Source organism: Streptomyces sp. NPDC056987 (genome assembly GCF_042673865.1).
Taxonomy (GTDB): Bacteria; Actinomycetota; Actinomycetes; order Streptomycetales; family Streptomycetaceae; genus Streptomyces.
The window spans coordinates 1-57,671 of record NZ_JBHURV010000054.1; the positions used below are offsets into that span (position 1 = coordinate 1).

At 69.7% G+C, this 57,671-nt stretch carries 54 protein-coding genes and 2 CRISPR repeat arrays (1 of these 56 running past the window's edge); of the genes, 12 read left to right on the forward strand and 42 right to left on the reverse strand.

Annotated elements, in window-relative coordinates; all coding sequences use genetic code 11:
* Positions 1-849: 849 nt before the first annotated feature.
* From ACFTZC_RS38060 to ACFTZC_RS38115, 12 genes are all read left to right on the forward strand, one after another.
* Positions 850-1,383, forward strand: coding sequence for an RNA polymerase sigma factor (locus ACFTZC_RS38060; RefSeq protein ID WP_382898164.1), 534 nt, complete (start codon positions 850-852; stop codon positions 1,381-1,383).
* Positions 1,380-2,060 (forward strand): hypothetical protein, encoded by a 681-nt coding sequence (locus tag ACFTZC_RS38065; protein WP_382898165.1) that lies wholly within the window; start codon positions 1,380-1,382, stop codon positions 2,058-2,060. The genes ACFTZC_RS38060 and ACFTZC_RS38065 overlap by 4 nt, the downstream gene beginning before the upstream one ends.
* A 733-nt stretch (positions 2,061-2,793) precedes the next feature.
* Positions 2,794-3,273: a CRISPR direct-repeat array (repeat unit 37 nt; unit sequence GTTGCGATCCTCGGCCGCCCCGGAGGGCGACCGCCAC).
* Between the two features lie 245 nt (positions 3,274-3,518).
* On the forward strand, positions 3,519-5,789 hold the full coding sequence (locus ACFTZC_RS38070; protein WP_382898167.1) for a CRISPR-associated endonuclease Cas3'': 2,271 nt from the start codon (positions 3,519-3,521) through the stop codon (positions 5,787-5,789).
* A 90-nt stretch (positions 5,790-5,879) separates the two neighbouring features.
* Positions 5,880-6,230, forward strand: coding sequence for a hypothetical protein (locus ACFTZC_RS38075; RefSeq protein ID WP_382898169.1), 351 nt, complete (start codon positions 5,880-5,882; stop codon positions 6,228-6,230).
* A gap of 197 nt (positions 6,231-6,427) precedes the next feature.
* Positions 6,428-7,180 (forward strand): type I-C CRISPR-associated protein Cas5c, encoded by a 753-nt coding sequence (gene cas5c / locus ACFTZC_RS38080; RefSeq protein ID WP_382898171.1) that lies wholly within the window; start codon positions 6,428-6,430, stop codon positions 7,178-7,180.
* A gap of 3 nt (positions 7,181-7,183) precedes the next feature.
* Entirely contained in the window at positions 7,184-8,977 is a 1,794-nt protein-coding gene (cas8c, locus tag ACFTZC_RS38085) for a type I-C CRISPR-associated protein Cas8c/Csd1 (protein ID WP_382898173.1), read from the forward strand.
* A 52-nt stretch (positions 8,978-9,029) separates the two neighbouring features.
* Positions 9,030-9,944, forward strand: coding sequence for a type I-C CRISPR-associated protein Cas7/Csd2 (gene cas7c / locus ACFTZC_RS38090; RefSeq protein ID WP_382898174.1), 915 nt, complete (start codon positions 9,030-9,032; stop codon positions 9,942-9,944).
* Positions 9,944-10,612 (forward strand): CRISPR-associated protein Cas4, encoded by a 669-nt coding sequence (cas4, locus tag ACFTZC_RS38095; protein WP_382898176.1) that lies wholly within the window; start codon positions 9,944-9,946, stop codon positions 10,610-10,612. The genes cas7c and cas4 overlap by 1 nt, the downstream gene beginning before the upstream one ends.
* A complete protein-coding gene (gene cas1c, locus ACFTZC_RS38100) occupies positions 10,609-11,643 on the forward strand; it encodes a type I-C CRISPR-associated endonuclease Cas1c (protein ID WP_382898178.1) in 1,035 nt (344 codons plus the stop codon). Before cas4 ends, cas1c begins: the two co-directional genes overlap by 4 nt.
* Entirely contained in the window at positions 11,643-11,933 is a 291-nt protein-coding gene (cas2, locus tag ACFTZC_RS38105) for a CRISPR-associated endonuclease Cas2 (protein WP_382898180.1), read from the forward strand. The genes cas1c and cas2 overlap by 1 nt, the downstream gene beginning before the upstream one ends.
* 139 nt (positions 11,934-12,072) lie before the next feature.
* A CRISPR array of direct repeats spans positions 12,073-12,695; the repeat unit is 37 nt; unit sequence GTGGCGGTCGCCCTCCGGGGCGACCGAGGATCGCAAC.
* Between the two features lie 245 nt (positions 12,696-12,940).
* A complete protein-coding gene (locus tag ACFTZC_RS38110) occupies positions 12,941-13,825 on the forward strand; it encodes a DUF5655 domain-containing protein (protein WP_382898182.1) in 885 nt (294 codons plus the stop codon).
* Positions 13,826-14,011: 186 nt separating this feature from the next.
* Complete coding sequence (locus ACFTZC_RS38115; protein WP_382898183.1) at positions 14,012-15,574, forward strand: ISL3 family transposase; 1,563 nt, start codon at positions 14,012-14,014, stop codon at positions 15,572-15,574.
* A gap of 539 nt (positions 15,575-16,113) precedes the next feature.
* On the opposite strand, the gene ACFTZC_RS38120 is transcribed toward ACFTZC_RS38115, so the two are convergent.
* From ACFTZC_RS38120 to ACFTZC_RS38325, 42 genes are all read right to left on the reverse strand, one after another.
* Positions 16,114-20,184, reverse strand: coding sequence for a trypsin-like peptidase domain-containing protein (locus ACFTZC_RS38120; protein ID WP_382898185.1), 4,071 nt, complete (start codon positions 20,182-20,184; stop codon positions 16,114-16,116).
* Position 20,185: 1 nt separating this feature from the next.
* Positions 20,186-20,503 carry a trypco2 family protein gene (locus tag ACFTZC_RS38125; protein ID WP_382898187.1) on the reverse strand — a complete coding sequence of 106 codons (318 nt, stop codon included), beginning with the start codon at positions 20,501-20,503 and terminating at the stop codon, positions 20,186-20,188.
* Between the two features lie 84 nt (positions 20,504-20,587).
* Positions 20,588-21,232, reverse strand: a complete 645-nt coding sequence (locus ACFTZC_RS38130; protein WP_382898189.1) for a phosphotransferase family protein — start codon at positions 21,230-21,232, stop codon at positions 20,588-20,590.
* Between the two features lie 166 nt (positions 21,233-21,398).
* A complete protein-coding gene (locus tag ACFTZC_RS38135) occupies positions 21,399-22,727 on the reverse strand; it encodes a DUF317 domain-containing protein (protein ID WP_382898190.1) in 1,329 nt (442 codons plus the stop codon).
* Positions 22,728-22,850: 123 nt separating this feature from the next.
* A complete protein-coding gene (locus ACFTZC_RS38140; RefSeq protein WP_382898192.1) occupies positions 22,851-23,975 on the reverse strand; it encodes a DnaB-like helicase N-terminal domain-containing protein in 1,125 nt (374 codons plus the stop codon).
* A complete protein-coding gene (locus tag ACFTZC_RS38145) occupies positions 23,975-25,243 on the reverse strand; it encodes a DNA cytosine methyltransferase (RefSeq protein ID WP_382898194.1) in 1,269 nt (422 codons plus the stop codon). Before ACFTZC_RS38145 ends, ACFTZC_RS38140 begins: the two co-directional genes overlap by 1 nt.
* Positions 25,240-26,109, reverse strand: coding sequence for a hypothetical protein (locus ACFTZC_RS38150; protein ID WP_382898255.1), 870 nt, complete (start codon positions 26,107-26,109; stop codon positions 25,240-25,242). Before ACFTZC_RS38150 ends, ACFTZC_RS38145 begins: the two co-directional genes overlap by 4 nt.
* Before the next feature lie 156 nt (positions 26,110-26,265).
* Positions 26,266-26,679, reverse strand: coding sequence for a hypothetical protein (locus ACFTZC_RS38155; RefSeq protein WP_382898195.1), 414 nt, complete (start codon positions 26,677-26,679; stop codon positions 26,266-26,268).
* A 271-nt stretch (positions 26,680-26,950) separates the two neighbouring features.
* Positions 26,951-27,757 carry a hypothetical protein gene (locus ACFTZC_RS38160; protein WP_382898196.1) on the reverse strand — a complete coding sequence of 269 codons (807 nt, stop codon included), beginning with the start codon at positions 27,755-27,757 and terminating at the stop codon, positions 26,951-26,953.
* Between the two features lie 35 nt (positions 27,758-27,792).
* A complete protein-coding gene (locus tag ACFTZC_RS38165) occupies positions 27,793-28,368 on the reverse strand; it encodes a hypothetical protein (protein WP_382898198.1) in 576 nt (191 codons plus the stop codon).
* A 153-nt stretch (positions 28,369-28,521) separates the two neighbouring features.
* Positions 28,522-28,980 carry an XF1762 family protein gene (locus tag ACFTZC_RS38170; RefSeq protein ID WP_382898200.1) on the reverse strand — a complete coding sequence of 153 codons (459 nt, stop codon included), beginning with the start codon at positions 28,978-28,980 and terminating at the stop codon, positions 28,522-28,524.
* Positions 28,977-30,764: a type IV secretory system conjugative DNA transfer family protein gene (locus tag ACFTZC_RS38175; RefSeq protein WP_382898201.1), complete on the reverse strand. Its 1,788-nt coding sequence runs from the start codon at positions 30,762-30,764 to the stop codon at positions 28,977-28,979. The genes ACFTZC_RS38170 and ACFTZC_RS38175 overlap by 4 nt, the downstream gene beginning before the upstream one ends.
* A 42-nt stretch (positions 30,765-30,806) precedes the next feature.
* Positions 30,807-31,589, reverse strand: coding sequence for a DUF317 domain-containing protein (locus ACFTZC_RS38180; protein WP_382898203.1), 783 nt, complete (start codon positions 31,587-31,589; stop codon positions 30,807-30,809).
* Positions 31,590-31,592: 3 nt separating this feature from the next.
* Positions 31,593-31,886, reverse strand: coding sequence for a hypothetical protein (locus ACFTZC_RS38185; protein ID WP_382898205.1), 294 nt, complete (start codon positions 31,884-31,886; stop codon positions 31,593-31,595).
* Positions 31,887-32,216: 330 nt separating this feature from the next.
* Entirely contained in the window at positions 32,217-33,035 is an 819-nt protein-coding gene (locus ACFTZC_RS38190; protein ID WP_382898207.1) for a DUF317 domain-containing protein, read from the reverse strand.
* 206 nt (positions 33,036-33,241) lie between these two features.
* The gene (locus tag ACFTZC_RS38195) at positions 33,242-34,060 is read right to left on the reverse strand and encodes a DUF317 domain-containing protein (protein ID WP_382898209.1); all 819 of its coding nucleotides are present in this window, start codon (positions 34,058-34,060) and stop codon (positions 33,242-33,244) included.
* Positions 34,061-34,124: 64 nt separating this feature from the next.
* Positions 34,125-34,928, reverse strand: coding sequence for a DUF317 domain-containing protein (locus ACFTZC_RS38200; protein WP_382898210.1), 804 nt, complete (start codon positions 34,926-34,928; stop codon positions 34,125-34,127).
* Entirely contained in the window at positions 34,925-35,308 is a 384-nt protein-coding gene (locus tag ACFTZC_RS38205; protein ID WP_382898212.1) for a hypothetical protein, read from the reverse strand. Before ACFTZC_RS38205 ends, ACFTZC_RS38200 begins: the two co-directional genes overlap by 4 nt.
* A 108-nt stretch (positions 35,309-35,416) precedes the next feature.
* Positions 35,417-35,818 carry a hypothetical protein gene (locus ACFTZC_RS38210; RefSeq protein ID WP_382898214.1) on the reverse strand — a complete coding sequence of 134 codons (402 nt, stop codon included), beginning with the start codon at positions 35,816-35,818 and terminating at the stop codon, positions 35,417-35,419.
* A gap of 35 nt (positions 35,819-35,853) precedes the next feature.
* Complete coding sequence (locus tag ACFTZC_RS38215; RefSeq protein ID WP_382898216.1) at positions 35,854-36,786, reverse strand: hypothetical protein; 933 nt, start codon at positions 36,784-36,786, stop codon at positions 35,854-35,856.
* 143 nt (positions 36,787-36,929) lie between these two features.
* Positions 36,930-37,694, reverse strand: coding sequence for a hypothetical protein (locus ACFTZC_RS38220; RefSeq protein WP_382898218.1), 765 nt, complete (start codon positions 37,692-37,694; stop codon positions 36,930-36,932).
* Positions 37,695-37,720: 26 nt separating this feature from the next.
* Positions 37,721-38,419, reverse strand: coding sequence for a hypothetical protein (locus tag ACFTZC_RS38225; protein ID WP_382898220.1), 699 nt, complete (start codon positions 38,417-38,419; stop codon positions 37,721-37,723).
* 586 nt (positions 38,420-39,005) lie between these two features.
* Complete coding sequence (locus ACFTZC_RS38230; protein ID WP_382898222.1) at positions 39,006-39,767, reverse strand: tetratricopeptide repeat protein; 762 nt, start codon at positions 39,765-39,767, stop codon at positions 39,006-39,008.
* Entirely contained in the window at positions 39,764-40,189 is a 426-nt protein-coding gene (locus tag ACFTZC_RS38235; protein WP_382898224.1) for a hypothetical protein, read from the reverse strand. The genes ACFTZC_RS38230 and ACFTZC_RS38235 overlap by 4 nt, the downstream gene beginning before the upstream one ends.
* Positions 40,190-40,288: 99 nt before the next feature.
* Positions 40,289-40,726 carry a hypothetical protein gene (locus tag ACFTZC_RS38240; RefSeq protein WP_382898257.1) on the reverse strand — a complete coding sequence of 146 codons (438 nt, stop codon included), beginning with the start codon at positions 40,724-40,726 and terminating at the stop codon, positions 40,289-40,291.
* Between the two features lie 162 nt (positions 40,727-40,888).
* A complete protein-coding gene (locus ACFTZC_RS38245) occupies positions 40,889-42,688 on the reverse strand; it encodes a hypothetical protein (protein ID WP_382898225.1) in 1,800 nt (599 codons plus the stop codon).
* On the reverse strand, positions 42,685-43,827 hold the full coding sequence (locus ACFTZC_RS38250; RefSeq protein WP_382898259.1) for an AAA family ATPase: 1,143 nt from the start codon (positions 43,825-43,827) through the stop codon (positions 42,685-42,687). Before ACFTZC_RS38250 ends, ACFTZC_RS38245 begins: the two co-directional genes overlap by 4 nt.
* Before the next feature lie 197 nt (positions 43,828-44,024).
* Positions 44,025-44,246, reverse strand: coding sequence for a hypothetical protein (locus ACFTZC_RS38255; protein ID WP_382898261.1), 222 nt, complete (start codon positions 44,244-44,246; stop codon positions 44,025-44,027).
* A 143-nt stretch (positions 44,247-44,389) separates the two neighbouring features.
* A complete protein-coding gene (locus ACFTZC_RS38260) occupies positions 44,390-44,908 on the reverse strand; it encodes a hypothetical protein (protein WP_382898227.1) in 519 nt (172 codons plus the stop codon).
* 35 nt (positions 44,909-44,943) lie between these two features.
* Entirely contained in the window at positions 44,944-46,134 is a 1,191-nt protein-coding gene (locus ACFTZC_RS38265) for a hypothetical protein (protein WP_382898229.1), read from the reverse strand.
* Positions 46,131-46,571: a hypothetical protein gene (locus ACFTZC_RS38270; protein WP_382898230.1), complete on the reverse strand. Its 441-nt coding sequence runs from the start codon at positions 46,569-46,571 to the stop codon at positions 46,131-46,133. The genes ACFTZC_RS38265 and ACFTZC_RS38270 overlap by 4 nt, the downstream gene beginning before the upstream one ends.
* 40 nt (positions 46,572-46,611) lie before the next feature.
* A complete protein-coding gene (locus ACFTZC_RS38275; protein ID WP_382898231.1) occupies positions 46,612-47,484 on the reverse strand; it encodes a hypothetical protein in 873 nt (290 codons plus the stop codon).
* A gap of 29 nt (positions 47,485-47,513) precedes the next feature.
* Entirely contained in the window at positions 47,514-47,708 is a 195-nt protein-coding gene (locus tag ACFTZC_RS38280) for a hypothetical protein (protein WP_382898233.1), read from the reverse strand.
* Positions 47,709-47,845: 137 nt separating this feature from the next.
* Positions 47,846-48,289, reverse strand: a complete 444-nt coding sequence (locus tag ACFTZC_RS38285; RefSeq protein WP_382898235.1) for a hypothetical protein — start codon at positions 48,287-48,289, stop codon at positions 47,846-47,848.
* Positions 48,290-49,031: 742 nt separating this feature from the next.
* Entirely contained in the window at positions 49,032-49,940 is a 909-nt protein-coding gene (locus ACFTZC_RS38290) for a hypothetical protein (RefSeq protein WP_382898237.1), read from the reverse strand.
* 217 nt (positions 49,941-50,157) lie between these two features.
* Positions 50,158-50,952, reverse strand: a complete 795-nt coding sequence (locus ACFTZC_RS38295) for a hypothetical protein (RefSeq protein ID WP_382898239.1) — start codon at positions 50,950-50,952, stop codon at positions 50,158-50,160.
* 95 nt (positions 50,953-51,047) lie between these two features.
* Entirely contained in the window at positions 51,048-51,587 is a 540-nt protein-coding gene (locus tag ACFTZC_RS38300; protein WP_382898240.1) for a hypothetical protein, read from the reverse strand.
* A gap of 32 nt (positions 51,588-51,619) precedes the next feature.
* A complete protein-coding gene (locus ACFTZC_RS38305) occupies positions 51,620-52,582 on the reverse strand; it encodes a hypothetical protein (protein ID WP_382898242.1) in 963 nt (320 codons plus the stop codon).
* A 275-nt stretch (positions 52,583-52,857) separates the two neighbouring features.
* Positions 52,858-54,063: a DUF317 domain-containing protein gene (locus ACFTZC_RS38310; RefSeq protein ID WP_382898244.1), complete on the reverse strand. Its 1,206-nt coding sequence runs from the start codon at positions 54,061-54,063 to the stop codon at positions 52,858-52,860.
* A gap of 206 nt (positions 54,064-54,269) precedes the next feature.
* The gene (locus ACFTZC_RS38315) at positions 54,270-55,781 is read right to left on the reverse strand and encodes an ATP-binding protein (protein ID WP_382898246.1); all 1,512 of its coding nucleotides are present in this window, start codon (positions 55,779-55,781) and stop codon (positions 54,270-54,272) included.
* A gap of 25 nt (positions 55,782-55,806) precedes the next feature.
* Positions 55,807-56,247 carry a DUF6238 family protein gene (locus ACFTZC_RS38320; protein WP_382898248.1) on the reverse strand — a complete coding sequence of 147 codons (441 nt, stop codon included), beginning with the start codon at positions 56,245-56,247 and terminating at the stop codon, positions 55,807-55,809.
* Between the two features lie 55 nt (positions 56,248-56,302).
* A protein-coding gene (locus ACFTZC_RS38325; protein ID WP_382898263.1) for an SCO6880 family protein crosses the window boundary here: on the reverse strand, positions 56,303-57,671 show its 3' portion. Its footprint extends 104 nt past the window's final position; only the last 1,369 of its 1,473 coding nucleotides appear in the window; the start codon falls outside the window, past its right edge; the stop codon is at positions 56,303-56,305.

Below are 57,671 nucleotides of genomic sequence, written 5' to 3' on the forward strand. Positions count from 1 at the left end.
CTAGGTGTACTGACCCGCGGGGTTGTTGACGCGGGTCAGTACACCTAGGCCGCGTTCCTCGACGCCTGCCGGGAGGGTCTCACATACGCCACCATGCGGGGCAGCTGTGGCGCCGGTTAGAGGAACACCTATTCCTGCGGCAGCAGGTTGGTCCTGACGGTGCTCGGCGGCGGCATCATCGGCCGGACACCGGCCGGTGGAGATGGTCTGAGCCTGCCCGCCCTCGCAGCGGGATTCGAAGGTGGCGTGAACAACTCGAGCGGTCGTGATCGCGCACGTACAGCCGTCGGCCGGCCTTCACGTCGACGCCGACCTCCTCCCGCTGTCCCGAACCGGTGTTGCTCCACCCTCTCTCCTTCCTCCCCCTTCCCGCCTGGCAGGCTGAGGGACACGGCACGTCGCTGTCTCTTGGGAAGGAGAATTCGGTCACCCTTGATCGCGATGCCCGCCCCGCGCGCCGGGAGAGGGCGCGTGCAGGGTGCCGCGCTTCATGAGGAGGGCCGAGCCTGTCCGATCAGCCGAGTTCGGGCAAGGAGTTCTGGTTACGTGCAAATCGGTTCGGAATAAAGGAAGTTCACCCGTTCGTGTCAGTCAGGTGCCCGATATGCATCGGCCTGAGGTGTGACGTCCATCACTATATGTTTGGTGGGGTGTCGTGCAACTCTCGGTAGCCGGTGGTGAATCAGCAGGTCACGCATGGCGGCAAGTGGTCAGGGGTGTTACAGCGTGCACGCGTTAATGATCACTGCGTAATAATCGCTGGCTCGCGTGTGCGTGTTCGGGCCATTGGGCCGGTTGAGTAGTCCCCAAGCGCTCATCCACAAAGCCCTTAACGAAGAGGACTCTTCGATGACCGAAGACGTTCGCACGGACGGAAGCAGTCCGGTCGCCGACGCCGACGTGATCCCCATCCCGCTGGACTTCCAGGCGCACTACCTCACCCACCAGGAGGCGTTCCACGACTACGCACTGGTCTACCTGGGCACCAACGAAGCCGCCGAAGAAGCCATCCACCGTGCGTTCCTGGAGATCCTCCTCCACTGGGATGCCCTGCTGGAGGAGAGCAACCTGCAGCAGCAGGTCTGGGCGATCGTCCGGCGCGTCGTCATATCGCAATCACTCATCGGCTTCCGCAAGCGGATCGCCCGCATGGACAGCCACGTCGGCCTGTTCGCGGCACTGATCAAACTCACTCCGCGCCAGTTCGACGCGGTCGTCATGCGCTACGTCCTGAAATGCGACACCCGCCGCATCAGCTGGTACATGGGCATCACCGACAGCACCGTCGACTACCACTGTCGCAAGGCGAAGGAACGACTCGGAGCCGACATCTTCCGCCCGTACAGCGAGCCGAAGACCCGAACGAAAGGACAGCACCCGTGAGCGCCGCCCTGGAACAGCTCCTGGCCGACGCCGGAGCCTCCCTGCACGAACCCCGCCGGCCCTTCGACGTACCGACCGCGCTGCGACGCCTGGCCCGCGATGCCGGATACACCCTGCCGCCGACGCAGATGCCGCTGTCCTCCAAGGCACGCCACCGGCTTACCGTCATCTCCCGGTGGCAGCTGAGCCAGCCCGGAGCCACCTTCCACATGGAACGCCTCACCGCAGAACTCGGCGATGACGGCACGGACGGACACCACGCCCCCCTCAAACAGCTCGACATTGAAGGCGCGCAGGTCTTCGCCTGCATGCTCCACCTTGCCGGCCACCCCGAGAGCGCCCAGTTCTGGTGGCAACTGGCTGCAGGCGCCGGAAGCCGCGCCGCCGCCTACTGCCTCTACCTGCGCCACCTGGCTCTCGGCGAGACACGCGAGGCCACGCACTGGCTTCATCAGCTCCAGTGGGTTCTCGACGACGGCCCCTCCGACGCGTTCATCAAGGGACTGGAACTCTTCGCCGGATACATCGGCCGCCACGGCTCGGACGCCACCGTACCCACCGGCGGCATCGAGGCCGAGGTCGAACGCCTCGCGGACAGCGACGGCACCGGCGGCCTCGTCTGCCGCCCCAACCAGCAACTCACCGACCGGCTCCACGACCTCGCTGGCCGACGCTAACTTCAGAACACCAAGGAGCCCTACTGGCAACCACCGGTTCCTAGGCCAACGGGTCGACAGCGGGCTCCTGATGACGATGCATCCTTCACACGAAAGGGCACCTGCCATGCAGCATAAACGACGCCGCCGCGCCGCGGCACGAAATCCGGGCCCCTGCCTGCCTCCCTCCAGCCTGCGGAACTGGATCGCGCGCCGCCGCCGCACTATGGCAACCCATGCGCTGCGGGGTGCCTGCTACGGCATCGGCACCGGAACCGTAGGCATCGTCTTCTGGTGGATCGAGCAGACCATGTAGCACGCATGGCGGGCCGACAGGCCCGCTGGATGCCCGTCCAGGTGGGCGAAGTCAACCGGCGAGGCAGAGCTGGGGATTCTGCCGCCCGGCACCGTCCTGGTGTCGGATCCGGCCGCCCGCGGACGGGGGAGCCGACGAACGGACGGAGTTCCTCGAAAACCTCAAGGTGGCGCTACTTCACCACATCGCGCCCGCCGCCATCCGTCACACCCCACCCCACCTCGCGTTGATGCAGGTCAGGTGGGGTGTGACGGTGGTTTTCCCGCAGGCTTTCAGATTTCCCGGAAGAGACCAGCGAGCGCCGCGACCTGTGGTGATGGGTGCTTGAACGGTGCTGACCTGCGTTAACTCTCTTTCCGTTCTTTCACTCTCATGCCCGCTGATGTAGCTGAAAGTCCCAGAGAAGTCCCAGAAGGCGCATTCGCTTCTTGTTGCGGATTGGACTGTGGCGGCCGCCGCAGAGGGCGACCGCCACCAGCCGGTCGATGGCCTGTGCGGTGCGTGCAGGGTTGTTGCGATCCTCGGCCGCGCTGGAGGGCGACCGCCACGTCGCTATCCAGCGCTGGAAGTCCGCGGGGTTGTCGTAGTTGCGATCCTCGGCCGCCCCGGAGGGCGACCGCCACCCCGGGCGCGGGTGGTTGTCCGGGCGGAGACGAAGCGGTTGCGATCCTCGGCCGCCCCGGAGGGCGACCGCCACCGCGGTCAGGGCCCGCCAGGCGGTGACGCCCTCGATGTTGCGATCCTCGGCCGCCCCGGAGGGCGACCGCCACGCGATCAGCTTCCTCACGCAGGGCCGCGAGGTAGCCGTTGCGATCCTCGGCCGCCCCGGAGGGCGACCGCCACCCCGTCGGCATCGCCGAGAAGGGCCGGAAGCTCATCGGGTTGCGATCCTCGGCCGCCCCGGAGGGCGACCGCCACCCTGATCGATCTGCAGAATCACTGTAAAGGAAAGGTCTGTGTGCAGATAGCGGAGGGTTGAATAGCTTGCAAGATGGACATTTCGCTTGGGCGTGATGGGCGTGTCGTGTGTGTGCTTGGGGTTCCGCAGTGCCCGACGGGCTCATGAGGCAGGGAAGGTTCCCTTCGGGTACTCGCTGATGTCAGTGGTCCATCTTAGGGTGGCGGCTCGGTACCGCTCGGCTCTTCGGGCCCTTGGGGGATTCATGTCAGGTCGTCAGTTGTTCGCGCACAGCCGTAGTCCGCAATCAGGGTCTCGGCATGGGCTGGAGGATCATCTGCGTGGATCGGCCGCTTTGGCTTTGGCCTTCGCGGAGGTCTTCGGTGGAGGTGAGGCGGCCGAATATCTGGCTTTGGTTCATGACGTCGGCAAGGGGTGCTGCTCCTGGCAGGACCGCTTGGTATTTCACGCGGAGCCGACGGGTAGGCCGGTGGGGATCCCCCACAAGGAGGCGGGTACGGGGCTTGCTGCGAGGACGGCAGGACGTCAGCTCGCCGCGGTTGTGCAGGGCCATCATGGGGGGCTGCCCGATCAGGGCAAGATCAAGGATGTGCTGGCCGGACTCCGGGGGGACGGGCCGGACGCGGCTCGCGCTCGCGAGGCAACGGAGGCTGTGGCCCGAGTGGTGCCGGAGATCTTGAGGGACGAGCGGATCGCGCCGCCTGCCTGGCTCGCTGCGCTTGATTCGGCGCGGCGGAGGGCACTTGCGTTGGATCTGTTCACGCGCATGGTGTTCAGCTGTGTGGTTGACGCGGACTACCTCGATACGGCGGCCCATTTCGCGGGCGGGGCGCCACGGGTGGCTGCGGGCGTGGATATGGGGATGCTGCTGGAGCGCTTCGAGCGGAGGAGGACGCGGTTGCTTGCCGATCGTCCGCCATCGCCGGTAGATGCGGTGCGTGGTCGGGTGTATGAGGAGGCGCTGGCAGCGGCGGTGGGGGTGCCTGGGATGTATGTGCTGCATGTGCCGACCGGTGGGGCGAAGACGATCGCGGCGGGTGGGTTCGCGTTGCGTCATGCGGCCGAGCATGGGCTTGGACGTGTGGTATTCGCTGTTCCGTACATCAGCATTACGCAGCAGAACGCCGACGTGTACAGGGACTTGCTCGATCCTCCACTGGACGGCGACGCGGACCCGGTCGTGCTGGAACATCACAGTTCGGTTGAGCTGGATGAGGAGGACGGTGCTGGTGCGTGGGCACGGTTGGCGGCGGAGAACTGGGATGCGCCCGTTGTGGTGACGACGACGGTGCAGTTGTTCCAGTCGTTGTTCGCGCGGAAGCCGTCCGCGATGCGCAAGCTGCACCGGCTGGCTGGGGCGGTCATCGTGCTGGACGAGGTCCAGGCACTTCCTGACCGGCTGCTGATTCCGATCCTGAGCGTGCTGCGTGATCTGGTGGAGCATTTCGGGGCTTCGGTGCTGCTGGTGTCGGCGACACAGCCGTCGTTCTGGTCGCTGGCGCAGTTGAAGGGGCTTCCGCGGCGCAGCATGATCGAGGACGTGACTGGCCTTTTCGAGGAGTTGAGGCGGGTTCGGTACGAGTGGCGCACGGATTCGGATGTGACGTGGGAGTCGATCGCGGAGGAGATCGGGGCCCAGGGCGGGGACCGGGTTTTGACGATCGTGAACACGACGCGGGATTCGGCGCGGCTGCACCGGCTTCTCACCTGGGCGGATGACGGCCGGGCGCGGGTGTCGGCCCCTGTATGGCATCTGTCGACGAGGATGACCGCTGAGCACCGGCGTGAGGTCATCCGGCACGTTCGGGGCGAGCTTGAGGAACGGCGTCCCGTGCATGTGGTGTCCACGTCGTTGATCGAGGCGGGGGTGGATGTGGACTTCCCGCGGGTGTACCGGGCGTGGGCGCCGGCTGAGGCGCTGCAGCAGGCCGGGGGCCGCTGCAACCGAGACGGGCGGCTGCCGCAGGGGACGGTCGTGGTGTTCCGGCCGGTTGACGGTGGTGTGCCGAAGGACCTGTCATATCGGGCGGCCATGGATGCGAGCGCGGAGTTTTTCGGGCCGGACGCGTCGCTGCCTGATGATCTGGACGCGTTGGGCCGCTATTACGAGAAGCGGTGGGCTCTGCAGGGCACCGACGGGCGTGCGATGGGAGAGGAGATCCAGGAACTGCGCTGCAACTGGGACTTCCCTGCCGTTGCCGAAGAGTTCCAGATGATCGACACCAAGTATGCGCAGTCGGTCATCGTGATCCGTCCTGAGAAGTCGGGCGAGGAACGGGACGCCATCGAGTCGGACCTTGCGCTGCTGCGAGCTCCCTACCCGTCGGGCCCGGAGCCACTGCGCCGGCTGCAGCCGCACATGGCGACGCTTCCGCGGCACGAGGTGGCTGAAGCACTTCGCGTGGGTCTGGCCGAGCCGGTGATCGGTGATCTCGTGGTGTGGCGGGGGCACTACGACCCGGTACGCGGACTGGACGCGGACGATCCCGAGGACCGCGGAGGCTACGTGTTGTGAATGAGCGGCGCTTGCCCGATACCTCGCAGAGAGTGGAAGGATGAGCCCGGAAGCTCTCTTTGAATGAGAACTGGCGACCGACGGTGTCGAATGTTGGTCGAGGATCGCAATATCTTGATGGTTTGGCATGTTGCTGCCTGTCCGGGCGGTGGGCGAGAGGTGATCTTTTCGTCCACCGCTCTGTGCTGTGCGCTTCGAACTAATGACCATGCCGAGGCGGCGTTGCCCGGAAGCTTTCCGCTGCCGCACGCTGAAGTGGTCGGGTTGAAGGCGTTGCCACATCATAAAGATGAAGGTGGTTCGATGAACGATTTTTGTGTGACTGGATTCCCTGTGTACGGTGCGGCGCCGGTGATCGTCGTGGTCATCGTCGTCGTAGTTCTTGTCTTTCTGCGGTTGTCCCCTGTTCGTGCTGATCTCCGGTTCCGGTTCAGCTGGTAGCCCGTCAAGTCTCTCCCGCTGCGCGGTTCTGCCTTCAGCGGCCGGTTGTCAGTGCTGCCCCCTAGAGTGCGGGATCAGGATGGGACTGGCGGTCTCGCGTTGTCCCGTTGGCTTCGTGTGCCCTTGCTGGACCGGCCTGTGTGCTGTCCCGGCAAGGGTGGGCTTTCAGGGATGGGATGAGGCAGATGAGAAGGACGGTGCCGGCGTCCAGCAGGGAAGGGCGCAGCAATGAGGGGTGGGCTTTCCCGGATCTGGTAGTGGAGGTATGGGGGGACGCAGCGTGTTTCACGCGGCCGGAGCTGAAGACCGAGCGGGTCAGCTATCAGGTGATGACACCGTCCGCGGCCCGGGGCGTGCTGGAAGCGATTTTCTGGAAGCCGCAGTTCCGTTATGTGGTGCGGAAGATCGAGGTGCTGCGGCCCGTGCGCTGGTTGCGGGTGCGCCGCAACGAAGTGAAGTCGGTGATCAGCTCCCAGGAGGTGAGGAAGCTCCAGTCCGACCGGCTCCACCACTACGACGTCGAGAATGACCGGGACCAGCGCAGCACGCTGGCCTTGAGAGATGTCCGTTACCGCATCCACGCGCAGATCGAAGTCACTCCCGAAGCTCTGGCCGGGTCGGCGAAGCATCCGCCGGCGTCGGAGGAGAAATACCGCGAGCAACTGCGGCGCAGGGTCGAGCGTGGCGCCTGCTTCTCGCAGCCGTTCCTCGGCTGCCGGGAGTTCACCGCCTCCTTCGGCAAGGCCGATCCGCAGCATCAAGTCGTGAAGTTCCACGAGGAACTCGGGGTGATGCTCCACTCGATCGAGTACGGGCCGAAGGAAGAGCGCTACCGGTGGTTCCGTGCCTCCGTCGTCGACGGGGTACTGAAGGTCCCCGAGGAACCGTTGCCAGACGAGGCGGTTGCCATGCCGCTGACCGCCTGGCGGGCAGACGGGGCGGAGGACTGAGCAGTGCTGCTGCAGCGACTAACCGAGTACGGGGACCGGATTGCTGACGAGCTGCCCGCCGAGTTCTACCGCGAGAAGCAGATCCACTGGGTGCTGGACATCGCCGCGGACGGTCTGAGCGCGAAGCTCCTGAAACTTAAGGTGACAGGGCGCCAGCGCGACCAGGTTCGGAGCATGCCGGTTCCCTACGCGCAGAGGTCGGGTACGAAGGTGCCGCCCTACCTCCTGGTGGATACGGCCGAGTTCGTGCTCGGTGTGCCGAAGGCGGCCAAGGACGGCAGCGTCACGGAGAAGGACAGAGACGAAGCGGGCCGACGGCACGCCGCCTACCGTGAACTCGCCCTGCGCTGGGCATGCGGCGCGAAGGACGAGCCCGAAGCCGAGGCCGCCAGGGCGTTGTTCGCGGCCGGTCCGGTGACGCTCGACCTCCCGGAGGACATTGAGGCGAAGGATACGGTCGCGCTCATGGTCGGCACCTGCTGGCTGCACGAACTGGGATCGGTGCAGCGACTGTGGGGCGAGGAGGTGCGGTCCCGCAAAAGCGGCGGCACGGAGCGAACAGGGCTGTGCCTGGTGTGCGGTGAGTACCGTGCCCTGCTGGCCACGATCCCCGAGCCAGTGAAGAAAGGAGCGATCCCGACCGCTGGCGGCAGCAACGAAGGACAGCTCATCAGTATCAACGCCCCAGCTCAGGGCCGAGAGGGACTGACCCAGCTGGTGAACACTCCCATCTGTCACCGGTGCGGCGGGCGCGCCATGGCTGTCCTCAACCACCTCGCCGCCTCGGACCGCCACCGGCGCCGTTTCCGGGACGACGGAGTACTGCTGTGGTGGACGAAGAAGGCCCAGCACGACTCCGCACTCGCCATGTTCTTCGACGACCAGCCGGAAGCCGCCGACATCGAGCACCTCATCGACTCGACACGCACCAGCCCCGACCCCGCCGCCGCGCACCGAACGGACACCGACGCCTTCTACGGCTTGTCCCTCGCCCTGAACAACGCCCGCCTCGTCGTCCGCGACTGGATCGACGTACCCCTGCCCGCGGCACGGAGCAACATCGCCGCCTGGTACGCGGACCACGGGGTCTGGGACGGATGGACAGGCCAGGCCCGCTATTTCCGGCTGTGGCAGATGGCCCTTTCCTGCGGTCGCTGGCAGGGCGAACGGTACGCACCCGACAGCGCACCCCGGGGCCTGGAAGCCGAACTGCTCCACAGTGCCCTGCACCGCACCCGCCCGCCCGCCCGAGCTCTCCCGCTCCTCCTGCAACGCGTCCACGCCGACCGGCGTGTCGACCTGCCGAGGCTGGCGCTGCTGCGGCTGCTCCTCAACCGTTCCCCCGACCTCCAGGACCATCTGATGCCCCAACTCGACAAGGACAGCACCGACCCCGCCTACCTCTGCGGCCGGCTCTTCGCCGTCCTGGAACTCGTGCAGCGCGCCGCCCTCCCGGACATCAACGCCACGCTGCGCGACAAGTACTTCAGCGCCGCCGTCATGACTCCCAGCACCACCTTGCGCCGGCTGTTCATCGACTCCGGAGCCCACCTCAAGCGGCTGCACCGGGACAACTCGCCCGCCTTCTACGCGCTGGAGAGCCGCCTCCTTGAGGTCTACAGCAAGGTGTGCGACGACCTGCCGGGCCACCTCACCGACGTCCAGCAGGGCCGTTTCATCATCGGGTACTCCCACGAGCGCCACGAAGACCTGGCACGGCGCCGGGCCGCCAACGAACGCAAACTGGCCGCCGTTCCCGCTCAGGGCGAACCCGTCCAGGACACCGCTACCGCCTGACTCGGCAACCGGCAGACCCAGCGCCCCACCCATCGAAGGAGCCATTCCCGCCATGACCGCTGCCCACCTGGACCCCGCACGCAAGCACGACTTCGTCTTCCTCATCGAGGCCGTCGACTCCAACGCCAACGGAGACCCCGACACAGGCGGCCTGCCCCGCACCGACCCCGTCAGCGGCCAGGGACTGATCACCGACGTAGCCATCAAACGGAAGATCCGCAACACCGTCGCCCTCATCAACTCCGTCGAACCCCGCGAGGGCAGGGAGATCTACGTCGAGGCCGGCACCGCTCTCAACAGCCAGCACGAACGCGCCTACACCACCGGCGCCGCGCACGACCAGAAGACGGCACAGCAATGGATGTGCCGCAACTTCTTCGACGTCCGCATGTTCGGCGCCGTCATGACGACCGGCAAGCGCGACAAGCAGGCCGGACGCGTCCAAGGCCCCGTCCAGATCGGATTCTCCCGCTCCATCGACCGCATCACCCCCCTCGACATCGGAATCACCCGCGTCACCCCCACCAAGGAGGAGGACGTCAAAGCATGGAACGAACGCGCGGAAGGAGGAGACACCGACAACAAAGGCAAGGAGACCGAAATGGGCTCCAAACATGTCGTGCCCTACGCCCTCTACCGCGGCACCGGACACTTCAGCGCCCCACTCGCCCTCCGCACCGGCGTCACATCCGAGGACCTCGCCCTCTTCTGGCACGCCTTCGAGATCATGCTCGAACACGACCGCGCCGCCGCCCGAGCCAACCTCGCCCTGCGCGGTCTGTACGTCTTCACCCACGACGACGCCTTCGGCCGAGCCCCCTCCCACGAACTGTTCGAACGGATCACCGTCAAACCCCGCGACGACGCCAGCGCACGCAGCTTCTCCGACTACGGCACCGTCGACGTCCGCGACACCAACCTCCCACCCGGCGTCACCCTGACCACCCTTGTCCCGCGCCCCCTCTGATGACCACACCCGACCCCGCACAAGCCGGAGAGGGAGACCTCCTGCAAGTCTCCCTCTCCGCCCTGGAGCACTACGCCTACTGCCCCCGCCAATGCGGCCTCATCCTCCTGGAAGACGCCTTCACCGACGACGCCGCCACCATCCGCGGCACCCACCTCCACCAACGAGTCGACACCCCGGGAAACAAAGGACGAGGAACCGTACGCACCCTCCACGCCCTGCCCGTCTGGCACGACGGATACGGCCTCACCGGAATCTGCGACACCGTAGAACTGCACAACGACGGCCGCATCCTGCCGATCGAACACAAATCCGGCCGCTACATCGCCGGCGGACCCGCAGACACCCAAGCAGCCGCACAGGCCATCTGCCTCGAAGCAATGTTCCACCAGCCCGTGCCCCAAGCCGCCATCTTCTCGGCCACCGACCGCCGACGCCACCTCATCACCGTCGACGACGCCCTACGGACCCGCGTACACGACACCACCCACGCCGTACGAACCCTCCTCGAACAAAGCCACCTGCCCGCCCCCACAGCCGACACCCGATGCCGCCGCTGCTCCATGGCCACCGACTGCATGCCCAAAATGCTCGCTGGCACCCGCCGCTACCACCAGGCCCTCACCACCCTCTACACACCCACAGACCAACAGGACAACCACGCGTGACCACCGAACTCCTCAACACCCTGTACGTACAGACACAGGGAGCCGACCTCCGCCTGGAGCAGGACAGCCTGCGCGTCCATCTCCCCGACACCCCCAAACGCCAGATCCTCCCCCTGCGCCGCATCGACGCCATCGTCCTCTACGGCCACATCAACCTCTCTACCGAACTGATCAGCCGCTGCGCACAAGACCGACGATCCGTGACCTGGATGACCAGGGGAGGGCGCTACCTCGCCCGCCTCGACGGCGCCATCCACGGAAACGTCCTCCTCCGGCACGCCCAGCACCGGGCACACGAAGACACCGAGGCGCGCCTCGCCATCGCACGCAACATCACCGCAGGCAAGATCCGAAACAGCCGCTGGATACTCCTCAGAGCCGCCAGAGACGCAGCCCCCGCAGCGAAGACCCGTATCCGGAACGCCGCTGACGCTCTCGCCGAAAGCCTCACGGCCACCAGCACCTGCGCATCCCTGGACAGCGTCATGGGTACCGAAGGCAACGCCGCCCGTACTCACTTCGCTGCCCTCGCCGACACCATCCGACCCACCGAGGGAATCCCTACCTTCACCCACCGCAACCGTCGACCACCCACCGACCCCGTCAACGCCTTGCTCTCCTACACCTACGGACTCCTGCGCGGACTCGTCCACGGAGCTGCCGAACAAGTCGGCCTCGACCCGTACATCGGGTTCCTCCATGGCATCCGCCCCGGCAAGCCGGCGCTCGCCCTCGACCTCATGGAAGAATTCCGCCCCGTACTCGCAGACCGCTTCGTCCTCACCCTTCTCAACCGCCGCCAACTCCGCCCCACCCACTTCGAGACGATGCCCGGCGGCGCCGTCCGCCTCACCGACGACGGCCGCAAGATCGTCATCACCGCCTGGCAGGACTGGAAGACCCAGACCTGGGAGCATCCCATTGCAGGACGCGACGTCCCCGCCGGCCTGCTGCCGGTCGTCCAAGCCCGCATCTTCGCGCGCCACCTCAGAGGCGAACTACCCGCCTACCTCCCCTGGACCTCAACCTGATGGAGCTGCTCCTCACCTACGACGTCGACACCACCACTCCCGAAGGCCGCCGAAGACTGCGTCAAGTCGCCAAACTCTGCGAAGGCCACGGCATCCGCGTTCAGAAATCCGTGTTCGAAATCGTCACCGACGACAAGACACTCCTGACACTGATGTACGACCTCGAAGACCTGATCGATGCCGACACCGACAGCGTCCGGATCTACCGCCTACCCCACGCAGGTACGGAAGAAGTCCACACCCTCGGCATCGCCACCGCCCACCCCCACCGGGCAGACCTCATCCTGTAGGCATAGGGCAGCTTCGGAACCCCAAGCAAGCACGCGACACGCGGACCACACCCAAGGAAAATGCCGGAATTGGTTGCATATTGATGTCTCACTCGGAGGTTTTCCACCCTGACATTCACAGTTTCCGCTGGTTATCCGGGTGGCGGTCGCCCTCCGGGGCGACCGAGGATCGCAACGTCATCGTTCGCACGCCGATCCGCGTCGTGCCGGGGTGGCGGTCGCCCTCCGGGGCGACCGAGGATCGCAACTCCGCCACCGACGTGGAAGGGGTTCCGGGCCCGCTGGTGGCGGTCGCCCTCCGGGGCGACCGAGGATCGCAACGACGGGCCCGCGGAGATGACCGGGACGCTCGTCCTCGAGTGGCGGTCGCCCTCCGGGGCGACCGAGGATCGCAACACCGCCCTCCTCGCAATCGCGGGCCAGCCCGACGCGTGGCGGTCGCCCTCCGGGGCGACCGAGGATCGCAACAACCGCACCGTCGAGGCGACCGAAACCGAGGAGCATGGTGGCGGTCGCCCTCCGGGGCGACCGAGGATCGCAACCCCGACTGGACCGGGCAGTGCGGAACCCCCGAGGGAGTGGCGGTCGCCCTCCGGGGCGACCGAGGATCGCAACTACCGTCACGGCACCACCCTGTACGGACGCTACTGGGGTGGCGGTCGCCTTCCGGGGCGACCGAGGACCGCAACCCTTCATGCCGCGAGCGCGGCCGGATCGGCGCACCCGTGGCGGTCGTTGTCCGGCGGTGACCGAGGATTGTGACGCGTTTGTGAGGAGGCGCTTAGAAGGCGCCTGCTCTATCCACTGAGCTACGGGGGTTGACCTGCGTAAACGCAGTTCTTCCTGTGCTCGTCCCTCTGTGTCGTGGGACGTATGTGGGATCTGGGGCAAGAGTGCCTCAGAAGCCGGTTGATACTCTCTCACAGTATCTTTACAGCTCCGAGGCTCCTCCTGGAAACAATCTGGTATCTGTTCGCCGTTGCGGCGTACGGAACCGAGGAGGGAAGGTGTCGGGCCTGAGGCTGTTTCACACGAACGGTGGCGTGAGGGAGGCCGTGCCGCGTCTGGCGGAGGTCGAGGCGGATGTGCAGGGCTTCGTCGAGGCGCACATGGAGGCGCTGCTGGGGGTGCGGTTCCTGGCGAGCGAGTACGGCACCGGGCCCGTGCACGGCGGGCGGATCGACTCGCTGGGCCTGGACGAGAACGGTGCGCCGGTGATCGTCGAGTACAAGCGTGCGACCGACGCGGGCGTGATCAACCAGGGACTGTTCTACCTGGCGTGGCTGATGGACCACCGGGCGGAGTTCGGGCACCTGGTCCGCGACCGGCTCGGGACCACAGCCGCCTCGCAGATCCTGTGGAGCGCGCCGAGGCTGATCTGCGTGGCCGGCGACTTCACCCGCTACGACGTGCACGCCGTACGGGAGCACCGGCGCAGCATCGACCTGGTTCGCTATCGGTACTTCGGTGCGGATCTCTTCGGTCTGGAGACCGTGGCCTCGGTCACTGGGCCGGCCGTCACCACGGGGGTTCGTCGGCGAGCGGCCAGGCCGTCGGCTGTCCGCGGTCGGGGCCGTGCTCTGGTGGAGCTGGCGGGGGCGGTCGACGAGGTGCTGCTGGGGCTGGGGGAGGGGGTCACCCGGGTGCAGCGCAAGCAGTACGCCGCCTATCAGCGGCTGCGGAACTTCGCCTGCCTCTGCCCGCCGCAGCGGACCAAGCTCCTCGTCTATCTCAAGGCCGACCCGAAGGGGGTGGAGCTCGTACCGGGCTTTACCCGGGACGTGACGGGGCTCGGCCACCACGGAACGGGTGACCTGGAGGTGCAACTGCGCAGTGAGAGCGATGTCGAGCGCGCCGCCGAGCTGTTCCGGCTCAGCCACGCGGCTGCGTGACGCCGGGCTGGCGGGAGTACGGTGATGAGCATGCTCGGCGCAGCGTGTCGACGATCACGTAATTCGGCTCTGTCGCTGATCTTGTGATCGGGCGGTCTCCGGGCGGCGCGACTGTGATCATGATTCGCGTGTTCTTCGCGGAGTTTCGAGGCGCTTCTTCCTCATCTGGCCGGTGTCGTAGTCGAGTTGGTTGAACGGTCGGTCGGCGGGATCACCATGCATGCCCGCGCGCGTGCGGCCGACGGACTGTGCCCGCACTGCGGCAGCGCGTCCAGCCGGGTCCACGGCCGGTATCTGCGCCGGTTGTCGGACGCGGCGATCAGCGGCGCCGGGGTGGTGATCGAGCTGCTGGTGCGCCGCTTCCGGTGCCTGAACGCCGCTTGCGCGGCCGTGACGTTCGTCGAACAGGTCGCCGGGCTGACCAGCCCGCATGCCCGCTTCACCCCGCTGCTGCGCGGGATGCTGACCAGCATCGCGGTGGCCCTGGGCGGGCGGCCGGGGAGCCGACTCGCAGTAGCCCTGGGGGTCCCGGTGGCCAAGGACACGCTGTTACGCCTCCTCCGGGCTCTTCCTGAGGAACCAGTCGGGCAGGTCCGCGTGCTGGGTGTTGATGATTTCGCCATGCGCAGGGGCGACTCGTACTCGACGATCTTGGTGGATCTGGAACGACGCCGCCCGATTGACGTACTGCCGGGACGCGAAGCCGAACCGCTGGCCGCCTGGCTTCGTGACCACCCCGAGGTGGAGGTCATTTGTAGGGACCGTGGCGGGGCCTATGCCGAGGGCGCCCGCACCGGCGCTCCCCTGGCGGCGCAGATTGCCGATGGCTGGCACTTGTGGAAGAACCTCGGCGAAGCCGTGGAGAAGACCGTCGGCGCCCATCATGCCTGCATCCGGACCGCGTTCACGAAGACCGTACCGGTCACTCCGCCGCCTGGAGACGACATCTGGCAGCTGCCGCCGCCCGCTACCGACTCCACGCTCGACGTCTGCGGGCGCGAGCGCCGCCTGGTGACCAGGACAAAGGAACGGTACGCCGCCGTGCAGCAACTCCTGGCCGACGGCAGTTCGCTGGAGGGGATCTGCCGGACGCTGCGGCTGGACCGGTCCACCGTGCGCCGCTTCGCCCGCGCCACCAGCATCGACGAACTGCTCGTCAAGGCGACGAACCGCACCAGTATCCTCGACCCGTACACCGCCCACCTTCACCAGCGGTGGAACGACGGCTGCCACGACAGCGCCCAACTCCACCGGGAGATCCGCGCCTTGGGCTTCCCAGGCAGCATCCAGACCACCCGCCGCTACCTCCGCCCCTTCAAGTCCTCCATCTCCGCACCTGCAGCGCCCCGCGTGGCTCCCCGGCCCCGCGGCCTCGCCCGATGGATCATGACGAACCCCGGCAACCTCCTGGACGAGGACGCCCTCGCGCTCAAGGAGGTCCGTGCGGGCTGTCCCGAACTGGACGCGGTCACCCGGCACGTCCGTGACTTCGCCGCGATGATGCGGGACCTGACCGGCAGCGAACTCCCCGCCTGGATGGAACGCGTCGAACACGACGACCTCCCCGCATTGCACTCCCTGGTCAACGGCCTGCGCCGGGACCAGGACGCCGTCATCGCCGGCCTGTCCAGTTCCTGGAGCTCAGGCCAGGTCGAGGGTCAGAACACGAGGGTGAAGCGGATCAAAAGGGACGGATACGGCCGGGCCAACTTCGACCTCCTCCGCACCCGCATCCTGCACAGATCCTGACCCGCCCGATCACAAGATCAGCGACAGAGCCGAATTACGTGACCGTCGACACTCCGGCTTCGGACAGAGAGTCTGCGGTGCCTCGGGGACCTGTGGCTCCCGAACACCCAGCTTGACCGCCACTCCCCGGAGCCCGCGATCACCGACACGTACGACTTCGACCGGACCTTGACGGGCTTCCCTGCAGCTGACTGGACCGTCCGCGTGGTCACGGCCGAGTCCGATCAGCGGCAGGCGTTCTGGGAGACCTACGGCACCCTGGACAAGTCCGACGCCACGACCTGGCGCTTGCAGATCTACGAAGCCCGGCACCTCGGCGCCGTCCGTTCTGGAGCGCCACCGCCTCGGCAATCTCGACGGAGTGAAGGACAGTTACCAGGCGATGACGCAGGTCCTCTCCACTGTGGCCTGACCGTACCCTCGGCTACGGCATTCGGTTGGGGTCGCTCAGCCTGCTGGCCCCTCATGCGTCCCGCAGGGGGGTATACGTCGAGGTCACGTGGTTACGTGACCACAGGAACCGACGGATGGACGTCGATCTACAGCGAGCGGTGGGTGAAGACGATGTCCCGGACACGCTCCACGGCTTCGGGCGCGATGCGCGCCAGGAGCGGAAGAACGTGGTGCCAGCCGTCACCGGCGAGGGCGGTTGCCAAGAAGCGATGCGCCGCGTCGTCAGTGCTCTTCGTGGTGGGAGGTACCTCCTGTAGGGCGAGGCTCAGGAGTGTTTGGGGGAACCCCGAGTAAGACGTTGGCACCATGTCTGCCCGAGTCCCGGCGAGGTAGGCAGCAACGGCCGCGAACGCTTCGGCGCGGTCGTACGGAGCATTGTGGTCACTCGCGCAGCGCTGGGCGGCGGCGAGATCGCCGAACAGGGCGTGGGCGATCGCGAAGCCTCCCGTCGGCAACTCCCACGGAGGGATGGACTCCGTGCTCCGCTCGCATTCCGCAAGTAGGCTGCGAGCATACTCACGCTGCCTTCGGGCGGCTAGGACCACCACCACGAGGATGTCCTCGACCGATAACTGCCCTGAGCGCCGCTCCGCCCACATTCGCCCAACCTCCCGGCGAAGGCGCTCTCTGCACGCCCGGTCCGCTCCGCCGATGGCCACGAGGAGTTCCGCAAGCCCGGCGATGCGACCCCGCCGGCCACCCGGCTCAACCTCCGCGGCCAGCAGCCTTTCTCGCTCCTGGTCGATGAGCTCGGCGGCGGCGGCCGGGTCATGGACACGCAGCCCGGCTGCCACAGCAACGAGCACACGCCCGCTCCGGCTGTTCCGGGTGCCGTCATCCGTTCTGCCCACCTCGTCAGCGAGCGACAGAGCAGGGTCACGTTCTCCGGCATGGGCCAAGGCTTGCGCTGCGGCCTCCATGGCCTCCTTGTCCATGCCGGGGGCACCTTCATGGAAGAAGAAGTAGGCGGTGTCCTCCAGCATCCGGGCACGGTCGGCTGCCTCGTGCGCCAGCCGCCGTGCTTCGGCTAGGTGGCCTGCAGCCGCGGTCGAGATGGAGACGGCCGCGAGTGCCCGCACCTGCTCTCGGCCCTGGAGGCTCTTGGCGAGCTGCTCGGCAGCTGCAGGATCACCGATTGTGCTGAGCGCGCCAGCAAGGGGTACCAGCCATTCCTGCCGGCGAGTGCCTTCTGGAGATTGCGCGAACGACTCCATGGCTTCCTGCAACCGTGCCTTCGCGTCGTCCGGTTTTCCCTGCTTGGCAAGCTGGCACGCCTGCTGGGCCAGAGACTCAGCACCAGGCGTAGCCTTCCTCGCCCCGAGCGGGGCGCCCTCGATCGCGGCGCGGCCCCCGGAGAGGACGTCCTCTCCGAACGGGCCCGTTCGCATCGTGTCGGGCACCAAGGCCACAAGCTCCTGGGCATCGGCGAGCCGCCCAGTATCCACCAGCGCTCGCGCCACGTTCGACAGCATGGAGCCCAGAAACCAGGACAGATGGGATGCCTCGTCGTCTGGCAGCGACTGCGGAGCGCGCAGTGCTGCCCCCAGACGTTGACCTGCCCGCTGAGCCAGGGTGACTGCGTCATCGGGGCGGCCTGTGACCAGAGCCGAGGCGGCGGCGGCCAGGACGTCGACGGCTCCAAGACGGGCCGGATACGCATGGGCGTACTCGCTGATCCGTTCGTACAGCCGGGCTGCTCGCTCGGGGCCAGCACCGGCGATCACTGTCCACGCTTGAATGGGCGCGGTCTGGTCCGTGAGATGCCCGCCCACCATTTCTTCGGCGTACACCTCGGCCTGGTCGAGCAACTCCTCGGCGAGCGCGGGAGACCGCGTGCGGGCGGCGGAGGACGCTTCCACCGCCATCTCGCACTGGAATGGATAACCTCCGTATAGGTGGGGCTGGAGTGAACCAAGTAGATCGCGCCCCAGATGGTCCTCGCCGACTGCGATTAGAGCCACCGCGGCTTCCCCTACGGCCTCCTCGGCGTCATATTCATCCCCGCCGGAAGGAGTCGACTCCTGACGGGCCTGTTTGGCCCAGCGGGTGGCCTCCTCGGCAGCCTGGGTGGCGTGCTCAAGATCGGTTTTCGCCAGTACTCGGGCTACCTGGGCCAGCCGGGTGGCCTTGTCAGTTGGGTGTGGGGAGGCGAGGGCGAGATCCATGGCGCGCTGTGGATGTCCCACCCAGGCGAATGCCAGCGGAATGCTCGCGGGCAGCACCGTGGCGCGTTCGGACAAGATGTCCCTGGACGCCGCGATCGCCGCCAACACGTTGAGATCGCCCGGTGTCTCACGCTCGATCACGTGACGGGCCAGCTCGACTTCGGACAGCGCGGTATCGACTGACGAGCGGTCCAGGAGAGCCCGCTGACGACGCGGGTCGAGGACGAACAGGGACAGCCGCTCGGTGTCACCCTTGTTACGCAGCATGCGCGTGTAGTCGTAGAGCAGGTAGAGCGGGGTGGTGCCGGGGGGCCATCCCTTGGTCCGGTAGCTGTCTGCCCAGGCGTGCAACTGTGCTTCGTACTTGGCCGCGGCACGGTCGCCCAGCCCTTCCAGAGCCTGCTTACGCAGCCCTTGGTGTTTCAGGACATGCCTAGGGGAGCTTTCTGCAGGGTGCGCCACGAGGCCATGTCCGTTGCGGTCGGGGACGAAACTGCGGCCTGTCATGCCGCGGAGCCGTTTCCTAACCTGGTGCGGCTGAGTATCGGTTAGTTCGGCCAGGTCCGTGTCGGTCAGGCCGCCCTGGGCCACCGTCAGCAGGCCGAGGAGGGCGTTGCCGAGTGGCTCGTCGTCCAGCAGTCGCTGCAGTTCCCGCGAGGCCCGCTCCGTGACGCGGCCAGCCTCAGGTGAGGCCGCGAGCGGGCGGAGGATGGTCGGGTCGTGGAGAGGGTGCCCGTCCGGAACGTCGTCAGGTACGGGCGGGTTGGGCCGACCTGTGACTATCACGCGCATCCCAGGCGGCGGGTCCTTGGGCAGCAGGGCGGCGATGCTGCGCCCGTCCGAACGCCCGTCCTCGTCGAGGCCATCCACGACGAGGAGCAGGGTCCGGCCGCGCGCTGCGCATGCATGCGCAGCGTCCTGGTAGAGGACGAACAGATCCTGTGCGAGCCGCCCGACGGCAGGGGGCGGGGCTTCGCTGCCGACGAGAGCGGCCAGTTGGCCCGTCACTGTGGAGAGGAAGTAGTCACGGTTGTTGTTAGCGAGGCGCTCCGCGATGAAATAGCTGACGATGTCGACGTTGTCCGGTTGGCGGTGCATCACGAACCAGGCAAGCAGGGCCGACTTCCCTGCCTTTGATTCGGCCTGCCACCACACGTACTTGGACCGGCCCGAGACGTTTTCAGCAGCGTAGAACTCCAGCTCCCGTAACTCGTCCTCGCGGTCCAACAACCGGTCGGGGAGGAGGTCGTACTGCTCGATCCATGCCTTATGGCTGCGAAACGCGCAGTCGCGGGGCGCAAGTCCCGCCTCTGACGACCGGGTGGCGCTGATGTCGACCAGCGGAGGGGGGCCATCGCCGTATTTCTGCAGGAGTTCAGCGAATTTGGGCTCGTCCGTGAAGGAACGAGACGGACAGGCATGCAGACGTCGGTTCTCGAACGCGTCATCATCGTGGATGACCACTCCGACGAGATAGTCCTGGCAAAATACCGCGGCGCCAGAGGTTCCGGACCACGCTTGCTCGCCCGAACGCACCCCTGGGAAAGAAACTTGGTTCAGGACATAGAGGTCCCGGGCGCCGAAGCCACCGGCTTGAGGAGGCAGCTGACCCTCCAGCTGCTCAACGCTGCGCTGCCCGTCCTTAAGGGCCGCCGACGGGTACCCAAGACCGTAATAGCGCAGCGGGTCGTTGCCGACGGGCTGGCCCCAGCGCACCGTGCCGGGCACCTCGACTGAACGCTCCAACAGCAGCAGAGCGACATCGCGATCATCCGGATGAGTCCAGCAGACCACTGCCGGGCAGCGTTGTGTATCGGCGTCCCGGGGGTGCCCCACACGCACGTCGATCCGAGGCCACGGGGTCCCCGTGCTCTCCCTAACGACGTGCCGGGCGGTGAGTACCAAGCGCGGCGCGATCAGATAACCGGTGCCTATGCGGACGAACTCGCCATCGTCGCCGACACGGATGAGGGCCAGCCTTTGCCGTTTCAACTCAACCCTCCTCGTCCCAGGAGCCGGACTGCCTGCCGCTGATTTCGGGGCTGACCCCGCCCGCGGCACGGTCCTTGACCTGTAGCTTCAACGTCAGCTTGTGCGACCGGACCGAGGAGTCCGATCCGCCCCCGCTCACAGTGGCTACCCCGAACTGCAGCTTCCCCTCGCCCTTCACGTCATTGCGCAGCTCCAGCAGCAGTTCCAACTGGGCTTCCTCGATCTGAAAAGCGAACTGCTGCTGGCCACCATGTTCCTGAGCCCGGTAGAGCTCCTGCCGCAGCTCCTCAATCGCCGCGGCCAACCCGATCGTTGCCATAGCTACCCCCGTCGCGGTTGCGGCCCGGACCACCCGAGCAGCGTCAGCAGTCTGCCAACGGATGCACGCATCGCCAAAGTATCGTCACCGAGACGTTGATGAAGAGCCTTCACTTCGGGAACCCGGCAGGAGTACATCCGACATTGGACTTGCCAAGTGAACCGTCCACAAATCCCCGGTCAGCAGCCCCGGTTCCGTGATCTCGTCGAGTACGGCACGCTCGTGCACGGCCACCGCGGCCACCTTCCGTACGTCGGCCGCATCCAGGCCGGCACCGTCCATGTCGGCGGCGATCTCCTCCAGCGACGTGATCACCGCCTCGCTCCACGTCCCGTACCCCGGGCCGCGGACGGGCCCGAAATACGGGCGCCGCACATCGTGCACGGAGCGGGCGACGGCGCCCATCTGCCGTAAGGACACCGGCCACGCCGCACGCAGATACGCCCCCAGGTGCTCAGGGGCCGGGACGCCGTCCAGGCGGGTCTGGATCATCCAGTCCCGGCCGATCACCTCGTGCGACCAGTCCACCACGAGGACCCGCGGCATCAGCGGCGCGATCACCGCCAGCCACGGCTGACTCGCGCACTCGTTACGCATCAGGTGGCGCTCGCTGCGGAACTGGCGGGCCTCTTCCGGCGCGACCCGCAGGATCACCGGCCGGTCCCGTCCGGCCAGGACCACGCGGTACACGTTGTTGTACATCCCCGTGGCCGGCTCGGTGGCGGACACCGGCGTGGCGCCGTCCCCGAAGTCTCGTACGCGCCAGGCACCCGGGCGGGAGAGAGTGACGGTTGCCCGTCTGGGCGCCCGGTGCGGAGCGGTCAGCGCACGGTCTGGATGGGTCGGCGTCGGGGAGGGGCCTGTTCCGGTGCTGCAACAGCGCCGTCTGCCCGGTTTATCGGTTGCGTCGGGTGAGGGGGTGCGGTGGTGCCGTCGGCGCGGGGGCTGTTGCCTGCTCGGCGGGGTGTGGGGATCGCACCAGGGCGGGCGGTGAGACCTGTTGGAGGACTTCGCCGTGGATGAGGTCGTAGGTGAGGTCGGCGAGGAGTTGGGCGGGGGTGTGGGGGGAGCAGCGGATGGCCCAGGTGGGGTGGTCTTTGTGGTTGCCGCCCCAGATGGTCCAGGCGGGCAGGAGGTTTTCGGCCTGGGTGGTGGCGTAGGCGTTGAATACGGCGCCGGCGGGCTTGCCGGTGGGTTCTGACCATTGGATCTGGCGGCTGTCGACCTTCTGGGACCAGCCTTCGTCGGCCAGTGGTCTCATGGCCTGGGCGACGGTCTGTTCGTTGAGAGCGTCGGCTTCCTGGGCCCAGGCGTCCTGGGTGGCGAGGCTGTCGAGGAGGACTTCCATGATGCCGACCGGGGTGGCGGAGGTCGCGGTGAGGTGCCAGACACGGGGACCAGTAGGGGATTCGTAGGCGGCGATCGTCCAGGCGACATCGTCGACGTATGCCTCGTGGACGAACTCGATCCGCAGAGTGAGGGACTCATGGGTGGCGATGGTCGTGTTCTCGACCCACGTCCGGTACTTCTGCCACTCGCCCAGCTCGTCGAGGAACGTGTCGAGGAGGGCTTCGTGGTTACCCGGGTCGGCGGCATACGCCGGGACGAGCTCTTTCCTCGGCTCGTCCGGTCCGGCCTGTGGGGTGGAGGCGGAGTCCGCTGCCGGTGTGGCCAGGGAGGTGCGGGCTTCGGCGGTCTGCTGCTCGGTTTCGGTAGCCGGTGCGGGGCCGGACCGCATGGTCGTGCCGTGGAGGCGTTCGAAGGCGGCGATGGCCTGGGCCGGGGAGTCGAAGGTGCCGGCGATCTGCCGCAGGTGGTTCTCCCCGTGGAGGTAGACGCTCGTGCCGCCCCGGTACGTACCGACCGTGACGGTGGTCCCCCCGTCCTCCGCGTGCGCGTGGATGACCAGACGCCCGCGACGGATGTCCTCGTAAAGCTGGTTGGCCTGGTCGGAGACCTCCCGGATCTCCCGGCGGGTGCACCAGGACATCGGGTAGTTCGCCCAGGTCCACTCCTCGTCGATCGCCCCACGCAGCCGGGGCGTGATCTCGACGGCCACGCCCTCCTCGTCCGCCAGCTTCTGGGCGCTCTGCTGGGCCCAGTAGGGCTCCTCGTGGTCGATGCGGGCCAGCACGAGGTTGTGCTCGTCGACGGCTTCGAACCCGTGGGCGGTCAGGAGGGCGTGGGCGGTGCGGTGCTGCGTGCCGGTGAGGGTGGCAGTCACGGCACTGGGGTGGCTGGGGTGGGTATCGAAGCGAACCTGCGCGTCGATGGAGGGCGTGGTCAAAGGTGTGCCTCGTTTCGAGCCGCCGGCTGGGCTGAGGGGCCGGGCCGACGGCGGTCGGGGTCAGCGGGAGGGGCGTGATGCGGAAGGAGCCGCTGTGTGCGGGGGGCCGGCTCGCGGCGGCGCCGAGGACCTGGTCCGCGCGTGCTTCGTCACCCGGGGTGGGGAGGTGGCGTGGTTCCAGCGGGTGCGCACGGCGTGGAGGTCGGCCAGGGCGCGTCGGCTGCCGAGGACGAGCTGGTACGGCGTGGTGGCTGGGCCGTCGGTGAACGCCTCGATACGCATGCCCACTTCATACGCGGTCGTCAGGACGGCTCGTTGAAGAATGCGTTCTCCCCAGTAGGGTGCGGATCCGGCTGGCTCCGCGAGGAGGCCGATCAGATCTGCGGGCACGACTGCGGTGCCGAGTAGTCCTCTCTGCTGGGCTTCCCACAGGACGGTGACCGGGTCGATGGGGGCGCCGTGCCGGTTGAGAGTGGTGAGGCAGCTCCAGAGGCCGGCGTGGAGGGGGTGGATGAAGTCGTTCCCGGTCAGCCATTGCATCCGTTCGATTTCGGAGGGGTGCAAGGTCGTGGTTGCGAGCAGGAGCCGTTCCTCGTCGATTGCTTCCTCATGGCCGGTGAAGGTGGGGCGCGGCGGTGGTGGGGGTGTGCGGGGCAGGGCGCCGGGGGTGGGAGGGAACCGCGCGGCGAGTTCGTCCACGATCCTCGCCAGTGCGTCGGCCTCGGCAAGGGCGGCGAGAACCGGGTACGGGAGGGCAGGGTCGGTCGGGGTCTGTGCGAGACGCTGGGCCTGGCAGCGCAGCATGCGTCGGGCGTGATCGTCCTCGATCATTCGTGCGTACACCGCTGCGTGACGGGGGTGTGGGCATGCTTGGATCAGGGTCTGCAGGTACGAGGCCGTCAGCCCGCGCGCCTGCTCGCGGGCGGTGGCGAGCACCTCGTTGAGCCAGGTCGTGCTCTGCGCGTGCTGGACCCGATCGGGGACCGGGAGGTTTCGGATCGCGGTGAACACGGCGCCGTGCGCGGCGTTGGAGAACGATCCGGCGTTGATCCCGGTCAGGTCGCCGTGGCGGTGGGGTTCGAGGAGGAGGGCGCCGAGGAGGGCTTGCTCGGCGTAGTACACCGGTTGCGGCGGTGGGAGTGCGTCGTGGCCGTCGTCCCCGTCGGGCCCGGGGGCGGTGGGCATCAGGCGGCCAGGACGAAGTCGTCGGGGCTGAGGGAGACGCCCAGGTGTGGGGCGAGCAGGTGGGCGGCGAGGAGGGGTGGGACGGCGTTGCCGATCTGGGAGAACTGCTGGCCTTTGTTTCCTGACCAGGGGTGGTTGGCGGGGAAGGTCTGTAGCAGGCCCGCTTCGCGGGCGGTGATCCGGATTGGCTCCGGTGCCACCGTGCTCGTGCCGTCCGGGTGGGGGAGGGCGGGTTCGGCGACCCAGGTGCATTCGTTCGCCCGGTGCCCGAAGAACAGGGTCCCCGCCGGTTCCGAGACCGGCCGGACGGTGGCGTTGGCCTGGTTGTTGCTCCGCAGCGACCACGACCACCCATGCGCCTCCGCCACGGGCGTGGCCACCGGGGTGCCGACAGGCCGGCGGCCCTGAACGCCGGGCAGGGCGGCCCCACGCCGGGACTGCGGGACGATCATCCCGTCCGGGTGTGGTGTCCAGGTACCGCGGTCGCGGGCGTCCGACAGCGCTTTGCGGGAGCCGGAGGGGAAGGGTTCGGCGCCTCCACCGGGTCCGCCGCCGGCGCAGACCGTGGGCACGGGCCGGTCGGTGGCGCCCCAGCCCAGGGCCTCGGCCATGCTGACCCAGCGGGCGCGGCCCGGCCCGAACAGAGACTCCGGCTCCGCGACCCGGGCGTGGGTCGGCGCCGGGGGTTCGGCGGTCCGTACCCGGGAGGCGAGGAGGATCGCCCGCCTCCGCGTCTGGGGAACGCCGTAGTCGGCGGCCTGGAGAATCCCCGTCCACACCGAGAATCCCCAGGTCCGAAGGACCGCGGCGTACTGCTTCCAGAGAGGCAGGACGTCGGGGACTTCCTCCATGGCGATCCACTCCGGCTCGCCCACGGTGTTCAGGGCGTGGAGGTAGCGCATGGGCTCGGCGGCCAGGAGGGAACGCACGTCCCGGCAGGCCGTGAGAAGTTGGTCGCGGGTGTCGCGGCCGGCTGCGAGGTCGGCGACCGCCTGGTGGACCAGCGGCTGGTCCACCAGCCCCAGCCGCTTACCGGCCGTCGACCACGCCTGACACGGCGGACTCGCCAGGAACCCCTTCGTCCGGCCGAGCCACGGCCACGTCGGATACGCCGCCACATCCGTCCGCACCGTCAACTGCCCAGCCCGTCGACGGGTCCGGCACGCCCACTCATCCCACTCCAGACCCACATCCCGGGCCCCGAGCACGCTCAGAGCGTGACTCCAGCCGCCCGGACCCGCGAACAAATCAAGGACGACCCCCCTCACGAAGCCAGACCGAAGCCGTCCCGCACCGCATCCGCGTCACCGCGGCACGCCCAGGGGGAGCAGCCGTCCACGACCCCCTGCTCCAGTTCCTCCGCGTCCGGGGTGCTGTCGAGTTGGGGCTGGAGGGCGGCCCATTCGGCTGCGGTGACGTGGTCGATCGGGGCCTGGTCGAGGGGTACGCGGGAGCGGTGGAGGAATGCCTGGCCGAGCAGGTGGTTGCCGGCGGCGTTGGCGCGGGCGTTGCCCTGGCGGATCGCGGCGTCGAACTCCACGACGTCCTGCCACTCATCGGGGCTGGTGTCGCGGATGTGCCGCCACTGCGCGTTCCCGTGGAACGGGCAGCCCAGACAGGAGGATTTCGGGGTGTCCGCGAGGCCGAGCGCCGTGAGGTAGCGGATGCAGTCGCTGCGTGACCAGCCGATGTCGATGAGCGGATGCCGGTTGCGCATGTAGCGGACGTCGGCGTCCTTGGCCCGGTGGAATTCGTCCGTGGAAATCCCGACCCACTGCTCGACGAACACATTCTTCGGGATGCGCTGCGGGTGGGGGTATCCGAGGAGTTCGCGGACCTTCTTCTTGATCGGCTTTATTTTGTATTCGCCGGTGCACTGGCGTCGGGTCATTCCCTGCTTTCCATCCCTGTTCAGGACGTACAGGGGCATGGAAGCGAACCGGTGCCCGGGATCGAGCGCGTCGTCCCGGATGTTTCCCGAGGTGACGCGGAGGACGGGGATTCCGGCCGGTTCGGCTATCTCCTTTTCGATACGGTCGAGATGGGCATAGACGGCTGCAGGTTCCCATCCGGTGTCGGCGAAGATCGCGTAATCGACCTTGGGGAGAATTCCTTCGGCGGACAGGGCGAGCAGTGTACTGGACTGGACTCCGGCGCCTAGAGAAAGGGCCAGGAACTGCGGGGTCGGGGAAATAGTCATTCCTGAGGGGGAGACGGTACGAGACGTGAAAAGCTTCGGAAGGGAGGCCACTACGAGTCCCGGCAGGGGGCTGCCGGTCAGCGGGTTGGTCTAGCGGCGGCGGCCTGGTTGCGGCGCCGAGGCGTGCGCCGGAGCGGCTACAGCCCCGTCCTGCCCCCGTGCCGAGGCCGGTGAGGGCGAACCAGCCGCAGCGGCCACGGGGTTGGTGAAGGCGGGGGCGACGTGGTCGAGGATGTCGGCGAGTTGCTGGGCGAGGTCGTGTGCCTGGCGGAGCTGCACGGCGATGTCGTCGGGCAGGCGGTCCCACTGGGCCCGGTACTGGGAGTCCTTGATGATTTCGGCCCCGTCGCGGAGCTGGTCGGCGACCCGCCGCAGCACCGCGCTCCGCTGAGGTCCGCTCTGTGTGGCGCGGGTGGTCTGGAGGAGTGCGCCGAGCGCGGTGGGCAGCGGGTCGGGGGCGGTGGGCAGGCCGTAGAGCTGCGCGTGCAGCCCCTGGGCGATCACGGTGACCGGCCCGCCACCGCTCCTGTGGCGGAACTCGGCGGGTGCTTGGGGCCGGACACGGAAGCTGACGATTACGTCCCGCGGAGCGGCCCTGGGGGCGATCCAGTGCGCGAGAGCACGGGCGAGATCATGGGGCGTGGGGGTATCGGCGGACGTAGAGGCTCCAGGCGGGTGAGAGGAGGCCGGCCGCTCGCTGCGGGACTCGCGGGGAACGGCAGACAGGTGCGGTGACGCGAGCGCCCGGCCTGTAACGCGACCAAGGGCGCGTCGTCTATCGGTGCGGTGGGCTGAGCGGCTTCTGCACCGGCGCCACCGCAGGGCGCGCGCGGGCGGTCGGCTGCATGTCCAGGGCAAGCTCGCCGGCGGCAGTGACCGTGATCTCCTGTCCCACCAACGGGGAAACAAGGGCGTCGACGCTGACCAGACGATGCTTGGCCAGCGTGCCGAAAGCGGCGGGACGGAGCGGGGTGCCGTCTGCAGCCCGGACCACGATGCCCTTGCCGCGGGCTCGGACGTAGCGCCGGGCTCCGCCTTCTGCCACCTTCCGGAGCACGCCGTACTGGGCGGGCGTCAGGTCCGGGAGTGCAGGCTGCTGTTCTGGATGGTTCTTGAGGTTCCGGACGATGTCCGCGGCGGCGGACTGACAGGTGGCCGCACAACGGTCTAGCTGGCGGGCGGCGTCGGAGAGGAATCCGGCGAGGGCCGGTACGGCCTGGCGCGCCGCCGCCTCTTGCGTCGAAGGGTCGTCGTCATATCCCGCTGCGTCGGGAGGGTTGGCATACAGGGTTGTTGCGAGGCCCGATGCGGCCAGGGAGGCGGTGGAGACGATGGAGGAGAGGGACTTCAGGGTGTAGCGGCTGCCGGGGACGGCGGTGTACTGGCTGCCGTCGAGAGCGGTCAGCCGGACCAGGGCCCGGCCGACCAGCTCGTTGACGGCGAGGATATGAGGGCCGAGAAGGAGCAATGCGTCGCTGCCGGGCCGGACTTCCAGCTTCTGGACGGTTGCGTGGAGGGTGGCGAAGTCGCGGCCGAGCTGACGCAGACTGTCGATCTGCGCGAGAAGGTCGATCTGGCGCATGAGGTGGGTAGACGCTCTCCTTGCTCGAACGGGCTTCAGCGGGTACGGGGCCGGCTGCGCTGCGGGGCCGGAGTGCTGGAGCCGGCGGTGGCTGTCCGGCCGGGGGCGGGCGGGATCACTTCCGGTGTCGCGATGCCGAGATCGATGCTCACGCCGAAGCCCTCGGCGTAGAGGTGGGCTTCGGCCCGCGCCACCGTGTTCACGGCATCGCGCTCGTCCAGCCCGGGCGCCAGCGCGTACGGGGTACCGGCGGCACCGGGCGTGAAACCGTGCAGGGTCAGGACGACGCCCGCCCGGTCCACACCGGTGGTCGCCGTCGCCGCGCCGTCGGTGAACCGGAAGTGCACGTCGGGCTCCGGCCTGGGGTGAGCCGGGTTCCAGCGGGTTGTGGCGGCGAGGTCGACGAAGTCCATGGTGTGGGCGAGCAGCTGGTAAGCCGCCGCACGGGCCCGTTCGAACGCGTCGTCGGCCGTGCCGGGCGGGAGGTAGACGGTGCGCCCGTGGTGGGCGCGGGCGGTGAATCCGGCCTCGGTCAGGAGCCGGTCGGCGCCGTTGATGTGGCGGTTGAGGACTAGGAAGGTGTGACCGTCGCCGGTTGACCCGACGAACACGTCGTGATGGTCGGTGAGAGCCAAGGAGCGTGCCTTTCGGAAGGGGCTGTGGTGGCGCGGGCAAGGCCATGGTCGAGCAGGCGCGCGCGATGTTGACCGGACCGGTCCATACGCATGGCAGGCCCACGAGCGGCGTGTCACCGGGCATGTGATTCAAGGGGCTTGCCAGAGGAAGCGGGCGATGTGGTCGTTGTCGTGGCCGGTGCGGGGGCGGGCTGGGGTGTGCCATCCGGCCCGGGGTGGACGGCTGGCGATCAGGTGCCAGCCCGCGCCGCGCAGGGACGCGCCGCTCTCGGCGTGCTGTGTGTAGGTGATCAGCCGCCGGTATCCGAGCGCTTTCGCCGCCCGCCAGGATGCCCCGTACAGCAGGGAGTTCGCGTTGCGTGTGCCGTCGCTGGCGGTGCGGGTGACTTCGAGGGTGGCGCCGTCGTCGAAGTGACGGGCCACCGGCCGCCCGACGACGGCCACCGCGTGCAGGATGCCTTCCTCGTCGGCTGCTCCGACAGAGAAGATGTGTCCGACGGGCGGTGGGTGGTGGCGGTGCCACGCGTGCACGAATTCCTTCGCTTCACGGAGACGGACCGGCACCAGGCGCAGCCTGGCCTGGCTCACGCGGCCTTCCCGACATCGGAACGTGCCGGCGCGTGCTTCGCGATGGCGCGTTCGGTGATGGCTTTCGATGCGTGGGCGGAGGCGGCGGACAGTTCGCCGGCGCCGGGTTCGAGGTACCAGGGGCGCAGGTCGAGCAGGGCGGCGCGCATGCCGGTGGCGAAGCACAGGGCGGTGCCCTTGGCGAGGGCGCGGATCGCGTCGGCGGGCAGGATCCTCTCCTGCCGCATCGACACGGAGGTGGACTTGCCGGACTCGGAGTGCGAGGTGGAAAGGGTCTCCACGTCGTGGTCCCCGATCAGGCGGGAGAGCTTGTCGGCGAAGTCCGGGTCGTCGATGCCGGAGCCGATGACCTTCACCGTCGAGGCGGACCACAGGGCGTCCATGCCGGCGTCGCCCCAGACTTTCTGGCCCTGGCGGTAGGACTGGAGGATCGTGATGGGGATGATCCCGCGCGACCCCAAGTGGGAGTACAGGTCCGGGAGATCGCTGATCTTGCAGACGTTGGCGGCCTCGTCGAGGATCGCGAGCATGGGCGGGTCGAGGCGCCCGCCGGCGCGTTCGGCCTGGGCGGTCGCCGCCCGCATCACGGAGTCCGCGCACGCGGCGATCAGCGCGCTGGCTCCGCCGCCGCCGTCCTTCGACAGGAGGTAGAGAGTGTCGGTGGAGGTGACGAACCCGGAGGGCCGGAATTCCTCGACGTTCTTCTGGGGGGTGACCCAGGCGGCGATCTCGGGGTTGAGGAGGGCGGCGGCGTACTGGCGGGCGGTTTCGTAGATGCCGTCGCGTGTTTCGGGTGGTCCTTCGACGGTGCCTTTGAGCTGGGCTGCGACGGGGGTGAAGTCGTGGTCGCGGAGGATGTCGAGGGGGGTGCGGTCGGCGGGGAAGGCGAGCCACTGCATGACGTCGGTGATGGGCCGTTCGTCGAGCGCCGCGGCGAGGAAGAGCTGGGACAGGATGTTGGATCCGGCTTTGGACCAGAAGTCCCCTTGCTGGGAGGCGTCCACGCTGGCGGCGAGGAAATGCCCGGCCAGACGGCCGGCTCCGTCGAGGGTCTTGGCGTCGGCCAAGGGGTTCCACCACATGGTGCGTTCGGCGTGGGCGATCTGCTGCGGGTCCATGGTCCACGTCCGCCCGGCCTGCCCTCGTGCGTCGAGGGTCGCGGTGAACGCGTCGCCCGCGGCTTTGTTGGAGGTCAGCAGGACCGGGCCCGGGGCGGCAAGCATGGAGGGGATCGCGAGCGAGGTCGTTTTGCCGGAGCGCGGGGCCATGATCGCGACGGCGACGTCCTCGTATCCCATGCGGACCTCGTGACGGGTGCCTTGGAGGTTGCCCAGGAGGATGCCGGTGTCCTTCGCCTCGATGTGCTTGGCGTTTTTCAGGCTCGGGCGCAGGGAGCGGGCCTTGTCGGTGATCGCCTTGGCCATCAGGGGCTCGATGTCCCGGGCCTTGGCCATCCCCGTGATCTTCTTTCGGGTACTGGCACGGTTCTTGTGGCGGGACCACAGGACGCCGGCCACGGCGAGGAGGGCGAGAAGGATGGTGACGGGGATGATCCGGGTGCCGATCAGCAGGGGCATCTGGCCGGCCTGGGGCCAGAGTTGGTGGGGGTGGAGCAGGGCGGTGGTGGGCTGGTAGGGCGCCCAGTCGTTGTCGGTGGCCTGGGCGGTGATGTTGCCGCAGAGCCAGGCGAGGTGGGACAGGGGGACGACGATCGCGGCGGCACCGAGGAGGAAACGCAGGGCGATGTCGTACCCGTCGGTGGGACTGCTGGGAGAAGAAGGCAAAAGGGGCGGGGCGCTTCCGGAAGTGGAGACAGGGGGACGGGGTCAGCGAAGGCGGCGGGGACCGGCCTGCGGGGACTGTGAGGGTTGCCGCAGGGGCGTCGGCGGGGTGGGGCGGCGTTCGGCGAGGTCGCGGACGCGGTTCTCCAGGGCGGAGGCGACTTGCTGGGCGGGGAGTTCACGCTGGGTGTGGCTGATCAGCCGGGTGCCGTAGGCGGGGTCGGTCAGCGAGAGGTACTGGCGGGGCACCGGGCTGGTGTCGGCGAGGGCGCGGGTGAACGCGCTGATCAGGACGGGCGGGGTGTGCTCCCGGAACATGGCCTGCCAGAGCGGCTTCTGGGACGGGCCGAGTGTGGTGGTGGCGAGCCACACGTCGCTTGCCTCGGTGACGATGTGCTCGAACTGCACCTTCCCGTCGGGCGAGAAGATCCCGTCCGCGCCGCGGGCGGGTTTCCACCCGGCGTCCAGGAGCGGCTGGTAGGGGTCTGTGTCGGTGGCCAGGCTGGTGGCGGGATCGGTCAGGGCGTCGGTGACGGCCGCGACGGTCTCGACGGGAGTCTGGCCGCCGAAGGTCATGTGCCAGGCGGGGCGGCCTTGTCCGGCGGTGTGGTGCAGGGCCCACCACTGCAGACCGTTCGCCGGCTCCAGCCGCAGGAGGGCTCTCTGGTCGGGGCTGGAGAGCAGGACCCGCGGCATCAGGGGGTCGTTGCCGTGGCTCCAGCCGCAGGCGCGGTGCAGGGGGACGGTGACCCAGGCAGGATCACCACCGCCGGCCAGATGCCGCGGCGCCACGAAGTCGACATCAACCAAGTCGGGACGGCTGGGCACCTGTCACCTCCGCACCGGGGTGGTCCTGACCGGAGCGGCGACGGCGGTCGGCGACGGGGAAGGCGTGGAGCGGGCGGGCTGTGCGGCGGCGGTGTGGATCTCGCGGATGACGTGGCCGTGGGTGGCCCAGTCGTCCAGGTAACTCCACGCTTCGCCGTGGTACTCGGCGAGCGCGTCGTCGAACACCTCGCTGCCCGGCTTCGCGTCGGCGGGCAGGCTGTCACGGGTCGCCAGCCACTGCTCGTGCAGGGCATCGAGCTGTCCGAGAGCATCGCGCAGGGTGCCGAGCTGCCACACCCAGCGGTGTTGCACCGCCCGGCCGGGCAAGGCCGCGAACTGCTGCTCGGCGGTGGCGAGAAGATGCTGCGCGCTGTCGCGGACGGTGTCGAACGCGTCGGCGGTCTCACGGTCCCGCCGGGCGGCGCGGAGCCCGTAGGCGTGGGGGTCGTGGGGCCAGCCGTCGAGGTCGGTGTGCTCGTCGGAGTAGGCGTCCCAGGCATCGTGGATGGTCCTGCTCTCCCGCAGGAAACGGTCGAGGGACGAGCGCTGGGGATCAGGCGTCGTGGAGATGAGGAAGTCCTTGGGGCAGATGACGGGGGACGGGGCCGGCAGGGGGTGTGGTGCGGTTCAGCGCCGTATCGGCGTGGTCGTACGCCCCGGCGGTGCCGGGGCCACGGTGGTGGCCGGCTTGCGGCGTCGGGCGGCGCGGGCCTGACCGCTCAGGGCGTCGAGCCGGGCGGTGTGGGCGTCGACGACCTGCTGCGGAGTGAGCGAGCTGCGCTCCTGAGTGGTGGCGCTGTAGTCGGCGGTTTCGCCCTTCGGGCGCTGGAGCGGAGTGGTGTCGACGAGCGCGGTGACAAAGATGTTCACCAGATGGACGGGAGTGCGGTCGTCGAACCGGGCTGACCAGATGTCGAGACCGTCGGGTCCGTCGTATCCGTGGTCATGCGCGACGATCTGCCAGGTCGCCGCCTTCTGCCGGTGGAGGGGGTACGGGTTGACGCGGCACCTGCGGTCCGGGGAACGGGAGACGCCCTGGTCGTCGAGCTGCCAGCCGGCCGCGGTCAGTGTCTGCCAGGGGTCGGGGTCCTTGGCCGGGGCCGGGGTGTGGAGGGCGTCGGTGAGGCTGCCCAGGATCTCCGCCGGCACGAGCTTGCTGAACGACGCACCCCAGCCCGGCCTGTTGCCGGTAGGTCCGGCCCGTAGATGCCACCAATGGCTGTTGTATGGGTCGAAGCGCAGGCTGGTGCGGCGATCCGGGCTGCGCAGGACGAACTCCGGGCTCAGCGGATCGGAGGAGGCGCGGGTCCATCCGGCGGCGGCGAGTCCGTGGGTGAAATGGCGGGGGTCTCCGCGGCCCGCGAGGTGGCGGGGGCTGGTGTCGAACGGGAACTTCCACAGGTGATGCTCGGCGAATTCGGCGATCTGCCGCTCATTCACCGGCATCCGCGGCACTCCGGGGTCGGTACGGGCACAAGACTCCTTGGAGGGAAAGAAGGCTGTAAGGGTTCAGTGCCGCGCGCGGGCACGCCCGCTGGTGGGGTAGGGCTGTGGCACGGGGCGGCGGATGCCGGGAGCGGTGAGGACCCAGGATGATGAGGGGCCTTGAGACAGACGGCGGGGGATGGGGCCGGCAGGGGGTGTGGTGCGGTTCAGCGCCGTATCGGCGTGGTCGTACGCCCCGGCGGTGCCGGGGCCACGGTGGTGGCTGGCTTGCGGCGTCGGGCGGCGCGGGCCTGACCGCTCAGGGCGTTGAGCCGGGAGGTGTGGGCGTCGACGACCTGCTGCGGAGTGAGCGAGCTGCGCTCGTGGGTGGCGCTGTAGTGGGCGGTGCGGGCATACATTTCGCGCTGGAGCGGAGTGGTGTCGACAAGCGCGGTGACGAAGGCGTTCACGAGATGGACGGGGGTGTGGCTGTTGAACCAGGCTGACCAGATCTCGCGACCGTCGGGCTGGCCGTAGCCCTGCTCGTGGGCCACGCCGCGCCAGTCCATCGGCTCCCTCCGGTCGAGGGCGTATGCCGCGACGCGGCACATACCGTCCGGGGAGCGCACAACGCCCTGGTCGTCGGGGAGCCAGCCGACGGCGGTCAGTGTCTGCCAGGGGTCGGGGTCCTTGGCCGGGGGCGGGGTGTGGAGGGCGTCGGTGAGGCTGCTCAGGATCTCCGCCGGCACGAGCTCGCCGAACTGGGCGTACCAGCCTGACATGGTGTCGGTGGGTTCGGCCCGTAGCGCCCACCAGCTGGAGGCGTATGGGTTGAAGCGCAGGCTGGTGCGGTGGTCGGGGCTGTGCAGGACGATCTTCGGACTGAGCGGGTCGGAGGGCGTGCGGGGCCATCCGGCGGCGGCGAGTCCGTGGGTGACGTGGCGGGGGTCTCCGGGACCGGCGAGGTGGCGGGGGCTGGTGTCGAACGGGAACTTCCACAGGTGATCCTCGGCGAACTCGGCGATCTGCCGCTCGCTCACCGGCATCCGCGGCACTCCGGGGTCGGTACGGGCACAAGGCTCCTTGGAAAGGTGGAGGGCGGGGCTGGGTTCAGTGGCGGGCGTGTGCGCGCCCGGTGGTGGCGTGGGGTGGGGCTGTGGTGCGGGGGCGGCGGGTGCCGGGAGTGCTGAGGGCCCAGGCTTCGGAGCGGGCGGCGGCGATCCGCGCGTGGCGCCAGGCCCGGAGCTGGGACGGCAGGACGGACACGGCCTGGGCCCGGATCTGCGTACTGCGGGGGACGTGTCCGTGCGGACGCATCACGGGTTCCGGGTTCGCGAGGGCTGCGGCGAAGGTCTGCACCAGGTGCATCGGCGTGGTCGCGGTGAACACCGCGTCCCAGAGCCGGCCTTGTTCGCTGCGGGTGCTGGCCCACCAGACGGCTTCTCCGGGGCTGGACTGGTGGTAGCGGACGAAGGCGGTGCCGTCCGGGCTGCGGGCGGTGAGGTGTTCACCCTGGCTGGTCTGCCAGCCGTGATGCACGAGCGGCGCCCACACGTTGGGCGCCCGTGTGGGACGCGGACGGGTCAGCGCGTCGGTGACTCCCGCGACGATCTCGACCGGAACGGCACGCGACATGGTCGCGTGCCACGCCTCCTGGGTGACGGTGGCCCGGCCGCTGATGGTCCAGCCACCGGGCTGGACGAACGGGTCGTACCCCAGGCGCACGCTCCGGTCGGGGCTGTCGAACACGGTGGGACCGCCGGATTTCGACCGGTCCTTCCAGCCTGCGGCGCGGAGGTATTCGGTGACGTGGCGCAGGTCGCCTCCGCCGGCGAGGTGGCGGGGGTGGACGAGGTAGTGCGGCTCGGCCTGCTCAGCGGCCCGCCAGCCCCAGGTGCGCTGCTTGCGTCTCACCGGTGCCTCCGGACAACCAGCGGGCCGGGCGCGGCAGGCTTCACCGCAGGGCCGGCCGGAGCGGCGCTGAAGTCCGCGAGGGCTTGGGTGTGTTCGTCGAGGTCGAGGTGGACGTCGTGCAGGTCGTTCGCGGCGCGGGCGAGGGCGAGCGGCACCTCCGGCGGCAGGGCGCCGTTCTCGGCCTGGGTCTTGGCGATGGTGCTGCTGGTGGCCATGAGATGGGTGAGGCGGCCGAGGACACCGTCTTCGGTGCCGATGGCCCGTGCGATGACCTGGGTGGCCTCGGCGGGCGGGAGGTGGGAGAGGCGGTCGGTGAGCTGGCCGATCTGGCGGGCGATCTCGTCGGCCAGCCGTACCGGATACGGGGTGGGGCGGGTCATGCTCCTCCTGGAGGGGGTCGGAATCAGAAAAAGGAGTCGTGGCCTTCCGCCGCCCGGGGCACGACGGGGAGGTCACGGTGTAGGTGCTCGGGGCGGGCCTGGTGTCCGTCACAGGCGCCGGGGCGGGGTGGCCCGGCCCGGGGCGGCCGGCGGGGGGGCCTGGCCGGTTGGGTGGGTCTGGTGGCCGCGGACTGCGCGTACGGCCTGCTGGTAGGCGTCCTCGTCGAACACCTCGGGCGTGCAGTTGACCTTGCATCCGGAGATGAGGAGCCACGGGATCGCCCGGGACGCCAGACGCTTCTGTTCCTCGGGGTCGAGGTGCGCGGGTACCTCGTGCCAGATGTAGACGGGTCCGCTGGTGCGGACTTCCTTGCGCTCCAGGCCGAGCAGGTCGAGCATGTGGAGCAGTTCGGCCGGGGACCCGGTCGCGGTGTCGGCGATGATCGTGTCCGACAGCGGCTTGCGGTAGATCTCGACGTTGGTGCCTTCGTCGTCGGCACGGTTCCCCATACGGGTACTCCTGGCTGTGGTTGGGCGCGGGATGATCAGTGCGGTCCACGACGCGGACCCGCCGGGGGCGGGGGCTTGGGCAACGCAGTGACGTCGCGCCGTCTGTCGTGGGGGGCGATGCGGTCGGCTGTCCGGACCTGGACGCTGAATCCGAGCCGGTCCAGCCGCTGCGCGGCGTGCAGTACGCGGTGGCTCGCGGCCGAGGTCCTGACGGTCCGGGGCAGGAAGCACTGTCCGGAGGCGGGATCGAGGTGGAAGCCGCCCTCCGTCAGCAGCTCGTACAGGGCGCGCGGGTAGACGGTGTTCACATAGGGCCTGCCGCCAGAGCCGAGGACGATTTCCACGGGCAGAGCGGGTCCGGGACTCGCCTTGGTCTGCACCCGCACGGACGCCACGCGGAAGGCGAACAGCTGACGGTGCCTGATGTCGGCGGCGGCCCGCACCGGGTCCGCGGCGACGGTGATGGCCCTGGGAGCCCTGACACCGACCGCGTCGGCAGGACCGGTCCCCGCCGGCAGCAGAGGAGAGACGACGAACTGGCCGGTGCGGGTGGGGTGTTCGCATATGTAGAGCTGCATGCCGTGCCGCGAGGTGAGGACCGAGCGGTGAGCGTCCTGGCCGTACGCGGTGTAGTTGAGAGGGCCGGTGTCCCACAGACGGCCGCCGGCCGGATCACCGACCAGGGGGATGGTATGGCCGTCGGAACTCCAGGCGCCGGGAAGCCGTATGCCCACAGCCTTGGTGAATCCGCGGAGCCCATCACGGGCCACGGCCTCCTTTCGGACGACGTGCCGCCGCGCGGTCCGGTCGGCCGCGTCACCCGTGGGGCTGGCTTCCAGGCCGGGGCCGAGGCGGACGGTGTATCCGGCGGCGAGCAGCGCGCGGGCGGCGGCCGTGGCCGCCAGGCGCTGCTGTTGCCTGGGCAGGTCGGGCGGCAGGCGGTGGTAGCGCCTGCGGGGGCCGGGCATGCGGTGGAAGCCGCCCGCCGTCCGCAGGATGTCGTCCGTGGCCCGGGTGCCGCTGAGCGCGAGGACCAGGCCGGTGCGCGGATCCTGCGTGATCGTGACATGCCCTCACACCGGCCGACCGGACGCGGCGCTGTCCCCTTGCCTCATCGCATCCGGGCGGTCGCGGACGGCAAGGGCGCGGCCTTCGCGGCGGTGACGCCGGGCGCCGCCCGCGCCGCCCGGTGCTGGAGCGTGACGGTGATGCCCTTGGCGTCGAGTTGCTCGCCTGCCGCGCGGACGGATCGGGCCTGGGCGGCGCTGTCGTCACCGCTCAGCCGGTAGCCGCCGGTCCGCTCGTCGTGGACGAAACCGTTTGCGACCAGCACGTCGGCAGTCGTGTCGCTGACGCGGGCGGTGGCGAGAGCGCCGTCCGGCTGCCACGCCAGAACGACCGCCTCGCTTTGAGACGCACGGGCGGTGCCGGGCGTGGGGGAGGGGTGGGTGGCGTTGTGGCGGACCTGGGCGAGCGCGGCCTTGTAGCGGACGAGCAGATCGTCGGTGACCAACGCGGCGCTCAGGAACGGGTCGTCCCCTACGTCGATTCCGTCCGGCTCGCGGACACCGCGGTACGCCTGGTCGGGGAGGTCGCGGGGGGCGAGGGCGGCGATGAGGAACCCGCCGAGGTCGTCGTTCCGGTCGAGGACGATGAGCTGAGCACCGTCCTGGCGGGTCAGCACGGCCGCCTGTCGCAGCGGATGCTGGGCGAGCGCTGCGGCGATCTGGTCCATGTCCCAGATCCGCTCGGTGAGTGCGGCGAGATCATCCTTGTGCGCGGAGGTGTGATGGGTGCTGGTCCAGGTCTTGTGGAGTTCGCCGGCCAGGACGTCGGCGAACGAGGCGAGACGCCCGGAAACTTCGTAGTCGTGCATGGAGTCCTTGGTCAGATGGGGCGGGGTCAGCGGCGCGGACCCGCTGCCAGGGGCGGGGGAGGAGGGGCCGGCACGGTGCCGGGCGGGGGCGGGCAGGCACACACCGCGGAACGTTCGCGTTCGGTCGCGGGAACCTGCTCGGTGCAGGCGCTGCGGCCGGGGTGCGGGGCGTGCCGGTCCGTGAGGGCGTTGCGGGTGTAGGTGAGGTCGGCGCGGATGATCCCCAGGTGCTTGTCGGCGAGGTGGCGCAGGCGGCGGGCGGTGAACGGGTCGGCTCCGTCGCCCAGGCCGTCGTGGAACTCGGCGGTCGCGGTCAGGACCTGTTCGAGGGCGTCGAGGACGCCGTCGTGCGAGGCGGTCAGCTCCGTGAGTACGCCGGCCACCTCGTCGGTGGTGGTGGCCTGCCGGACTTGTTCGGCGAGGTGTGTGACCGAGGCGCCGAGCGGCGGTTCGTGGGCCGGGCGGTGGTCGGTGTCGAAGTCGTCGTCGCACTCGACCGTGTAGCCGACGGCCCGCAGCCGGCCCACCGCCTGGGAGGCGAGGCGGATCTCGTCGTGCTCCGTGAGGTGGGTGGGGGCGCGGTGGTAGGTCTCGTGGAGACGGACGACGGGCACGAAACCGGCACGCTGGAGGATGCTGTGGGCCTGCGGGTCCCCACCGCGGGCGAGAACCTCCTCGGAGTGCGGATCACGACGCAGAACCAGGAAGCGGTCGGCAAGGGACAAAGAGAGGTTTCTCCTGTGGATCGGTGTGGACGCTGATGTCACCGGGCGGCAGAAGCCTCAGCGCCCCGTCAACGGTGGCCAGGACCTCGCCGTAGCGGGAGAGGCAACGCAGTGGCGCCTGGCGGTGTGGGGCGCCATGGAGACGGTGAGCGATCAGCACCCGATGGCGTCCGGTGTCCGGCGCGGCGGTACTGCGGATGTCCGGCGGTCTGGTGGGCAGCGACTGGCGGCGCGGGAACGGGACGGCCGTACGCACTGGAGCGCCACGCTGTCGCGGCGGCCATACCTCCGCGCTGGATGGCGGCCTGTTGCGTGCGGTGCGGCCACTCGCCCCTCAGGGCGTATGTCTTGAGCCACGGCATGATGCGGCGCTCCCCGTAGCGGTGGGAGCGGGCGAGGCGGGAGCGGGCGGCGGTGACGGTGGAGTTGGTCGAGCGGGCACTGGCGGGACGTCCCCTGCGCTCGGCCCACAGAAGGGAGCGGGCTCGGCGGGCGCGGGCTGCGCGGATCGTGTCGAGCGTGGTCAAACCCAGGTGGTGAGTGGGCAGATGAGGGCGTTTGCGTGACATGGCGAGGGGCGGCCCCGTCAGCAGAGGATTTGCTGTGAGATGAGCTGGTGGAGGTCGCCGGCGGTGGTGATCAGGGACCGTTCGCGCACCAGGTCGGCGTGGACGGCGATGTCACCGGGTGGCAGAAGCTCCATCGCCGTATCGATGGCGGCAAGGGCCTCGTCGTAGCGGCCGAGGCGGCGCAGGGCGCCGGCCCTGCGGAAGAGCACGATCGGATCGGTGCCGGTGTCGAAGGGCGGCCGGGCACTCAGCGCGAGAAGCCGGCTCGGACCCTGGTCCAGGTCCTGGCCGAGCCACAGACCGTGCAGCAGAACATGCAGGGTTTTCGCGTGCGTTCCGGCCTCGTCGAGGACCTCGTCCATCAGGTCCAGGCCCTCAGGGCGGGACCGGCCCAGCAGGGCGAAGGCGCACAGGGCCCGGCTGTAGCAGTCCAGGTCCTTGCGCGCGGGCTGCGGGAGCTGTTCGACCAGGGCCTGGATGCTGGAGCAGCGGAAGTCGTATCGCAGAGCACTCAGATACAGATGCCGGAAGGTCTGCGCGGTCACCGGATCGAGGCCGCCGTCGGTGACCCGGTCCGGGCTCAGCAGGCCGAGGACGCTGTGCCCGGTGGCCCGGGCCGTCCAGGCGGCGTCCGCGCACACCTCGGCCGACTCCCGCCAGTTGGCGTCCAGTTCGCGCAGGTCACCGGCCAGCCGGCCCGGCCAGGACCGGTCCGCCGTGTTCACGGTGGCACGCGTCCGGGCGCGCAGGAGGGCGGTGCGACGCTCAAGGCTGCTCACCGGCCGCTCCGGACGTCGGCGACGTGGACGAGCTGCCCGAGAGCCGTGACGGTGTACCAGCCGCAGTCGACCAGCGCCTCGTGTCCGGCGTGCCGGGGCAGGAGGTGGTCCTCCATGGCCCGCAGATGGATCAGGCAGTCCGGGCACCGGCGCCGCAGATGAACCATGTACCGGGGGTGAGCGGTGATGTACGACTGGGCGCCGCCGGTGGCGTTGTACAGGCGCCACCCGTCCTCGTCGGTCGGGGTGTGCCAGGACGGGGCGACCACACGCATGGCATCGCCCCACAGCTCCCCGGCCACCACTCCCTTGAGAACGACGACCTGGTCACTGGGGTGGAAGTGCTGGTGGGTGATGTCGCGGACGGGGGTGAGCGGGTCCGGAGTCGGCGCGAACGCGGGGGTGTTCGGGGGCAGGACCATACGGGTTCCTTCCACACAGGGACTGGGGCGGTGGAGGAACAATGGTCCGGAAGAACGCCGGTTTGGCTAACCGGCGATCCCGGGCTATGGTCCCCGCCGTCACCGGAATGGGTTCTCCGTCCCGCGGTCGCTCTCGCCCGCCGCGTCGAGGAGTTCGGGCAGGTCGCCACCGTCCGCGTCGCGCTGGTCGATCCACCATCCGGCCCGGGCGATCATGCGGGCCCTTTCCTCCAGTTCACCCCAGTCGGCCTCGTCCCAGGCGCCTTCGGCGACGAGGGCGGTGTGCGCGGCGGTCATCAGCTGGTGGCGGGAGCGCTCGCCCCATTCCAGGGTCCGCTCGGGACCCTCCAGCGGCGGCATGTCGAACTTCCGCGCCCATTCCGCAGCGGCCTGCTGTTCCTCGGCGCGCTTGGAGGCGAGCCATTGTTCCTTGGACTCGGTGTCGGCGCCGCGGGCGGCTTTCCAGCAGTCGGTGCAGTCCCGGCCGGCGAGCCAGCGGGCGAATCCGGCCCGCCGGTCGGCGGGCCGGTCGGACAGGTCATGGACGAACTCGTGGCCGCAGGAATGCTCGACAGTCCAGTTCGTAGGGACCCCCGGGGAATTCCGTTTGATGGGCGTTACGTTCGAGGTCGGGCTGCTGGTCTGGGGCTTCAAATCGAGTGCCTTTCGTTGGCGGTGGGGGTGGTGGCCTGCGTCGTCTCAGCGTGTCCTGCGGATGGCGTCTGTGGCCGCTGTGGCGATGGCGACGGGAGCGCTGGAGGGCTGGGGCAGGTGCAGCAAGGTGGTTCCCGGCAAGTGGTGGGACGTGGCGGTGAGGGTGAGCTGGAGTACGGCGCAGCCGGCGGTCGTGAGCTGCTTGACGCGGGTGACGGCTTGAGCGGTTTCGTCGCTGCTGTACCGGGCGTCGGTGACGATCACGAGGAGGCGGCCGGCGCCGGGGCGGCTGAGTTCGAGGCCGTGGTCGAGCGCGTCCAGGGCATTGGCGAGGTTGTGACTGCTGCCGTTGGCGCCGAACGTTGTCACGCGCTCTGGTGCCCGGTGGGTGGGTCGGGTCAAGGCGGTCAGGTGCGTGTCGTAGGCGATGGTGGCGGTGAGGGAGTCGGGGTCGGTCAGGGCTGCTGCGCGTGCCACGATCCAGGCAGCGGACGCGACGGGCGCGCAGGCGGCACGCATGGAGCCGGAGACGTCGACGGCGATACCCACACGCAGCGGTGGGGTGGGCGAGCTGCGGCGGCGGGTGTGGGTGAACGGTTCCGCTGTGGGGACCGACCCGGCCGCGCGCTGAGCGTCGCGGGCGAGGGCCGCGCGCATGTTGAGACGGCCGGGCGGGGTGGGGCTGGTGGTCCGCTCCTCGGTCCGCTCGCGGTAGGCGGCGGCGCGCAGGGCGCGGCTCAGGCGCGCGGCGGCACTCTGCTCGGCGGCGGTTGGCCTGCGGGTGCCGGTGACCGGGTTGCCGTCGGGCGCAGGTGTGCCGTCGGGGGTGACGGTGGTGCCACGGGTGTTGAAGACCGACTTGGCGGTGGCGGCGGCTTTGCGTCGCTGGCCGGCCCGCCGGGCGCGGTCCTGAGCATGCGCCTTGGACTGCACGGCCACGGCGTTGTCCGCTGCGGCCTGTGCCGCGAGGTCGGCCGCGTCGGTGGCGGCCGTGCTGTCCATGACGACCCCCACGGCGCCGGACAGCAGATCGGTGAGGTTCTCCGGCACAGGCAGGGCGGGGGCCGCGGCGTCCAGAGCGTCGCACCATTCTTGAGCGTGCGCGAGCATGGCCGTGGCGTCGTGGTCGGCGCACTGATGGGCCGCGCTCCAGATGCGGGTGAGGGTGGCCAACAGGTCTTTGCCCAGCACCTTTTCGCACAGATCGGCGACGGCCCGGGTCTCGCCGGCATCCAGGATGCCGACGTCACGGCGGCCGAGGACCAGGGCCGCCACGCCGGCGGCGTGCTCGATGCCCTGAAGGGTGGGGTGGGCGATGTCGGGCATGACCAGGGTTCGGGCACTGGTACGCAGGTACGTGCGGTCCGTGGGCCGCGTGATCAGGTGTGCGCCTTCGACACGGCTCTCCTCCAGCAGCAGCGCCGCCTCGACGACACGGGGGTCCGCTCCGGCAGGCTCCGTCCAGACGGAGTGGGCCGCGTGCGCGGCCTCGTGGACGAACACTCCCCAGGCCGCGGGGTACCGCTCCTCGTCGCCCACGATCCGCGGATTGACCTCATGGGGCTGGAGCGGGGCGAACAGCCGGGCGTCGAACTCGACCTCGCCCAGAGTGGGGAAGAACGCGGCCGGTGCGCCGCTGCGCGTGCCGGGACGGCAGGTGACGAGGAGGTCCTGGCGTCCGGAGAGCTCAACCAGCCGGTCGCCGAGTTCGGCACCCACGCGCAGCCACGCGGCCGAGGAGGAACGGGGCTGCGCGGGCGGGGCGCCGTCGTCGTCCCATCGCGCGAGATCGGCGTCGACGTCCGGCGTGATGGCGGAGGACTGGACGTGGTGGTGGGCGCTCATCGCGAGCGGCCCCGATGCGCGGAGCCGGTGCTGCCCGGGGGCTGCCGGACGGCCGAGGCGGGAAGCTGCTTACCGAGGGTGAGGGGCGCGATCTTCTTGACACCGGCGGCCTTGACGACAGCGGCGGCGACGGCGTCGCGATCCTCCACAGGAGCGATGCCGACCAGGTTCGCCAGCGCGGCATTGGTGCCCAGGACGGCCTCCGTCTTCTGGTAGCTGAGCAGCTCCCGCAGCTGAGGGGCCCAGCCCAGCTCACCCAGTTCAACCTGGCGGGCGAGGTGTCGGGCGACCCGGACCACCCGGGCATCGATCCTCAGCGCCAGGGCGAGGTCGTAGTCCGTGCCGATCTGGATCTGCACGCTGAACCGGGACGACAGCGCCTCCGTCAACACCGCCCCGTGGACACCGGGATTGTGGCCCGCCACCACATAGAAACCCGGCTCGGCCTTGACGGTCTCGCCCTTGTGGGCCTTGACCTGGATCTGCCTGCGCCCGTCCATCGCGGGATACAGCGCCGCCAGGACCTTCGGCGAGATCAAGGTGGCATCGTCGATCAGCAGGGCACGGCCCTCGGTCATCGCGGTAACCAGCGGACCGTACTGGAAGACGTAGCCTCCGCCGTCGTCCTGCGTGTACTCGCCGATCAAGTCGCCGACCGTGGTGTCGCCGTCACCGGCGACGGTGAGCAGGTCCGGGAACGCCGCCTCCACCAGCGACGTCTTGCCGGTGCCCGGAGGGCCGTAGAGCAGCACCGGCACGTCGGCGTCGCGCAGGCGATTCAACGCCTCGACGTCGGGCAGATCGGCCAGCTCCCGGGGGTGGTAGACCTGGCCCCCCGCGCGGCGGATCGGGCCGGTCTGCTTCGGCGTGGCTGCGGCGCGAATGGTCGTGCGGGGCGTGGCCGCCTGGGCGCGGGGAGAGTGGGTGCCCGGTGGGCTGATCACAGCGGTCTGCGCGGCTGCGGCGGTTTTCGCGTTCGCGCGGAACTCCGGTTGTCCGGTTCCGCCTCGGTCGGCCTCGCCGCGTCGCACCAGGGTGAGGGCGGCGTTGCGGACGGCGCCGTGGGAGTGGCCCAGCTGCCTGGCCATGTCCCCGATGGTGAGCGTGTCCGCCGGCCGGTCGGCCAGCAGTCGGGCCACCTTGGCCCGTAGTTCGCCGCCCTTGGTGCGCGCTGGACTGGTAGGCGTTCCGGGTGTGGACAAAAAACCGAGGCCCCTTCAACAGGTGCGGGCGCGGGCGAGGTTGGCGATGCACTGGAGAAGCTGGCCGCTCTCGGAGCGGATCACGGACTGTGCCGACATCGCCGACCGGGCCAACCGGGGCGTACCGTCGGCGCTCACCGGCCGACCGAGGGCTCGGTCCAGGCGCAGGGGATGGCCGACGACGAGCAGCTCGCCGGCTGCCGAGCAGGCCCGTGCGTCCGCTCCGTACCGGGTCCCGTCGCCCGGCAGGCGCAGCCTGGCGTCTCTTCGAAGCCGGCCTGGAGCAGGATCCGCCGGGCGGCGGCGTTGTAGCCGGTGGTGGTGATCTCGCCGGTGATGGCGTGCCGGATCGTCATGAACGGCTCCGCTGGAGCTTCGGGCAAGACGGATCTCCTACCTGACTCGCCTTTCCGCACGTTCTGATAGCCGGGTGTACCAACAACAACCATGGATCAATCTCCTGAAAACGTGAGTAAAAGGTGGGGGCTGGTTGCCGTGCTCAGCGGCGTTTTACCGGTGGTGGCGGTGTCGCCGGGGCGGCGCCGGCAGCGGGTGGCCGCGCGGTCGTGGATGTGCTGGTGGTGACTGGTGAGGGCTGAAGGGGTGCCTGTGCCTGGGCTGCGAGGAGGGTTTGTGTGGTGAGTTCGGCCGACAGTTCTTCGGGCAGGAGGCGGATGTCCTCGATCAGTTCTTCGAGGCGGATGGCGTACGAAGTCAGCGTGGCGGCGGAGTTGGGGGCGCCGTGTTCGTCGCACCAGTTGGCTGCGCTTTCGAGGAACTGGTGGATGCGGGGGAAGGCGCCGTGATCGTCGTCGACGGTGTGGTCGAACACCTCGGTGAACCGGTCGAGGCCGGGGGCGTCTTGGAGGGCGTCGGTCGCGGCGCGGACGGAGACTCCGGAGTCCGGCGGCTGCTCGTACCCCTCGTGTGCCGCGGTGGCGGGTGTCTTCTTCGGCAGCCAGCGGGGCTTGCGCCGGGAGCCCTCGTACTCCCAGTAATCGGGCGGGGTGACGGTCATGGTGGGGCTTCCTTGGGCGGGAGCGAGCGGGGGTTCTACCGGTTGTGTGCGGGGGCTGTGGTGCGCGGCGGCGGTGTCGGGGGCGTGGTGTCCACGGCGGGGCGCGCCCGGATCTGCGTGGTCGCGGGGGTGCGGTGGGGCGGCAGGACGGCAACGCTCGCTGCGAGGTCTTCGGCCGCGTCGTGGACTTCGTCGGCGAGGAAGTCGAGCTGCCTGCTGAGGGCGTAGAGCCGTGCGGCGCTCCGCTGGCCCTGCACCGTCTCCAGAGCCTGCGCGAACTGCGCTGCGGCGTGGAGGAGTTCCTCCATGCGGATCAGAGGACCCGCGGTGTGCCCGCGCTGGGTGGCGGTGAGGAGAGTCTCCGCGACGTCGCCGGACGTACGGGCTTCGACGACGTCCCGCAGCAGTTCCTGCAGGGACACCTCGGGTGCGGCGGGCGGCCGGTTGAAGCGCGAGGGGGCGTCCGGGCGCAGGACGCCGGCCGGAACCGGCCGGGGCAGGGCCTGACCTGCCGCGTACTCATGGGCGTAGTGCCCGATCACTTCCCAGCCGGGCGCGTCGGGGTCTCCGGTGAGCGCGATCACGGTCGACGTGTCGTCCTCGACCAGATAGGCCAGCGTGATCAGTCGGCCGTCCGCCGTGTACCAGGACTCGATGAGGTCCAGTTCACCCCGCCGCTGGGCGGCCTGGGCCTTCGCGGTCCACCTCTGCCGTTCCTCGCCGGCGAGCGGAGGCTCGGGCTGGTGGTGCTGGTCGGCGAGGGCGGCGGCGATCGTCCCGTGCTCCGCCCAGGCGACGAGATGGGGCCACAGGGCCCTGCGCTGTGAGCGTTCGGCCGCAGAGCCGGGGGCGGCGGGCCGGTCGATGGCCCGGTGGATCTCGGTGGCGGAGGCGGCGAGGCCGTCCAGCACGGTCCGCCACGCGGTGACGTGCCGGGCGGGCGGCAGATCGTCCAGCGCGCGGCGGGCTGTGTCGAGCAGCGCGTCGGAGTAGGCGGCGAGATGGCGGGTGTATGCCACGACGGCCGCCCGGTCGCGGCGGTCGAGGGCGGCTTCTGCGGCGTCCGGGCGAACGGTTCGGCCGTGCCGGTCGCGGGTCAGACCGAGCGCGGTCTCGCTCTCGCCGCGGATGACAGCCATCCGCAGCCCGAAACCACGCGCCCAGCCCGCGAGGTCGAGAATCGCGGACCTGCCGCTCGGGGGGACCGGGTCACTGCTGGTCGTCACCGGGATCGTCCGGCGGCCGGGGGATTCAGGTGAACGGTGGGGGCGTAGGAAGGCTTCGGCGGGACCGGGCCGGCGGACGCCGTGTCGTGCTGTGTCGTTCGGCCGGCGGAAGCCCGGGCCAGACGGCGGCGCCGCTCCAGAAGCCCGTTCTGCAGAAGCGGAGGCGGCGGGCCGGGCGAGGCGGCGGGGTCGAGAGCGACGTCGGCGTCCACGGTGAATCCGTGGCGGCGCAGATCGTGGACGGCCTGGCGGGTGCGGCGGGCTCCGTCCCGATCGGGCTCGGTGAGCCGGAACAGCCCCGGGGCGTCGGGGACCGGCTCGAACTGCTCCCGGGTGAGGTACCAGTGGGCGAGGTGACCGGACACGGACGGCGTGGCGGAGGCGACGAAACCGTGCTCGGGATGAGCCCGGAAGACGAAGTGGGTACGGGGATCCAACAGGGTGTATCTCTCCTGGCGATGACAGTATTGAGGCAGGTCAGCGGCGGTTTGTGCGGGGCGGCTCGGATGCCGGAAGGGCCGAGGGCCGGTGTACGGCTGGGGCTGTGGGCCGGTCCTGGAGCAGGAGCCATTCACCGTCGGTGAGCCAGGTCTCGATGGTCGGCCACATACGTTCGCAGCGCTCCTGGTGAGTGAGCGGGGTGTCGCAGGCCAGTACGGTCTCGGCGTCGGTCAGGGCGGCCGACAACCGGGTGATGACGTCGGCGTTGTCAGCGTTGCCCGGACGCTGGGTGACGGCGGGCGGGTACTGCTCAAGGAGCGGGCGCCCGTGGTCCAGGATGGCGAGGAAGTCCTGCGAGGCTCTGGTCAGGAACTCTTCGGTCCTGGTGCCGAGCGCTTCGATTCCGACCGGCGTGGCGGTGCTGTACTGGGTGGAGGCGACCAGGGCTTTCCAGGCGCGGTACTCGGTCCGGATGCGGTCGAGCGCGGAGGTGACCTGGATGGTGCGCCGGGCGTGCAGGGCCTGCTGGTAGGCGGGCAGGAACCGGTCGGTGATCCCGGCGGCCAGATCAGACTCGTCCGCTACCAGGCTGGCCGGCGCAGTCGCGTCCTGGTAGTTGTCGTCGAAGTCCTCGGAGGAGAACGCGCCGACCACATACCCGGCGGGATGCCCGGGGCGTTCGATGAGCAGCAGTTCGATGCCCGCGCCGTTGTTCAGGGTTGCGGCGTAGGGAACGGAAGCCGCCCGGGCGGCTTCCATGAGTTCGCCGGAGTCCCACAGCCAGGCCACCAGGTCCTCCTGCCACACGGGCTGGCTGTAGACCGTCACCGACGCGTTCCATGTACCGGGCAACTGCTCGGCGAGGTGGTCGGCGATGTCACCGAGGTAACGACGGGGGCTGGTGGCCACGGTGATCTGGAGGCGCTCAGCCGTACGGATCAGATCCGCCGCCGCGGCCTGAGCCTCACCGGCCGTGCTCGGCGGCAGAAGGTAGGTGCCGTTGTCACGACGCTGGAACCCGAGGATTCCAGGGCGGGCTGCGCCCAGTGGTACTTCTCACCGTGGGCGAAGGCGACGATGCCGGCGTCACGGCGGTGGAAGAGCATGATCTGCGTGGCGGAAGAAGTAAGCATGAATGGTCCCGTCGGATGAATACAAGGGGATGGGGGCGGTTCGCGTGAGCGCTGGACCCATCGGCGAAACGTGAAGAAGCTCCCGGTACCGGCCGCAGGCGGCGGTTGCATCCGGGCGGCACGCCGCCCGGATGGTTCTAGCGGCGCCGCACAGCACCCGTCTCGGCCTTCGGCGTGGTGGCGGAGACAGCGGTTCTGGTCGGTGCGGTGCGCGCGGGAACGATGACCGGCGCGGGCGAGCGGGGGGTCCACCGGTCCGCGCAGTTGGTGAAGACGCTGCACGGGTCGGTGTTCCAGTTGACGACCGGGCCGGAGTCTTCGTAGGCCAGGCTGATCACTTCAATGCCGTACGGACGCAGGACGTACCCCCACTGGAGGTTCTGGTCGGCTGCGTGCTCGTGGGTGATCGTCACACGCGTCGGCAGGGAACCGTTGGAGGGGTTCAGGTGGTCCAGGGTGCTGCTGGGCCATCTCCGGCCGCGGGCCAGCGTGGTGACGAGTTCGGCCGGCGCGCCGTCGAGGAGGTCTGTGCCAAGTGTTTCCCAGCCGACGGGGACATCGTCGATGAGATGCCGCGCCATGGCCTGATGGTCGCGGGCGAACCGGTACTGGTAGGCGGCCAGGAGCAGGGACAGCTTCGCGTTCGGCTGCCCGTCGAGGTGGACGTATATCCCGGCGTAGCCGACCTCGGTGGGCCGGGCGATGAAGGAACGGATGGACAGGAGGGGCCTCCGGCGGGCGTTGCGGGTTATCGGCCGGGCGCGGGGCCGGCGGGCGGGGCGCTCGGCGGGGCAGGGGGAAGACCACCCGATACCCGGATCGGACCCAGCGCCTGGCCGCCGCTGAGTTGCTCGACGGCGGGGTAGGCGTGGGGTCGTACTCGGCCCGCAGGACGGCGAGGTCGGCCTGGTGGGCGAGGGCGAGTACGGACAGGCTGCGGCTGGCCGCTTCCATGAGCATCTTGGGCGGATCCCCCTTCTCCGCATGGCGGTGGCGGTCGCCCCACCGGGCGACGGCCGCCAGGAGTTCGCTCACCGCGTTCAGCGCGGGCTCGGCGCAGTCCAGCAGGTGCTGGGTGACGGCGCTGACCTCCGCGGGAGTCTCGGCCGCGGCGAGGGCGGCGAGATACGGCGCCGTATCCGGCACCGGTAGCGGCGCGTCCGGCAGCGAGTGCTCGGCGAGGAACCCTTCGGCGTCCCGCGCCGCCCAGCGAAGAAGGTCATCCCGGGTGGCAATACCGTAACGGGCGGCGGCGATCTGCTCGGAGGTCCGGCCGACGTTGTCGTACAACTCGAAGTCAGGATTCTGGGGCACGGTGTGTTCCTAGAGAGAGGTGCTCGGTGCGGGGGCCTGGGCGTCGGTGCGGCGGCAGCCGTAGCCCAGGAGGCTGGCGCGCCCCGGGGCGTCGGGGACGGCTGCGGCGTTCGAGCAGGTGAAGCGGTAGGCGAAGGCCGGGCTCGGGCTGGTGCCGAGCCAGGCACGGTCCTCCTTCTCCGGAACGATCTGCAGCCCCGGCACGGTCGCGGCATCGTGCTGGGTGTGCGTGTGGGAGAAGACGACCAACGCTCCCGTCGCGGTCTTGAGCGCGTAGGCGTCGGCGAACTCCGCCGGCGCCGCGGCGAAGCGGGTGGTGCCTCTGGGCCCGAACTTCCCGATGGTCTCGTCGTGGACCGTGATCTGCCGCCGGGCGGACTCGGTCGGCGCCAGGAGCTTGCGCCCGGTGCGCTCGCCGCCGGTGACGAAGTTGTCGGCAACAGCAGAGCGCAACGCGCCGAGCGGGGTGGCCAGGGTCTTTGTCGCGGCGTCGACCGCGGTGGCGTAGCCGTCGGCGTCGAGGACGATCTCCGGAAGGTCCTGCGGGTCATCGGCGTCGATGGTGGCGACCATCTCCCACCCCTTCGACCTGGCGTCCTCGGCGAGGACCAGGACGCGGGCGAACTGCTTCTTGCTGCCGGCCCGGGTCACGGCGGCGAACCACCGCTGCTCGCCGGGCCCCAGGCGCGGGATGTAGAGGTCGGTGGCCGCGAGGTCGTACGCCCACGGCCGGTAGGGTTCGCGCTCCGCCGCCGGCAGGGCCTGGTCCTGCTTGAGGTCCGCCAGGGACATCGCGTATCGGGGACCGCCCTCGACGGTGTCGAGGAGCACACGGTTGTGGCTCATCCGCGCGACGTTGTTGATCCTCGAATAGGTGCTGATGGCGTCGCGGGCCTGCGTGCGGGTGAGCGCGGGCACCGGCGCCGGCGCGGCGGTGACGCGAGGTGTCGTCGTCCCGGAGGCGGGACTGTCGTTGTCGTTGTCGCTGGTGCAGGCAGTGCTCGCGAGGGCGAGACACAGGACGGTGGTGATCAGTGGCAGTGTGCGGCGGACGGCGCGGATGGATACTCCTCGGTCTGGCGAAAGGGGGAAGAGGGCGGTTGGGGGCGGTTGGTCGCACCGGTGTGGTGGCTGCTCAGCGGTGGCGCACGGTGCTGCTGACCTGCGGCGCGACAGGCGGCCGGGCGGATGCGGCAGTCGGCGAGGCGGCCGGCGTGGTGGCGTGGCGGAGGTTCACGCCGATGCCCTTCTCCGCGAGCTGGTGGGTGAGGGCCCGCAGCTGCAGTGCGCGACCGTCCTCGCCATAGGAGGCGGGCAGGACGAACGCGGCCTGGAGAGGGCGGTACTGGAAACCGAGGCTGTACAGCGTCATCCGGGCATCCTCGGGAACACTCTCGTACGGTGCGCCGAGTGCTCCGTCGTCGTACCAGGTCAGGGTGACCACGCGGGCCACCGGCGGTGGTGGTCCGGGGCGGTGCGGAGGTTCCGGGTGGTTTGCCGCGTTGTGGCGCACTGCGTCCAGGGCCGCCTGGTAGCGGGGCAGGAGACGGCGGGTGACCTGGGCTGCTGCACGGGCCGGGTCGTCGGGGACAGCGATTCCGGACGGATCGTCGACCTCCGCGAAGTGGTGGGCGCGGATGCCGTGGCCTTCGGGCTCCAGCGCGGCGACGACGAACTGGCGGCGGCGCAGTGGGCGGTCCGCGACGTAGAGCTGCAGGCCGTTCGGACCGTGAAGGATCGCGTGGTGGCCGAGAACATATTGATGGGCGACGGCGGCGACGTGGCCGGAGTCCCAGAGCCCGCGGGTGGTCTCGAACTGGTCCTTGTACTGGGCGTGCTGGTCGTAGGTGCTGGTCCAGTGGTCGGGCAGCCGGGCGGCGAGGGCACGAGCGAAGCCGGAAAGGTCGAAGCGTGTGCGGAGTGTGGGCATGTGGTCCAGGGGTGTTCGGGTGAAGTGAGGGAGGAGGACTGCAGAGTGGCGGGCAGCAGGGCGCCTGCGTGCTCCTCGTGAGGGGGCGCGGGGCTCTACCGGCCCCGGGGGGTTACGGGCGCGGTTTCCGGTACGGCGGGGACCTGAGGGTGGCCGGTTGTGATCGGCGGGGAGAGCTGCGCGGCGTCGTGCTGGAGTTGACGGCCTGCCGTGTGGAGGTGTTCGCGGGCGTTGTCGAGCCGGGTGTTGAGGAGCGGGAGGGTGGCGTCCCGGACACCAGCCAGCTGTGGGGAGGGCGGAAGAGCGGCGGCCTGGTGCAGAACCCCGGCGTGGGCGACGGCCTGGGTCAGGTCTGCCAGGGCCCGCCCGAGGGTGCTCACGGCACGGGTCAGGGCGGTGACCCGGCGCCGGGTGGCTTCGGCCCCGGGATGGCTGCGGGCCTCGCGGTCGGCGGCGGCTGCGGCACCGGTGACGTGGACGATCAGTCCGACGGTGTCCCGGACGCGGTCTTCGAGTTCGTCGAGGTTGTCGCTGACGGTGTGCGCCGGGCCGGTGAGGGGCATGTCGTCTGCCGCGTGGTGGATGTGCCCGGCCAGGCTGTGGAGTTGGGCCATGGCATCGAAGCCGGACAGCACGTGGCAACCTTCGCGGGCCCGTGAGGCCGGGGTCAACGGCGCGGTGGTCGGGCGGACTTCGGTGCCGCCGGCGGGGGGTTCGGCGGGGGAAGACGCGGCGTCCGGGGCAGGGCTCGGGACGGCAAGGGCACTGGCGGCGGTGAGGTCAGTGCGCGCATCCCTTCTTCCGTCACCCGCAGTATCTCCCCGAGGTCGCGGACTTGGGCTGCGGCGTCGTCGAGGTCGTACGACAGGTCGAACGCGTCGTCCTGCTCGGCGTCCTTGGCTTTCTCGGCCGCAGCTTCGAAGAAGTCGGCGAGCTGCTCCAGGAGACCGTTGTCCGGGTCCACGATCTGGTGCAGCAGCTTGGCGGCGTCCGCGTGCGACTCGGTTGCGTTGAGACGGTCGGTCAGAGCGCGCAGAGCATCGCCACAGGGGTAGACCGAGGCATCATCCGCGTCGCCGGAGGGATCCGAGGCATCGGGCCCGTGGCGCTCCGGGGCGGCAGCCACGAGCGGGGTTCGGGCGGACGAGACGGGGCCGGGCAGCAGCCCGAGCCGGGCAAGATGCTGGTCGATCGCCTCGACCAGGGGCGTGGCGCTCATGCCGTGCCGGACTTCGGGCCGCTCGGGGGCACCGGAGCCGGCACTGGGGGCGGAGTCGTAGATCACCTCGAACAGCTCGTGATCGGCGTGGTGGCGGGTCACGGTCCACCCCTCCGGATCCCCGAACGGGGCGTTGAGGGTGGTCTCCTGCGGCGGGCCGATGATCAGGTAACTGCTGTCCGCGAGCGGTACGCGCACGATGAACGAGCTGAGGGCGAACTCGATGTCGCATCCCAGTCCGCGCTGCCGCAGCGGCGTGGTGATGTGCGCGTGACGGCGCCACTGCTCCTGCCACCAGGCGGTGTTCACGTTGCGGTGCTCGGGGAGCGGTGCGAGCGGCACCCCCTGGGCCGGCTCGCGGCGGGCGCCGGAGCGGCTCGAGTCCGGGCCTCCCGGATCGTCAGTGACCACGGCTTCTCCCACGGGAGGCGGGTGCCCGGTGCGGGGCCGGGATCCGGAGGGCGGGACGGGGATGTTGCTCGGGCCGGTTTGTGGGGGTGAATGCGTAGACGTCGTGGGCGTCGGCCGGGTCGTGTTCCATCTGGGCTTCGTGCCCGGGGGACTGTGCGAGGAGGGCGTCGTGCTCGGCTTGGCACTGCTGGTGCTCGGCCCAGTCGGCGTCGCTGAAATTGGCGGGGCGGGTCAGAGGGCTCCTTGAGACTGGCGCGTGGATGCTTCGGTGCAAGCTAGCGGTGGGGTGCGCCCTGCCCGGGCGGCGGAGGCGCCGGGATCTCCCGGCCGGTAGACGCGGGGAAGAAACGGTGGACTTCGAGGTGGACGCGGAGATCCTTGACGGCGTCGCCGAGCGATTCTGACGTGCGCCGCAGATACCGGTGCGCCGTCGCATGGATGATGACCATGCGCTCTTCCCGGTACTTCCGGTCGGCCGGCAAGGAGTTCAGGGACAGAGCCTCCTGCGCGGTCCCGGCGAAGTACGGTACGGCGTGGCTGGAGTGGGTGGCTGCGATGGCGAGGTGGGCGAGCAGGGCGGTGCCGGCGCGGGTCGTGCTGGTGGCGCTGTGGGCGAAGCCGACGGTCAGCTGGACGACTTCGCGGGAGAGGGCCTGGGAGTCGAGGGCTTGCTGGAGCAGCCCGGGATAGGACGGCTCAGCCGGTACCTCACCTGTCTCGTCCACCAGTTTCCACTGCTCGGAGGCGTCGAGGAATCTGCCTCGCAGGGTGTCGAGGGTTTCGATGAGGCTTAGCGTGGTGTTGCGGGGTATCAGGTCGCGACGTGCGTCGGCATTCATGGGCTGACCGCTCTGGCTGGTGGTGGGGGCGTCGCCGGGGCTTGCTGTGGCCGGGCCGGTGAGCGTGAGGCGTGGAAGCAGGAGGGGATCGAGTTCGTACCTGTGCCGGGTCAAGGGCGCGGAGTCGGTGAAGGCGCGGTGGAACGCCTCGACGAGTACGGGTGGTGTGGCCGGGCTGAACCGGGCTTGCCAGGCGTGTTCTCGTGGACCGGCGCGGAACTCCCATCTGGTTTGTTCCTCAGGCGGTCGGTTCGCCGGGTGGCTGTAGGGGGTGGCGGAGTAGCTGGCCAGGTTGTCGGGTGCTTTTCCGTGGGAGACGCGTGGTCCCGAGGAGCCTGTCCAGGTGGGCGGGAGGGGAAGGTCGTCGGGCTGGTCGTTGTCCGGGGCGAACAGGGTGTGGGGGGATTCGGCGAGTGTGCGTGCCAGCGTGGTGATGACGGCCGTCAGGAACTCGGTGGGCGCCTGGTCGTCCAGGGAGATGTGCCACAGGGGCGACTTCAGCGGATGTGTGCTGGCGGTGATCTGGATCGGCTTTTCCGCGGGGACTTCGGGGAGCCAGCCGACCCGGACGCGCAGGCACGGGCTCGTGAAGAGCCTGAAGTCATACCCGTCGTCGATGCAGGTCCACCCGTGTTGGAACAAGGCGGCGGTGAAGATCTCGAAGGCGTCGTCGCGAGGGCCGGCCAGGTAGCGCGGAGTGACGAGCGCCTCGGTGCCGTCCTGGGCGGAGCCGGTTTCGGAAGGTGGGTGAACGGCGTTCTCCTCAGGTGGGGGCGTTCTTGTCGAAGGGGGACTCGCCCGCAGGCTCACGGGATTGCGGCCGCAATTTTCCGGAACTGGCGGGGTTTTCAGTGCATGCGGGCGTCGGTGTCGAAGAGCGCCAGCTCCTGCTGGTGCAGGAGGTGCTGGACGATGAAGCTTCTGCCTGCGACTTTCCACAGTCCGCGTCCGCGGTTGAGGTGGGCGATGGCGTCCATCTCGACCGTGGTCAGGCCGAGGAGTGCGGCGGCTGCGTGGAGTTGGTCGGTTTCCTGGCGGTAGATGATGCGGGTGGAGCAGTCGGCGAGGAGGCCCTCGGCCAGGGCGCGGCCCTGTGATCCGGCGTCGCCGGCGGTGAGCAGGTCGGACAGCCGGTGGATGACCATCAGGTTCGCGATGCCCAGACCTCGGCTCAGCTTCCACTGGGCTTGCATGCGCTGGAGGAGGCCGGCGTGGCGCATCAGGCGCCATGCCTCGTCGTAGACGATCCAGCGCCGGCCGCCGTTCGGGTCGGTGAGGGCGGACTCCATCCAGGCGGAGGCGCAGGTCATCGCGAGGACGAGGGCGGTGTCGTCGCCGAATCCGCCGAGCCGGGACAGGTCGATGGTGAGCATCGGCGCGCTGGGGTCGAACCGTACGGTGGAGGGGGCGTCGAACATGCCGGCGAGGTCGCCGGCCACCAGGCGGCGCATGGCGTGGGCGAGGTCGCGGGCCGCGTCCCCGAGCCGCCCGGACATCATGCTGGCTGCCTCGTCGAGGGCGGCGGGGTCGTTCAGGGCGGCGGCGATGTCGCCTAGAAGCGGGGCGCGGCCGGTTGCGGCGGCCCGGGTGACGACGGTGTCCAGGGTGATGTCGAGGGCGGTGTGTTCGGTGGGCATCAGGTCCCGGCTGAGGACGGTGCGGGCCAGCGAGCCGAGCAGCAGCAGACGCCGTTTGCGGATCTCCCCGGCCCAGTCGGCTTCGGTCACGCTCTCCGGGCGTGGGGCGGCGTCCAGGGGGTTGAGCCTGCCGGGCAGCCCGGGCCCGAGCGCGACAGAGGTACCGCCTAGAGCCTGCGCGACGGGCGTCCATTCGCCCTTGGGGTCGCAGGGGACGTAGACGCGGTATCCGAAGGCCACCGACCGCAGCGCGAAGGATTTGGCGAGCGCGCTCTTGCCCTGGCCGATCACGCCGGCGAGCAGGATGTTGGGGTTGGTGAAGCCCTCGACCTTCCCGTACAGGGCGAAGGGGTCGAATACGTAGGAGGCTTCGGCGTGGACGTCGCGTCCGATGTAGATGCCTTCGGCGCCGAGGCCGCCTTCGGCGAGGAAGGGGTAGGCACCGGCGGCGATGGCGGTGGTCATGCGGTGGGCGGGCAGTTTCAGCCGGTTCCCGCGGGCGGAGGCCGGCCCCGGGCGTCCGCCCGCCGCATACAGGGGCGCGGGGGCTGCGTGTTCCGCGGGCTCCGCGCCCGGGGGAGGAGTGGTGGCTTCGGCGCGGGCTTTCGCGGTGGCGTCGGCGAGTTCGCGGCGGGCGGTTCTGCGGCTGGCGCGGTCGGTGCCGTGCGGGGTGAACAGCGGGCTGGCGGAAGCCCGGCGGTCCCGGCGCCCGGTCCGGCTCAAAGGGCCTCCTGGTTTCGGCGGCTGTTCATCGCACGCACGCGGTGGTGTGGGGGCGGTTGAGGTCGGTGGGGGTGGTGGTGCGGCGGGCGATGTGTCCGGCGGCCAGGTGCCGCTGGCAGATCGTGAGGACGGGGGGACCTTCCGGGAGCCGTTCGGGATGGCAGCGGTCCGCGTCCGGCGCGGTGCCGGGCAGGAGGTGGAAGGCGTCGTGGACGGCGGCGGTCGCCTGCCAGAGCCGGGTGCGCGCGGTGGCGAGGTTGCGGCCCGCGCCCGGATGGGGCGGTCGCGCGGTCTGGGCGAGCTGGTCGAGGAGTTGGTGGAGGGCGGTGAGGTGGGCGTGGAGCACGTTCAGGTGGACGCGGTCCACCACCGGGGTGTCGGTCCGGACGCTTCGGGTGTGGTGGCGGATGCCCGCGCTCGCGGCCCGGAGATAGGGGTGCGCACTTGGGCGCGAGGACGTGGTCAAAAGGGGGTGTTCCTTCCTGCCGCTGCCTGCCAGAGCCGTAGTGGGGGCGGCTTCCTCACAGAGCGGTATGCGCGAGGGGGAGGGCGGCGAGGGTGAAGGCGTCGGGCTGCTGGTAGTGGAGGCGGCGCAGGTCGACGCCGGCGGTGACGGCGGCGGTCTCGATCTGTGCGCACGCCGCGTCCAGGGCGCGGTCGGTGGTGGCGGTGAGGGTGACCAGACCGGTCAGGGCGACGTCGGCGTGCCCGGCGATGAGCTGGCGTTCACGGGCTTTGACGTCGGCGTATTCGACGGAGTCTTCCTCGCTGTCGACCTGCCCGCGACGGGTGCGTTCGCTGGCGTCAGCGATGATCGCGGCCTTGCGGCGCTGGACGTCGCGCAGCGCGGACTCCAGGGACTGCGGCACGTAGAGGAGGGAGAGGGTGCGCCGGACGCCGGGGGTGAACATCAGCCCGTGGAGGAAACCGGCGCCCATTTCGGTGCGGGGCCAGTTCTCCACCCAGTAGGTGGTGTGGCGGGCGGTGTCGGTGGCGAGCCGGTCGTACTCCTCGTACTGAACGACGGGGCCCGCGGCGGCCGGGTCGGCCTCGGCCCGGCCGGTCGCCGACCACTGCTGCAGGGCGGGCAGGGCGGTGGGGTCGTAGGCGGTGCGGATGACGGCGGCGATCTCCCGGGCGTTCAGCCATCCGTTCACCATCAGTCCGGCGTCCCGCGCGGCCTGCGCGATCGACGCGGTGGTCTGTTCCATCACCGTGAACGCCCCCGGCAGCCCGCTCCCGGCCTGGCTGATGAGCCGCTTGGCGGCTTTGAGGTCGAGGGAGATCGCGAGATAGGTCTCGTGTGGGGCCGCGGCGGGTCCGGCCGAGGCGACGAGATCGGTGTAGATCTGTCCGGCGACCGGTGTGGTGGGGTGGCCGTGCTGGGCCCAGTGGCGGGCCAGGGTGTCGCCGCCGTCGGGAACGGTCCGCTCCAGCACCTGTACCGCGGCGACGTGCCCGGTGCGGGCGGTGCCGGCGAGGGCGCGCCCCCAGCCGGTCACGTGATGGTTCTGCGTGGCGGGGTCGAGCAGGACGAAGGCGCGTGAGGCGACACGGGCAACGGCCGTCAGGGTCTGACGGTGCGGATCGTGCACGGCCGCCGCCTGGTTGGCGGAGTCGCCCGGGGTGACGACCCTCAGAGAGGCGGCGGTGCCGGGCAGGTGGAGGATGCCGTCGTGGCGGGGACGGGTCACGGGTCGGGCGAACCAGAGAATCTGGCCGGTCCGCCGCCGGTACACGTAGCGGGCGACGACCGGAGCCCAGTCGACAAGCGAGCGCCCGTGACGCCGGATCACGACCAGCGCGCCGACCGCGGCCCACAGCGGGGCCAGCGCGATGGCACCGAGCAGACCGGCGGAGAGCAACGTCCCCAGCAGCAGCGCCAACGCG

Bases quoted from the DNA above. Each gene is read 5' to 3' on its own strand.
- ACFTZC_RS38210 (WP_382898214.1), bottom strand. From the start codon at position 35,818: ATGGGGAACCGTGCCGACGACGAAGGCACCAACGTCGAGATCTACCGC.
- ACFTZC_RS38285 (WP_382898235.1), bottom strand. From the start codon at position 48,289: ATGGCGCGGCATCTCATCGACGATGTCCCCGTCGGCTGGGAAACACTT.
- cas4 (WP_382898176.1), top strand. From the start codon at position 9,944: ATGACCACACCCGACCCCGCACAAGCCGGAGAGGGAGACCTCCTGCAA.
- cas2 (WP_382898180.1), top strand. From the start codon at position 11,643: ATGGAGCTGCTCCTCACCTACGACGTCGACACCACCACTCCCGAAGGC.
- ACFTZC_RS38235 (WP_382898224.1), bottom strand. From the start codon at position 40,189: ATGGTCCTGCCCCCGAACACCCCCGCGTTCGCGCCGACTCCGGACCCG.
- ACFTZC_RS38195 (WP_382898209.1), bottom strand. From the start codon at position 34,060: ATGCCGGTGAGCGAGCGGCAGATCGCCGAGTTCGCCGAGGATCACCTG.
- ACFTZC_RS38060 (WP_382898164.1), top strand. From the start codon at position 850: ATGACCGAAGACGTTCGCACGGACGGAAGCAGTCCGGTCGCCGACGCC.
- ACFTZC_RS38205 (WP_382898212.1), bottom strand. From the start codon at position 35,308: ATGACCCGCCCCACCCCGTATCCGGTACGGCTGGCCGACGAGATCGCC.
- ACFTZC_RS38160 (WP_382898196.1), bottom strand. From the start codon at position 27,757: ATGCGCCAGATCGACCTTCTCGCGCAGATCGACAGTCTGCGTCAGCTC.
- ACFTZC_RS38125 (WP_382898187.1), bottom strand. From the start codon at position 20,503: ATGGCAACGATCGGGTTGGCCGCGGCGATTGAGGAGCTGCGGCAGGAG.
- ACFTZC_RS38255 (WP_382898261.1), bottom strand. From the start codon at position 44,246: ATGACGATCCGGCACGCCATCACCGGCGAGATCACCACCACCGGCTAC.
- ACFTZC_RS38070 (WP_382898167.1), top strand. From the start codon at position 3,519: ATGTCAGGTCGTCAGTTGTTCGCGCACAGCCGTAGTCCGCAATCAGGG.
- ACFTZC_RS38260 (WP_382898227.1), bottom strand. From the start codon at position 44,908: ATGACCGTCACCCCGCCCGATTACTGGGAGTACGAGGGCTCCCGGCGC.
- ACFTZC_RS38215 (WP_382898216.1), bottom strand. From the start codon at position 36,786: ATGCCCGGCCCCCGCAGGCGCTACCACCGCCTGCCGCCCGACCTGCCC.
- ACFTZC_RS38075 (WP_382898169.1), top strand. From the start codon at position 5,880: ATGTTGGTCGAGGATCGCAATATCTTGATGGTTTGGCATGTTGCTGCC.
- ACFTZC_RS38295 (WP_382898239.1), bottom strand. From the start codon at position 50,952: ATGCCCACACTCCGCACACGCTTCGACCTTTCCGGCTTCGCTCGTGCC.
- cas7c (WP_382898174.1), top strand. From the start codon at position 9,030: ATGACCGCTGCCCACCTGGACCCCGCACGCAAGCACGACTTCGTCTTC.
- ACFTZC_RS38280 (WP_382898233.1), bottom strand. From the start codon at position 47,708: ATGCTTACTTCTTCCGCCACGCAGATCATGCTCTTCCACCGCCGTGAC.
- ACFTZC_RS38220 (WP_382898218.1), bottom strand. From the start codon at position 37,694: ATGCACGACTACGAAGTTTCCGGGCGTCTCGCCTCGTTCGCCGACGTC.
- ACFTZC_RS38245 (WP_382898225.1), bottom strand. From the start codon at position 42,688: ATGAGCGCCCACCACCACGTCCAGTCCTCCGCCATCACGCCGGACGTC.
- ACFTZC_RS38140 (WP_382898192.1), bottom strand. From the start codon at position 23,975: ATGCCCACCGCCCCCGGGCCCGACGGGGACGACGGCCACGACGCACTC.
- ACFTZC_RS38190 (WP_382898207.1), bottom strand. From the start codon at position 33,035: ATGCCGGTGAATGAGCGGCAGATCGCCGAATTCGCCGAGCATCACCTG.